The organism is Pseudochrobactrum sp. Wa41.01b-1, from assembly GCF_019464455.1.
Classification (GTDB): domain Bacteria; phylum Pseudomonadota; class Alphaproteobacteria; order Rhizobiales; family Rhizobiaceae; genus Pseudochrobactrum; species Pseudochrobactrum saccharolyticum.
In genome coordinates this window covers 3,330,753-3,388,423 of the sequence record NZ_CP080493.1, presented here as the reverse complement: position 1 = coordinate 3,388,423, position 57,671 = coordinate 3,330,753, and the positions used below count along the sequence as shown (strand labels likewise).

Below are 57,671 nucleotides of genomic sequence, written 5' to 3'. Positions count from 1 at the left end.
AACACTGAAGCAGCTGCCGGGCAATCTTTCGATCGGTCATGTGCGCTACTCCACTACCGGTGAAACTGTGCTGCGCAATGTGCAGCCGCTATTTGCCGAACTGGAAGTCGGCGGCATCGCCATTGCCCATAACGGCAATTTCACCAATGGTCTGAGCCTGCGCCGTCATCTGATTGCCTCCGGTGCGATCTGCCAGTCCACTTCTGATTCTGAAGTTGTGCTGCATCTCATCGCCCGTTCGCGCCTCGCGTCATCCAGCGACCGTTTTGTCGATGCAATCCGTCAGGTTGAAGGCGGCTATGCGATCCTCGCTATGACCCGTACCAAACTGATTGCAGCGCGCGATCCTGTCGGTATCCGTCCGCTGGTTATGGGTGAGCTCGACGGCAAGCCGATTTTCTGCTCCGAGACCTGCGCACTCGACATTATCGGTGCAAAATATATCCGTGATGTGGAAAACGGCGAAGTTATCATCTGCGAAACACAGGCAGACGGTTCTATCAGCACCACATCCATTAAGGCGTCGAACCGCAAGCCGGAACGTGTTTGCCTGTTTGAATATGTCTATTTTGCCCGTCCTGACTCCGTTGTCGGCGGCCGCAATGTTTATGTTGCGCGTAAAAACGCCGGTATTAATCTGGCCAAAGAATCTCCGGTTGAAGCAGATGTTGTTGTACCTGTGCCGGATGGCGGTACTCCGGCAGCAATCGGCTATGCACAAGCCAGCGGTATTCCGTTTGAGCTCGGCATTATCCGCAATCACTATGTCGGCCGTACCTTTATTGAACCGACACAGCAGATCCGCGCCCTCGGCGTGAAGCTGAAACATTCCGCAAACCGTGCCATCATTGAAGGCAAACGTGTTGTGCTGGTGGATGACTCCATTGTGCGCGGCACCACTTCGATGAAAATCGTGCGAATGATCCGCGATGCCGGAGCCAAGGAAGTGCATATCCGTGTGGCCTCCCCGATGATCCATCATCCGGATTTCTACGGTATTGATACGCCGGATGCAGACAAGCTGCTGGCCAACCAATATCCTGACCTGCAGGCAATGTGCGATTATATCGGTGCGGATTCGCTGGAATTCCTCTCCATTGACGGTCTTTATGAGGCGGTCGGCGGCGAGAAGCGCAATCCGAAAGCTCCGCAATTTACCGACCATTATTTCACGGGCGACTATCCGACCCGTCTGGTCGATCAGGAAGAATTGTCGAATATTCACAATTTCGCATTACTTTCCAGCAACGGCTAAAATCCTAAAAGGCGGCTTTCAGCCGCCTTTACATTATGCAGACTGAAACGGGTGGATTTTTATGAGCTTTGATCTGAGCGGACGCACAGCACTGGTGACCGGCGCATCCCGCGGCATCGGTTATTTTCTGGCATTGGAACTGGCGAAACGCGGTGCCCATGTCATTGCTGTTGCACGGACTGTCGGCGGCCTTGAAGAACTGGATGATGAAATTCAGGCAATGGGCAATACAGCAACCCTCGTCCCGCTTGACCTGAAAGACATGCCTGCTCTTGATCTGCTCGGTTCATCTATCAATGACCGCTGGGGCAAGCTGGATATTCTGGTCGCCAATGCCGGCGTGCTTGGCACGATCTCTCCGGTTGGCCATGTGGAAGCCAAGGTGTTTGACAATGTTATCAGCACCAATCTGACCTCAATCTGGCGTCTGATCCGCTCGGTTGATCCGCTGTTGCGCCGTTCTGATGCCGGCCGCGCTATTCTGATGTCTTCCGGCGTCGCTCACACAGCACGCGCATTCTGGGCGCCTTATGCCGCTTCCAAAGCTGCGGTGGAAGTGATGGGGCGCTCATGGGCAGAAGAAACCAAACAAATGCCGCTGCGGGTTAACTCCGTCAATCCGGGTGCTACGCGCACAGCAATGCGCGCCAAAGCAATGCCGGGTGAAGATCCGGAAACTCTGCCGCATCCGGCCGATGTGGCTGCAAAAATTGTGCAGCTCGCCGATCCGGCGCTGACCATTACCGGCCAGCTTTATGATGTACGTCAGGATAAATTCCTGCAATATCATATGCCTTCATAAACACATGTCTATAATCGTCTGGCCGGATTATTAATAACCGGCCAGAACTGTTTTTTATCCTGTCTTTTCAATCATATATTTTCTTCGCGGCCTTTTTATTCACAGCTCCCTGCTGCCTCATTTTATCCCGCCGCCTTTCCCTCTGAACTGTCCGATTTTTCAATTCTCTGAAAACAGAAGGGTCTGTTATGGATCATTTTTATATACTTACCGGTGGCCCGGGCTCCGGCAAAACTACTCTGCTCAATATTCTCAAACAGCGGGGGTACCAACATAGTCAGGAAGCCGGACGACATATCATTCAGGATCAGGTCAAAATCAGCGGTAAGGCTTTGCCATGGCTTGATCCCACATTCTTCGCGGAAATGATGCTGTCATGGGAAATGCGCTCTCACCTGCTGGCCACACAGGCAGTATCTGACAGGCCGTATTTCTTTGATCGCGGCATGGCCGATATTGCCGGTTACCTCATCCTTTCCGGTCTGCCTGTGCCGGATCATGTGCATCAGGCAGTGAAGCACTTTCGCTATAATAAAACCGTTTTCCTCGCGCCGCACTGGCCGGAGATTTATCAGGGAGATGAAGAGCGTAAGCAATCACCGCAAGAGGCTGAGCGCACATTTGAGGCCATGCGGGTAATCTATCAAGATTATGGCTTTAACCTATTGGAACTGCCTAAGGCAGGCGTTGAGGCAAGAGCAGATTTTATACTCGCCCACACAGCTTAAATTACGCGACAAAAAAGCCCCTCACTGAGGGGCTTTTTAAATAGTCATGTAATCTGCTTACATGCGGGCAATAATCTCTTCATCACCGGATGCATCGCCTTTCGCGGCTGCATCAAAGATATAAGGGATAATTTCCTCCACAGTATCCAGCATTTTAGGCTGCACGCGGTGTCCGGTATGGATAAAGCCTTCTGTGCGCATATGATCGAGCAGGGCGATCATCGGCTCCCAGAAATGATTGATATTGGCGAAAACCATCGGCTTTTTATGATGGCCGAGCTGTGCCCAGGTCATCATTTCCACGATTTCCTCAACAGAACCGATGCCACCCGGCAGCGTGACAAAAGCATCCGAGCGTTCAAACATCAGCTGTTTGCGCTGATGCATATTCTCGGTGATGATCTGCTCATCGAGCATTTCATTCTGCTTGCCGTCAGCTTCTTTATTGAGAAGAAATGTCGGAATGATACCGGTAACCTTGCCGCCGGCCTTGTAAGCGCCTTCTGCAACCGCGCCCATAATTCCTTTTGTGCCGCCGCCATAGATCAGGCGAAGACCGTTTTCTGCAATGGAGCGGCCAAGAGCCAGTCCTGCTTCCCGGTAAACCGGATTATTGCCGGCTGAAGAACCGCAATAGACACATATTGATCGAATCTTGCTCATGCTTTCTTTTCGCGCGCGGGCTGTTTGTCGTCAAGTTTATGCAGTGAAATCAGTCATGAATTCGGTTGGTAATAATCCGTATAAAAAACCAGCTCTTTTACCTCTGTTTCCGAAGTCTTTTTAAAATCATGGCCTTGCACCGAAAATCATGCATAGCGGGCATCTTATCGCGCAATATGTGACAAGAATTTTGGCGCCGATATGTGATATTCTTGCTGTAACAATAAAAAAGCGCTAGTTGTTGGCAAATGTGCTGCTTTTACATTTGGATTTATCAGCAGACACAGCATGTTATAATATTTTTTTAAGCTTGGTGTTAAAAGGGTCAGCCCCGTATGCAGAATAGTCGTTATGCGCTTGCCGGTTTTGCTGCTGTTGTTATAGCAGGTGGTCTTCTTGCATATTTTAGCATGGCTCCGCAGAAAACGGATCAGCCTCCGCAGGCACCTGTTTCAAAAACAGCAACAGATAACAAGCCTGCTGCGACGACCCAGCCTGAAACTCCTGCCCAGACTGACAAGCCTGTTGCCGCCAATACTGCTGCACCGGCGGATACGAAGCCAACTGCTCCCGAAAAAACAGTGCCTGAGCAGAGTGTCACAGTTCCGGTTTTTGATGTGCTGCGCCTTGAGGGCAACGGCTCACTGGTCATTGCCGGTAAAGCCGCACCGAATTCTGTGGTTGATGTGATTTCCAAAACCCGTGTGCTCGGCTCTGCCAAGGCCGGTGAGAACGGTGATTTTGCAATTATTCTGGATGAGGCGCTGAAAAGCGGCGACTATCAGTTAGTTCTGCGCGCAACTGCGGAAGATAATTCCGTTGCAACATCGCAGCAGACCGCGATCCTCTCCGTTCCTGCAACACCGGATGGTCAGGTTCTCGCACTTGTTGAAGAGCCTGGTCAGGCCAGCCGTATGATTACTACGCCGCAGGCCAGTAGCGGAAATGCTGCGCAGACACCTGAGAATAAAGATGCACCGGCAGCTGCGCATGGCAATGATGCTGCTGTTACTCTGCTGCCATCGCAGGCCGTACAGGGCGGACTTGCAGAGGGCAATTCTCAGGATGCCGTCAGCATTGCCGTGGAAGCCGTGGAGATTGAAGGTCGCTCGGTATTTGTCGCCGGTCATGCACGCGGTGGCCAGACGGTTAATGTTTCAGCCAATGAGACTTTGCTCGGCACAGCTGTCATCACCCCTGAGGGGCGCTATCTGGTGCAGACCCAGCAGCCGCTTGCTGTCGGTGACTATATTATCCGTGCTGATCTGATGGACAAAGGCGGTAAAATTCTGGCCACAGCGCGTGTGCCTTTCCGTCGCGAAGCCGGTGAGAATATTGCTGCTGTTGCTCCTGCAATCGCTGCGCAAAGTGCACCGGATGCCGGACAGGCCGCTCAGGAAAGCCAGCCAGCCGGAGAGACACAGGCACAGCCTCTGGAAAAAGCGGAAGGCTCGGTGATTATCCGTAAAGGCGATAATCTCTGGACAATCTCCAAGCGCACTTATGGCAGCGGCACGCGTTACACCACGATTTATCTGGCCAATACTGATCAGATTAAGAACCCTGATCTGATCTGGCCGGGACAGGTTTTCGTCATGCCGAAAACCCCGCTCAGCGAGCAGGATGTGAAGCAGAAACTACCGTAAATCCTGTTTCTCCGGAGTGTGTTTGTCTTCCTCACAACATTGTGCAGGCGTTTTGTTTCTATCACGCCTGCAGCTATGATAAGACGATGAAGAAACTTGCAGCAATTCTGCGGCGCTTAGACCGCAATACAGCATGAAGGCGGCAGAAGTGACCGTCTGTGGCGTTAAATAAAAAAGATGAAAAAACAAAAAACAGTCTCGGCAGAATCCGGTCAGACCCTGAAAACACTGGCGAAACTCTGGCCATATATGTGGCCGAGCGAGCGTCATGATCTCAAAATGCGGGTCGTCTGGGCGACCTTCTATCTGGTCATCGCCAAATTCGTGCTGATGCTGGTGCCTTATTTTTTTAAATGGGCAACCAATGCGCTGGATGGTTCTTTCAAACCGGAAAGCTGGGTGCCGCAGATTTTTGTCGGCGCTTTGATGCTGGTCGTTGCCTATAATCTGGCACGTATCATTCAGGCCGGTCTGAACCAGTTGCGCGATGCGTTATTTGCCCGCGTCGGCCAATATGCAGTGCGCCAGCTTGCCTATCGCACTTTTGTGCATATGCATAAATTGTCGCTGCGTTTTCATCTTGAGCGCCGCACCGGCGGCCTGTCCCGTGTGATTGAACGTGGCGTCAAAGGCATTGAAACCATTGTGCGCTTCACCATTCTGAGCTCGGTTCCGACCCTGCTGGAATTTGCGCTGACCGCAGCGATTTTCGGTTTTGCCTATGGTGTCAGCTATCTGATCGTAGTTGCGGCAACAGTCTGGCTCTATATGTGGTTCACCGTCAAGGCGAGTGACTGGCGTATTAATATCCGCCGCGAAATGAATGAATCCGATACGGATGCCAATACCAAAGCAATTGATTCACTGCTGAATTTTGAGACCGTCAAATATTTCGGCAATGAGGCCATGGAAGCCGAGCGCTATGACCGCTCGATGGCGCGTTATGAAAAAGCGGCAACGCAGACATGGACATCGCTTGGCTGGCTAAACTTTGGTCAGGCCGTGATTTTCGGCGTCGGCATGATGATCCTGATGGTGATGTCTGCCCGCGAAGTACAGGCAGGAACCCATACGCTCGGCGATTTTGTCTTCATCAATGCATTGCTGATGCAGTTGTCGCTGCCGCTGAATATGATCGGCTTTATCTATCGTGAAATCCGTCAGGGTCTGACCGATATTGAGCAGATGTTTGATCTTCTCGAAGTTGAAGAAGAGGTCAAAGACAAGCCCGATGCACCGGCTCTGGCTGTATCTCAGGGGGCAATCCGCTTCAACAATGTCAGTTTTGCCTATGATCCGTCCCGTCCGATCCTGCGTAATATCAGCTTTGAAGTGCCGTCAGGCAAGACCATTGCGATTGTAGGACCGTCCGGTGCAGGTAAATCAACCATCTCCCGTCTGCTTTATCGCTTCTATGATGTGCAGCAGGGTTCGGTGACAATTGACGGGCAGGATATCCGCGAAGTGTCGCAGGTCAGCCTGCGCCATGCGATCGGTATGGTGCCGCAGGATACGGTACTGTTTAACGATACAATTGCCTATAATATCCGCTATGGCCGCCCGTCGGCGACTGAGCAGGAAGTGGAACAGGCTGCCAAACTGGCGCAGATCGACCGCTTCATCCAGCTATTGCCGGAAGGCTATCAGTCGATGGTTGGCGAACGCGGACTTAAACTCTCCGGTGGCGAGAAGCAGCGCGTGGCGATTGCACGTACAATTCTGAAAGCCCCGCCGATCCTGATCCTTGATGAGGCAACCTCGGCGCTGGATACGGCAACCGAGCAGGATATCCAGCAGTCTCTGGATCTGGTCAGCCGTGACCGCACCACTCTGGTGATTGCGCACCGTCTGTCGACTGTTATTAGTGCCGATGAAATTATCGTGCTCAAAGACGGCCAGATTGCCGAGCGCGGTACCCATCGTGATCTGCTGGTCGAAGGCGGACTTTATGCTTCCATGTGGGATCGTCAGCGTGAAGCTGATGAAGCGGAAGCCCGTCTGCGTCAGGTTCGTGAAAGCGATGAACTTGGCGTTGTTATTCGCGGCGCCCCTGCCGGAGAATGACAGGGCACCGATGATCCTCTATGATGACAGCAGATATTCGCGCTGGTTGTTCATTGTATATGCATGCAGCAATGGCGGTTCCGGTGAGATCAACATCACCTGAACCGTTTTGATTCCGTGCCGATACGGAATATAAAAAAATCAAAACCGGTGCTTGCGGTAATGTTCTGTGAGCATTTTGTTATGATAAAGCACGAATATCATGAATTTTGTTGCGCTGTTTGCGCTTAATCATTTTAAACGCTGTTACTTTGCGTTATTGAAGCGGAAAATCTGAGGAAAACCGATGAGCCTGTCCGATACCATTCGCAATACTTTTGTTCCTATCCACCGCGAGGGCTACCCCTTTATCGCAGCATTTTTTGTTGTGTCGCTGTTGCTTGGCTGGTTGTGGGAACCTTTGTTCTGGGTAGGGATGGTGCTGACCATCTGGTGCATTTATTTCTACCGTGATCCGCTGCGTATCACGCCGCTGGATGACAAACTCGTCATCAGCTCTGCGGATGGCAAGATTTCTTCCGTTGGCATGTGCGTTCCGCCGGCAGAGCTGGATCTGGGTACAGAGCCGATGCTGCGCATCTGCGTGTTCATGAATGTGTTCTCGGTTCACATCAACCGTGCACCGGTGCGTGGCAAAATCACTGCCGTGATGCACCGCCCAGGTAAGTTCCTGAATGCGGAACTGGATAAAGCCAGCACTGAGAATGAGCGCAATTCGGTGCTGATCGACAGCGCCCATGGCACCGTTGCCGTAGTGCAGATTGCCGGTCTTGTAGCCCGCCGTATCGTTTGCTGGTCAAAAGCCGGTGAAGATCTTTCAACCGGCGAGCGCTTCGGTCTGATCCGCTTTGGTTCGCGTAATGATATTTATCTGCCAAAAGGTGCCGTTGCCCGCGTTGCTGTCGGCCAGACGGCTGTGGCAGGTGAAACCGTTCTGGCAGAGTTTGATGAAACGCGCACTGCGCCAACCGTGCGGATTGCCTGATGCTTGAAGCACCTTTTCCGCCGCTGGATCCAAATGGCAATACGGAAGGGCGCGGTCCGCGCTTTTCCGAAATTCCGATGCGGATCATCATTCCTAATCTGATTACCGTTCTTGCGATCTGTGCAGGCTTGAGCGGTATCCGCCTTGCCATTGAGCATCGTTTCGAGCAGGCCGTGGCTATGGTGCTGCTGGCAGCCTTTCTCGACGGTATTGACGGACGGATTGCGCGGCTCCTGAAAGGGTCTTCCAAATTCGGTGCCCAGATGGATTCTCTGGCAGATATCGTCAATTTCGGCGTGGCTCCGGCACTGGTGCTCTATCTGTTCATGCTGGATCAGGCCGGTTCTTTCGGCTGGATTGCCGCACTGATCTATACGATTGCCTGCTGCCTGCGCTTAGCGCGCTTTAATGTGATGCTGGAAGATCCGAACCAGCCTGCATGGCAGGGTAATTATTTCATCGGCGTTCCGGCACCGGCAGGTGCGATGCTGGTTTTGCTGCCGGTCTATTCCGGCTTCCTCGGCGTGCTGCCAAGCAAGGCTCTGGCCTATGGCACAGCAGGCTTCACGATAGTGATTGCCTTTTTGCTCGTCAGCCGTCTGCCGGTTTATAACGGCAAAACGGCAGGCAGCTTTATCCGTCGTGACTTTGTTATGCCGCTGATCCTCGGCGTAGTGATCTATGCCGGTTTTCTGATGAGCTTTACATGGCAGACACTGACGCTGACAGCCTTGGCCTATCTGGTATTCCTGCCTTTCAGTGCACTGGCATGGAAGCGCCGTTTCGCGGCGGAAGAGAAAAAGTCCTCTGAAAATCAGGCGTGAAACTGTTCAGATAATGAAAAATAAAAAGCCCGCTTTTGAGCGGGCTTTTTATTTGTTCTGTTATTTCTGCTTTTATGCTTTGGCAGCGATCTTATCTGCCCGTGCCTCTTTCAGGATTGACCATGTATAGAGGATCAACCCTGCCCAGATCAGTGCAAAGGCATAGAGCTGCACTGTGTTAAACGGTTCCTTGAAGGCGAAAACAGCAATCAGGAACAGCATGGTCGGTGTAATATACTGCATCAGTCCCAGCGTGGTGTAGCGCAGCAGTTTCGCGCCGGTCGCATACATAATCAGCGGCACAGCGGTAACAACGCCAGCCAGCATCAGCAGAGAAATATCCGCTGGCGTACCGGTAACGAAATGATCCTGCCCTTGTGTATACAGCCAGATTGCATAGGCACTGGCCGGAATGAACAGGATAATCACTTCCAGCATAAAGCCCTGTGACGGGCCGATCGGCAGAGATTTACGGAAAAAACCATAGAAGCCGAATGACAGCGGCAGAATGATAGATACCCAAGGCAGACCGCCCTGCTCTACTGTCAGCAACACCACCGCAGCCGCGGCAAGGAATACAGCAACCAGCTGTACTCTTGTCAGGCGCTCTTTAAGGAAAATCGCGCCAAGCAGCACATTGACCAGCGGATTGATATAATAGCCCAGAGCCGCATCCAGCGCGTGATCATTGAAAATTGCCCAGACATAGACACCCCAATTAAGTGTGATCAGAGAGGCTGTCAGACAAGCCATTGCCAATGTGCGCGGATTGCGCAAGGCGGCACCAACATCCTTGGTGCGCCCCATAAACACCAAAATCAGTGCTGCGACCGGCAATGACCAGATCACCCGATGCGCCAGCACTTCCACAACCGGAATATGGGCAACCGCTTTCATATAAAACGGGAAAAGCCCCCAGAACAAATAAGCAAGCATCGCGAAAATAAAACCGCGTGTCGCCTCCGGCATCGCCGCTTGAGACCGGTCACTCATAGTTATCCATCCTCAGATTTCCGGTCTCGGGCTTTATTCTTACAGCGGGAGCCGTTCATTACAATTGCATCAGTAACAACCGGTACTCCCGTTTCATCGGCTCCGCAAACGGCAAATTTTATTCTGCTGCAATATGTCCCGCAAGTTCGCGGTTTTTCATCAGCTTATAGACGACTGAATCCATCAGTGCCTGAAAGGATGCATCAATAATGTTGTCTGACACACCGACTGTGCGCCAGCGCTGGCCGCTGGCATCATGCGACTCGATCAGAACGCGGGTGATCGCTTCCGTACCGCCATTGAGGATACGGACTTTAAAATCCACCAGTTCCAGATCGGCCAGCTCTTCCTGATAACGGCCGAGATCTTTGCGCAAGGCAAGGTCGAGCGCGTTAACCGGACCATGTCCCTCTGCCACCGACAAGTGCTCCTCACCGTCAATGATGATTTTAACAATCGCTTCCGACACGGTTTTCAGGCAGCCATTGCTGTCATAGCGGCGCTCAACCATACAGCGGAAGGCTTCCACACGGAAAAACTGCGGCACTGCGCCAAGTTGTTGGCGGGCAAGCAATTCAAAACTCGCATCCGCGCTTTCATAGGCATAGCCCTGTGCTTCACGTTCTTTGACCAGCGCAATCAGCGTATCGAGATGGCGGTCATCCTTGGCAACCTGAATGCCGCGCTTGTTGAGCTCAGCAATAAAATTGGACTTGCCCCCCTGATCGGACACCATGACACGGCGATGATTGCCCACCATTTCCGGCGGCACATGTTCATAGGTTTTAGGCTCTTTCAGCAAAGCAGAAGCATGAATACCCGCTTTAGTAGCGAAAGCTGAACTGCCGGTAAAAGCTGCCTGATCATTCGGCGCGCGATTGAGAATATCATCAAAAGTGCGGGACAGTTTGGTAATACCTGCCAAGGCATCCATGCTGATGCCGACTTCGAAACGGTCTGCCCAGACAGGTTTAAGCATCAGTGTCGGGATCAGTGTCACCAGATTGGCATTGCCGCAACGCTCACCGATACCATTGAGCGTGCCCTGCACCTGCCGCACACCGGCATCAATTGCGGCCAGCGACACGGCAACGGCCTGTTCCGTGTCATTATGCGCATGAATGCCCAGACACTCACCCGGCACGACACTCTTAACAGCACGGACAATATCACCGACTTCTCCCGGCTGCGTGCCGCCATTGGTATCGCACAGCACTACCCAACGCGCACCGGCACCATAGGCTGCCTTGGCACAGGCCAGCGCATAATCAGGGTTGGCTTTAAAGCCGTCGAAGAAATGCTCGCAATCGACGATACATTCCTTACCGGCCATGCGCGCAGCAGTGACCGATGAGGTGATGGATTCCAGATTGTCTTCCAGAGAACAGCCAAGCGCCAGATGCACATGGTAGTCCCAGCTTTTGGCAACATAGGTGATAACATCGCTGGAGGCCTGTAACAGTACCGACATGCCCGGATCATTGGAAGTGGAAACACCCGGACGTTTGGTCATACCAAAAGCGGCGAACTTCGCCTTTGCCGTATGTTTGCGCTGAAAAAAGCTCGTATCTGTCGGGTTTGCCCCCGGATAACCGCCCTCAACATAATCCATGCCGAAATCATCCAACATGGCGGCAATGGCTTTCTTGTCCGCAACCGAGAAATCAATACCCGGTGTCTGCTGACCATCGCGTAGGGTGGTATCATAAATATAGATACGCTCTTTTTTCATTGTTGTTCTTTCCTCCATATCCGTATTTATGCGTGAGATTTATGCATGGCCTTACGGCCATGTCTCAGTGTCATGATCAGGATGCTGATAAGATACCATAGTGCGTACGAATTCCGCACTTTCAGGATCACGTTCTGTCGTATAGGCAGGCAAGGTACTCAGCTTGTCCAGATAAGGCAGCCTGCCCTCCATGCCCCATTGCACAACCGGCTCAATTTCCTGCGGATTGTCAAAAGCCGCAATGGACAGCGCCAGACCGTCCGGCGCTTCATAGGTCAGCGGTGTGCCGCAATCGGCACAAAAGCCGCGCTGCACATGGTTGGATGAGCGGAACAATTTTCGTGTTCCGCGCGTCCATTCCAATGTCCCCTCTTTAACGGAGACCAAAGGAGCAAAGTAATTTCCGAAGGCTTTCTGGCACATGCGACAATGACAGATGGATGCACTGCCCAGCTGCCCTTTCACACGAAAACGCACGGCACCGCACTGGCAGCCGCCGCTGGCGACCGGATTTTCACTCAGCGTTTCACTTCCCATGTTGTCACCCGTTCTCCGCTAGCCGGATCTTTGCCGTCCTTGAGCTGAATATTCTGTGCCAGCAATGAGTCACGAATACGGTCAGCTTCCGCCCATTTTTTTCCGTTGATGAATGCCAGACGCTCGGCGATCTGTCTTTCAACATCTGCCGTGTCGACATCTGCGGCAGCGCTGAACAGATATTGTGCAGCCTCAGCCAATAATTGCGCATCGTGAAGGCCAAGCAGGTTGAGACCGGAAACCAGCGCTGCAACATCGCCCTGCTTATAGGCTTTGCGCAATTCTGTGAGTGCAGCCCATGTGTTCAGGTCATCAGCAATGCTATCCGCAAACACTGTTGCCTTATCCGCAGAGGCAGCAACCGGCTGTTCGGAAATCACCTGATACCACTTCGCCAGTTCCTCACCGGATTCAATCAGACGCTGCTGCGTCCAGTTGATCGGCTCACGATAATGGGTCTGTAACATCGAGAGACGTGCAGCCATACCTGTCCAGCGACGGCGGAAGTCTTCCGGCGCATCTATGCCTGACAATTGCGGCAATTCTGATTTCAGCACATCGTCAATGGTGATGAAATTGCCCAGAGATTTGGACATTTTCTGACCTTCGACCTGCAGAAAACCATTATGCATCCAGATATTGGCCATGCGTTCTGAACCAAAAGCGCAGCATGACTGGGCAATCTCATTTTCATGATGCGGGAATACCAGATCAATACCGCCGGCATGAATGTCGAAAGTATTCTTCAGCGGATCATCGCATTTCAGACCACCGCCAAATGGCTCCAGCAATTTGGCCATCGACATAGCCGAGCACTCAATGTGCCAGCCCGGACGACCGTGAACCGCAATACCTGCCGGAGACGGCCAGCCCGGCTCACCCTCTTTGGATGGTTTCCACAGCACGAAATCCATCTCATCGCGCTTGTAGGATGCCACATCCACACGCGCACCGGCAATCATCTCATCCAGTGAGCGGCGAGCAAGCGCACCATAACGGGGACCATGGTCGCCGCTCATGGTTTTAACTGCAAACAGCACATGATCGTCAGCCACATAGGCATGACCGCGCTCAATCAGACGTTCGATCAGCTGGCGCATTTCTTCCAGATGTTCGGTTGCGCGCGGCTGGCTGGATGGTTCGAGATTACCAAGCGCCGTTACATCGCTCTGGAACTGCGCATTGGTGCTTTCAGTGACTTTGCGGATAGCTTCATTAAGGGGCAGATCAGGATAATCGCGCACGGCACGCGCATTAATCTTGTCATCCACGTCAGTGAGGTTCCGCGCATAAGTCACTTGGCTCTCACCATAGACATGGCGCAGCAGACGGAACAGCACGTCAAATACAATCACCGGACGCGCATTGCCGATATGGGCAAAATCATAAACTGTCGGGCCGCAGACATACATGCGCACATGATCAGGATTGATCGGAACAAAGTCCTCTTTCCTGCGGGTCAGCGTATTATACAAACGCAATTCAGTGGCAGACATCTGACTTCCCTTTAACATACGGTTCTAGTGCACAAACAAGACTTGCGCAGCCTGCTGGCCGGTGCATTTGTCTGCTTCAAAAGGAAAAGGAAGACGAAAACATCCGAGCCAGCAATCTGCTAGCGAATAATGACCGCAATAATACAAATGGTGTTTGCGAATGGTGTTTTCATGACAGCACTTATCTCTCTGATCCTGTGCCGCGTCAAGAGACAGCTCAGAGATTTTTGTGACCGGCGGCAATCATGACACGCGGCATTACCGCCGTGACATTACCCAGATTTGCGCCCGAATTTGCACATTTCCAGCCATGCTTCAGTCCTATTTTTCACGATAATGGGAGCTGTGAGTTAGGGAAGGAAACATTATGAAAAAGATCTTCAGCGCATCTAAAAAAGATCAGCTTACCGAGCAGTATCGTGCAATCGGCCCTGCATTTTTGGCGGCAGCTCTGCGGTCGGCACCGCGCAGCCACTGTGACGAGAAGCGGCTGCACGTCTCTTATCTGCCGTCAGATAAGGCCTTACGGCCACAACAGGCGGCTAAGTAGGCTGAACGCAATCGCCCACATAATGATGCCGATAATGCAGTCGAGAATACGCCATGCAGAAGGTTTGGCGAAAAACGGCTGCAGTAACCGCGCACCATAGCCGAGCGAGAAAAACCAGACAAAAGAGGCTGTTATCGCACCCAACCCATAGGCCAGACGCGCCTGCCCTTCAAAACGGGCAGAGAGGCTGCCGACCAGTACGACCGTATCAAGATAGACATGCGGATTGAGGAAAGTCAGCGCCAGACAAGTCCCGACTGCAGCTTTCAGGCTGACCGCACCGCCATTGCCGGCACGCAACCCGTCAGGATGCATTGCACGACGAAAAGCAGACAGACCATACCAGAACAGAAAAGCAGCGCCGCCGACAGTCACCACTGTAATCAATGAAGGGGACTTTGCGATCAGCGTGCCCAGCCCTGCAACGCCTGCTGCAATCAGCAAGGCATCAGACAGAGCGCAGATCAGACAGAGAATAAACACATGCTGGCGCAGCAGTCCCTGTCTCAGAATATAGGCATTTTGCGCACCAATGGCGACAATCAAGGATAGTCCGAGCAGAAAGCCCGAAATTGCTGCTGTTCCCACGATAGACTCGTTCTTGTTAAATTGACGCGCATCTTATCCGATCGAAGCGGGATTAGAAATCAGTCCGATGGACTGATTTCCCGTGTAGGCGGCAACCACTTTTCGGGATGCAAACTTTACATCAACGCGCATCTTATCCGCAAACCGGCAACCACTTTTCGGGATGCGCTGTCAGTTATGTTTTTGAAAGAATTAATTAAAACATACTGAACTGGTCGTCATTGTCATCTGTTTTCTTTTTGACAGCAGTTTTTTTAGGTTTAGCCGGTTTTTTGACGACTGGTTCCTGAGAAACTGTCCGTTCTTCCACCACCTCATGCACATCTGTGCCAAAATAACGGGCATTATTGATCTTGTCCGAGACGGGAATCGCCTCAAAAAAATCATCCTGCACCGGTTTGAGCAAATGCTTCACATCCTTGGCACGGTTGCGCTTGCAATCCAGCCATTCCTGATAATCCTCAGGATGGATCACCAGCGGCAGGCGGTCATGAATATGCGATAATGCATGATTGGAAGCCGTCGTCAGAATGGCTGCCGTATCCATCTGCGAACCGTCACCGCTCACCCATGTTTCCATCAACGCACCAAAAGCAATGGTTCCGCCATGACGCGGGCGTATCCAATAGGCCTGTTTTCTGCCATCCCCAAGCTTACGCCATTCATAAAAACCACTCACCGGCAGCAAGCTACGACGATGTTCCATCGCTGTACGAAAAGACGGCTTTTCATGCGCGGTCTCGGAGCGGGCATTGATCATCAGCGGAAAGTTCAGCGGGTCTTTTGTCCATGACGGCACAAAGCCCCAACGCACCAGCATTGCAATACGATCCGGCCTGTTGCTGCCGGGTGCCGGTGTTTCACCATTCATCACAATCATGATCGGTTGGGTCGGTGAAATATTATAGCGCGGCGGAAAGGCTTCATCGACAATCACGCCGAACTGCGCCTCCACCTCATCAATTGTTGCCAGTAATGCAAAACGTCCACACATAATATTTGGTGTTGCGAGTTTTACCGTAAAGGTCAAGATACCTGATAAACAAAGCTTGCAAATCTGCGGGCAGGTTTTTACCACTCATTCTATGACACAGGACATTTCCCCTCACCCGCTCATCGCCCATGGTGCCTCCATCATCTGCCGCAAGAAGAACCGCTTCCTGCTGGTGAAACGCGGTAAGGAGCCACTTAAAGGTTCACTCGCTTTTCCGGGTGGCGGGGTTGAAGCCGGAGAAAATGCCGAACAGGCCGCACGGCGTGAACTCACAGAAGAAACCGGCTTGCACTGCAACCGCCTGCGGCTGGTCGATACAATTGATCTGTCTCAGGAAGGGCTTTACGGCAAGGTCTATAATCTTTGCATTTTCCGCGCTTATGACCTCAGCGGACAGGAACAGGCTGGCGATGATGCTGTTTCGCTGCACTGGCTGACAGTTGAAGATATGGTGCAGCATATTGTGACCGTCAGCACTTTGGCTTTTGCGCGCCGTATTCTGCAGGAAGAAGGCTGAGTGCCTTGAAACAGCCTGATTACTGCACAATTTATAGTTAAGGCGCGGAGTATGTGTATGACCAGATTTCTTGTTAGCTTCCTGTTGGTTACAGGATTTTCTGTTTCCGCTCTTTCCGCACAGGCACAAACACAGGAAACAAGCGGCCCGCCCTATGAAAGCCAGATGATCCAGCTGGCAGGCACCCTCGGCTCCCTCCACTATTTGAGCAATCTTTGCGGTGACAAAACCAGTCTCTGGCGCGATCAGATGAATGAATTGCTCACAGCTGAAAAAGCGGATGAAACGCGACGTAAAAATCTGGTTTCAGCTTTCAATAACAACTACCGCAGCTATGCTGATAATTACAGTCAATGTACCGATCAGGCGCTGAAAGCAATCGACCGGTTTAAATTGCAGGGTGAAAAGCTCTCTGAAGGACTGGTTGCCCATTACGGCAATTAACCAAAACTTCATTCATTGCAATAAAGGCGAAATCTGCCATTCACAAACCATCGCAATCTGTTAACAAGAGATTAAATTATTGATGGTGATGCGTCGGCTGATGGTGTAAGAAACGGTCTTCAGATAGTCGTTTCTGCTCTGAATGGCTCTATGACAGCACTTTCTTTAGCTAAGTCCTGTCCGTCTTCTGCGATGCAGTGTCCAACGGCATAAAGCCAAGGTGATATTTTAATGAATCATGCTCCGACAGACCTCGATGAATTGATTGCCCATGAGAAAAAACAGGCGGCGATCGAATATCAGCATGAAGCCTGGGCTGACGGGATTTCAGAAGGCATTGAACCGGAAATTCTCGCAGAGGCTGCTTTTGCCAATGCACTGACCGAACTTCTGCGCAGCACGGGCGAAGAGGCGGCGCTTGGCCTGCTCGATAAATTGCGCGAACAGATCATTGCCGGTGAGTTTCTGCCCAACCGTATTTTGCAGTAATTTTGCAGTAATTTTCTGGGCACAGTCGGCATCCGTCATAATTTGTGCTACTGGATGCCGTAAACATTTATTTTGAATATATATTTCTCTTCCGGAGTTTCTGATGTTGCTTTCATCCCGCCACTGGCCGAGCAAACTCAGCTCAGACAAATTTTTGAGCACGTCTTTCCTCTCCGGTCTGGCTCTGGCCATGATTGCCGCATCTGTCTCGGTACCGGCCTCCGCCGGAACACTGAGCGGAAAACCACAAATTTTAGCGTTGAGCGAAACACCTGCCGGTGAAGACGGCGAAGAGGTCAATCCGGCGCAGGTGCCTTTACCGGGGCCGTTGCGTCAGGTACCTACTGAAACCTACAGAGCGCCTGAATCCGGCGCAGCTTCTGAAAACGGCAGTCCGGAACGCGACATTACCCGTCCGCATGTTTCACCGGAAGGGAAAATTCCGGAAGTCTCCTATGACTATTCCAAGCTTCCGCAAGCTGTGCAGGACACCCGCAAGAAAATTCTCGATATTGCCAAAGCCGGAAAGATTGACGCGCTGAAACCATTGCTCGGTGACGGCGGCGAAACCAGCCCGATGCTTTCACTCGGTGAATATGACGGCACACCGCTGGAATTTCTCAAAAGCCTTTCCGGCGACAGCAATGGTCAGGAACTGCTGGCCATTCTCGTAGATCTGCTCGAGTCCGGCTATGCGCATCTCGATGCCGGCACACCGAATGAAGTTTATGTCTGGCCGTATTTCTTCGCCTACCCGCTGGACAAGCTGGACGACCGGCAGATGGTTGAGCTGTATCAGATTGTAACTGCCGGTGATTTTGAGGAAATGAAGGGCGTCGGCGCCTATATTTTCTACCGTCTCGGCATTACGCCGGATGGCTCATGGAAGTTTTTTGTAGCCGGCGACTGACAATCGTTTTTTCCTGCCTGTCAAATCGTTGCTGAAAACGCTCTGTTGCCCATGCACACATAGCAAAAACAGCCATGCCTGCCGGTATATCAACAAGATGGTGTCCGCCATGAACCAAGACGGCTGGTAACACTGCCAAATTCAAAAGCAGGAAAAACGGAAACAGCCACTTAACTGAACGGGAATACCACATGCCCGCCAGCGCCATAACCGTATGAAAAGACGGAAATGAAATCAGCCCACGTGCATCATTCGGCATAATCATTGCTGTACCATTATACAGAAGATCAGTTAGTTCCTTGCCATATGCAGTCCCTACAATCTGCTGAGATTTTGAAATCACACTTTCAGGCAACGGAAATAACGCACTCGGCCCGATCGAGGGAAAAAGTATCCAGAACAGGACGGTAACAGCTCCACTCAGCGTCAGAGTCAAAATCATACCGTGCAAGGCATAAATACGCCCGCTGAAACCAAGTAAAATTATCAGGATAACGATCTGATAGAGATTAGACAAATAAGCATAGCCTAGAATATCATTAACCAAAGGATAGCTGACACTCCATGTCACAGCGTCCACCCAGTTATAGCCAAGGCTGGCATCCAGTGAGACAAGCCAAAGATCAAGTGTCGGGCGTAAATTGGGTAAGAACAAATAATTCAGCAGTGCCATTGCCGAAGTAAAAATCATAAACAAGCCAGTGCTCATCGTAACAGTGGCAATGCGCTCGCTACGCCCGCGCCAGCGGTATATGAAACTCAATCCGAACATCAATGCAGCAAAGATAAGCTGTCCGCTATAAGCGAAGTAAAATACTTTCTGCCCTGAACTCAGAAGCAGAACGGCATCTGCAAGCAGCGTAATAAGAATGATCCCCAGCAGAGCCAACTCTACAGGACGAAAATAATGATGCAGGACAGACGATTGTGTTTTCATACTGCATCAATACACACAAACTCATTGATCAGTCGTAAATCTAAAGAAGCGCACTCTAAAATGCACAAGACCGCATTATCGGATAATGCGGTCTCTTATAATTTTCTGTAAAGCGAGCTTTTTTTAATTTCTCGGAAGTGCCTCAACAAATTCCACAGGCTCACCGAGTGCAGGATTAACGATCTCGCCTTCCCACATCACTTTATGACCACGTACGATGGTGCCGACCGGCCAGCCGGTGACTGTCTTGCCATGATATGGTGTCCAGCCCGCTTTCGAGCCAGCCTGTTCGTGTGTAATCGTCACACTGCGTTTCATATCAACAATTGTCAGGTCCGCATCATAACCGACTGCAATACGCCCTTTACGGGACATGCCGAAAATGCGGTTCGGGCCGTGAGACGACAGATCAACAAAGCGTTCCAGCGACAAACGACCGGCATTCACATGATCGAGCATGATCGGAACCAGCGTCTGCACACCGGTCATACCGGATGGTGATGCCGGATAAGGCTTCTGCTTTTCTTCCAGAGTATGTGGCGCATGGTCGGAACCCAGCACATCGACAACGCCCTGCCCGATACCATGCCAGATACCATCGCGGTGACGTGCATCGCGCACCGGCGGGTTCATCTGAATGAGATTGCCGAGTGTTTTATAATCTTCCGAAGACAGCGTCAGGTGATGCGGAGTCGCTTCACAGGTCGCCACATCTTTGTAGTCTTTCAGGAATTCAATTTCTTCCGCAGTCGAAATATGCAGCACATGGATACGCGCACCGGTTTCACGGGCAATGCGCACCAGACGCTGGGTGCAGGTCAGTGCTGCAATCTCATCGCGCCAGACCGGATGACTGGACGGATCGTTTTCAACGCGCAGACCTTCGCGCTCGCGCAGGCGGAACTCATCCTCCGAATGAAAAGCCGCACGGCGGCGTGTGTTGCGCAGAATGGAGGCAACACCTTCATCATCCTCCACCAGCAGGTCACCGGTTGAAGAGCCCATAAACACTTTGATACCCGCAGCGCCCGGCAGGCGCTCCAACTCAGGCACATCTTTAGCATTGTCACGTGTACCGCCAACCCAGAAAGCGAAATCGCAATGCATGCGATGTGTGCCGCGCTTGACTTTATCAGCCAGCGCTTCCGGCGAAGTGGTCAACGGCTTGGTGTTAGGCATTTCGAAAACAGAGGTCACGCCGCCAAGTACAGCTGCAAGCGAACCGGTCTGCAAATCTTCTTTATGCTCCAGACCCGGCTCACGAAAATGCACCTGACTATCCACAACGCCTGGCAGAATATGCAGGCCGGTGCAGTTGATAACCTCGCCTGCGGCATTCTCTGACAGGGAACCGATAGCGGTAATGCGACCGTTTTTAACGCCGATATCACGAACGGCACTGCCGTCATGATTGACTACCGTTGCACCTTTGAAAATCGTATCGAATGTTGTGGTCATTCGCGGCCCTCCTGTCTTGCGATAACTCGCTGTTCCTGACTTGCGATTACTCGCAATGCGGCTTACGTAACAAAGCGATGAATATCAAGATAATTGCATCTGCACTGCTTTATAAACCGGAAAGTTGATATGACAACGACAGAACCTTTAACTCTGTTTACCGGACCAACCGGAAATCTCGACGACCGCACACAGATTCTTGTGCGTGGTCCCGAAGCGGAAACATTTCTGCAATCCATTTTCACAGCTGATCTGGCCTCCCTCGAAACCGGTATTCTGCGCGCATCGGCACTGCTTAGCCCGCAGGGTAAAATCCAGTTCGATTTTCTGATCTCGCGTATTGAAGACGGCTTCCGCATTGATATTGCGAAGGATGTAGCAGAGATTTTCGCCAAGCGCCTCACGCTTTATCGCCTGCGTGCCAAAGCGGAAATTATCGTTTTAAATGAATCAATTATCAGGCTGAGTTGGAAAACTGATTCAGGCAGTTCAGAAAGTGATTCAATTAGCCTTGAGAGCTATCAGTCTGTGCGCGATGAGCGCTTCCCTGAAGAAGCGAATGTCCTGCGTCATTATGCTGAGAGCGGCAGCGCCTCCGCCGCCACGCAATCTGATCGCGCTGCATGGGCAGCTTTACGCATTCGCTACGGCATTGCTGAAGGCGGTGCGGATTTCATCATGAATGATGTTTTCCCGCATGATATTAATTTCGAGCAATTCAGCGGTGTATCCTTCAAGAAGGGCTGCTTCGTCGGACAGGAAGTCGTGTCCCGCATGCAACATCGCGGCACTGCACGACGCCGGATTTTGCAGGTGACGGCGCAGGCAGACTTGCCCGCGCCAGACACGCCGATTATTGCTGATGGCAAAGAAGTCGGAACCTTGCGCAGTGTTAATGGCAGCAATGCGCTCGCTCTGGTGCGTATTGACCGTGTGAAAGACGCAATGGATAAAAACATTCCGCTGCTCGCCGGTGAAACCGAGGTCACACTCACAATCCCTGCCTATGCTAAATTCACATTTCCCGAAGGAGCCGCAGACTGATGGCAGTATCCGGCGGCGCCAAAACAAAACCGGTTCGGGCATGGCAGCGTATGTTGTCAGGCCGCAGGTTGGATTTGCTTGATCCTTCACCGCTGGATATTGAAATCAGTGATATTGCCCACGGGCTGGCGCGCGTTGCCCGCTGGAACGGCCAGACCCGTGGCGACCATGCCTATTCCGTTGCGCAACATTCACTGCTGGTGGAGCAGATTTTCCGTGAGCAAAATCCGGCTGCTCCCTTGCAGCATCAGCTGCTGGCCTTACTGCACGATGCACCGGAATATGTGATCGGCGATATGATTTCGCCCTTCAAGGCGGTGATGGGCGGTGCCTATAAACAGATTGAAGCGCGACTGGAAACAGCCATTCATCTGCGCTTTTCTTTACCCGCGACCGTGCCTGCAGTTTTAAAAAAAGCGATTAAGAAAGCCGACATTGTTTCCGCTTATTTTGAAGCAACAGAACTGGCCGGTTTCAGCACGGCAGAGGCCGCAGAGTTTTTTGGTCGTCCGCGCGGTTTTCATGCCGGTCACTTTGATTTATCACCAAGGCCAACCGCAGAGATAGAACAGGCTTTTATCAATCGCTTCAATGCATTGGAGACACAAATTCATGGCTGATGTTTCCGCTGTCGTTGAGGTGGGTTTGAGTGCTGCAGTTGTTACAATCAACAATAACCGTCCGGTTATTCTCTGCTCTGACGACCATGAAATGCCTGCAGCCCATGAAGTATCTGCCGCGCTTTCGCTCCCCTACGGGCGGTTTGATCCGCTGAAACACCGCACATTGGAAATGGGTTTGCGGCTATGGGTTGAAGCGCAAACGGCCTTGCGCCTCGGCTATGTAGAGCAACTTTATACATTCGGCGACCGTGGCCGTGCCAAATCTGCCATGCCGACCGATGATACCCATGTGATTTCTGTCGGCTATCTGGCACTGACCCGTCAGAACGGCGAGCAGCCGGAAAATGACTGGCAATATTGGTATGATTTTCTGCCTTGGGAAGACTGGCGCAGCGGTAAGCCGCCACTCATCGACCAGCTTATTATCCCTGCCTTACGTGAGTGGGCGCAGAGCGACAAACGCAGCCATCCGGCCTATGATCTGCATCAGCTACCACGCCTGACCCGTCTGCGCCTTGCCTTTGGCACTGATGGTATTCAATGGGATGAAGAACGTGTACTCGAGCGTTACGAACTGCTTTATGAAGCCGGTCTGGTGCGGGAAGCAACTATTGACGGCACAGTCAGCCCGAGCGCACAGCTGGACGAATTGCAGCGCCATACCGGCAAGGCCATGGTGTTTGACCATCGCCGCATTCTCGCAACCGCAATTGCCCGTCTGCGTGCCAAGCTGAAATACCGTCCGGTGATCTTTGAGCTGATGCCCAATTGCTTCACCCTCACCGCCTTGCAGGAAACGGTTGAGGCGATCTCCGGCCGTCATCTGCATAAGCAGAATTTCCGCCGTCTGGTGGAAAATGCCGAACTGGTAGAGCCAACCGGTGCCAGCCTCAGCCAGCAGCGCGGCCGTCCGGCAGCACTCTACCGTTTCCGCCGTGCGGTTCTGGAAGAGCGTCCTGCTCCGGGCTTAAAGGTAACACTTTCTCAGCGATAACTTATCAACGGTAAACATGCTGTTCGTCAGGAAAGCTGCGGCTTTTCACATCTTCCGCATAGGCTTTCACCGCCTCGTCAATGGCTGCACCAATAGCGCCATATTGACGGACAAATTTCGCCGGCTTGTCGTTGAGGCCAAGCATATCTTCCAGCACCAGAATTTGCCCGTCACACTCTGCTGATGCGCCGATACCAATGGTCGGCACCGCAACCTGCGCGGTAATCTCACGCGCCAGCGGCTCGACAATACCTTCCAGCACAATGCCGAAAGCACCGGCATCGGCAACCGCCTGCGCATCCTGCTTGATCAGATCCCACAGCGTCTGATCGCGCCCCTGTACTTTATAACCGCCCATCACATGCACGGCCTGCGGAGTAAGACCGATATGCGCCAGCACCGGAATGCCGCGCTTGGTCAGAAAACTGATCGTCTCAGCCATCTGCACGCCGCCCTCGAGCTTGACCGCACCACAGCCGGTTTCCGCCATGATCCGCGCCGCATTACGGAACGCAACTTGCGGGCTTTCCTCATAGGAGCCGAACGGCATATCCACCACAACCAGCGCACGGGATGAGCCACGCATCACCGCCTGCCCGTGCATAATCATCATTTCCAGAGACACGCCGATGGTCGACTCCATGCCATGCATCACCATGCCGACACTGTCACCCACCAGCATAAAATCCGCATAGCGATCAACAATCGCCGCTGTATGGGCATGATAAGCCGTGAGGGACACCAGCGGCACACCGCCTTTGTGGGCGCGGATTTCCGGCACTGTGATACGGCGGATCTGCTTCTGAACACTCATGACCGTTTCCTTTGATTACAAATTAAAAGCGCAGCACATGCTGGTCGATCAGTCGGGTTTTGCCAAAACGTACAGTCAGCAGCAACACTGCCGGTGCGGTGAGCTGCTCCGCTGTTTCAGCCAGTGTTTCTGCATCACGGATATCCACGGCCTCGATCTCACCGCGCGGTTCCTGCTGCAATTTACCGACAACAGCATGGCGCAATGCAGTAACCGAACGCTCGCCCTGATCCACCAAGACTTGAGCCAGTTGCATCGCCTGCGGCAGGATAACAGCGGCAGCCCGGTCTTCCGCACTCAAAAGACTGTTGCGCGATGAACAGGCCAGCCCATCCGTTTCACGTACGGTCGGCACACCGATTACATCCACCGGCTGATTGAGATCAGTCACCATACGCTTGATAACAGCGAGCTGTTGGTAGTCTTTCTCGCCGAAGAAAGCCTTATCCGGCTGCACGATATTAAACAGCTTGCTCACGACCGTAGCCACACCACGGAAATGATGTGGTCGCAATGCTCCCATCAGAATGGAAGAAAACTCTCCAGCATCAACATAAGTGGAGGTTTTGCCGCTGCCGTCCGGATACATCTCATTCACCTCAGGTGCGAAAACATAATCCACGCCCTGCTCTTCGAGCAGTTTCAGATCACGGGGCAGATCACGCGGATATTGCGCCAGATCTTCATTGGGTGAAAACTGCGTGGGATTGACGAAAATCGATACCACAGACACATCGCAATGCTGCTGGCTGTTTTTGACCAATGTGAGATGGCCGATATGCAGATAGCCCATTGTCGGTACAAAGCCGATGCTCTTACCACGGCTGCGCTCAATCTTAAGAGCCGTGCGTAAATCTGCAATTGTGCGGATCAGTTGCATATCATCCCCCCTGAAAAACCAGTGTGCACTCTATCTCATCAAGTGATGATAATATCCAGCCCGACATCAAGCGTCGGTGCAGACATTGTGATTTTCGAGGTTGAGATATAGTCAACACCCGTCTCGGCAACGGCTTTCACGGTGTCGAAATTAATATTGCCCGACGCCTCAAGCTTTGCGCGTCCGGCATTAATTTCAACAGCCTTAACAAGGATTTCCGGCGGCATATTATCAAGAAGAATCACATCGGCCTGCACCGAGAGCGCTTCCGCCATCTGTTCCAGCGTATCGACTTCAACTTCGATCTTCACCAGATGCCCGACAAAGCTGCGGGCGGCTTCAATAGCCGGTCTGACCCCACCTGCAACAGCAATGTGGTTGTCTTTAATCAGCACCGCATCATCAAGGCCAAAACGGTGATTAGCACCGCCGCCGCATCGCACTGCATATTTGGCAAATGAGCGCATGCCGGGCATAGTTTTGCGGGTGTCACAAATTTTCGCCTGTGTATGGGCAATCTTGTCCGCGTAACGTGCCGTGTAAGTCGCAATGCCGGACAGAACCATCAGATAATTGAGCGCCACACGTTCAGCCGACAAAATAGAACGGGCATTGCCGCTGATACGGACAATCTCCTGTCCTGCTTTGATACGGGCTGCATCAGTGACAGCGATTGAAACATCCAATGACGGATCAATCTGTGCGAAAGCGGCACGTACGAAATCCAGACCGGCAAGTACACCATCCTCACGGCTGGTCAGTATCGCTGTTGCCTGTTTTTCAGGGGCAATCGTGGCATGGCTGGTAATATCTCCGGCACGTCCCAGATCTTCGAGCAGCGCATGGCGCACAGCCTCTTCAACCAGCGGACGCGGCAGAACAGAAGGATAAGCAGTTTTCATCAGGCAGTTTCCGCTAGTTAAGCATGTCTCCCAAAAGTGGAAGCCGGTTTTGGGTTAAAGACATGCGTCAAAATATTGATAAGTTTCCTGAGCGTCTTGCAGAGTCATCATCGAGCGATGTTGCCAGATAACCGAGCTTTCAGGATAGTCGCTGCGATAATGACCGCCACGGCTTTCCTTGCGCGCTAAAGCTGACACGGCCAGCACTTCGGCAGTCGCCAAACAGTTGGCGAATAGCGGATCATGATTATCCTGTGCCAGTTGCCGGATTTGTTGCAGCCCCTGTAACATCTGATCTTGCCTGCGGATAACGCCGAAACTGCGGCTCATCACCGCCCGCAATTGCTGCATGGCCGCAGTGCAATCCTGTTTCTTCGCAGCAGGCAGAACCTGCACGACAGATTGAGCTGCACATTCCTCCTGCGGTAATTGCCTGATCGCATCAGCTACACGCGCACCAAACACCACCGCCTCGAGCAAGGAATTTGATGCCAAACGATTGGCACCATGTGCACCGGTGGATGCAGCCTCACCGCAAGCCCACAGGCCTTTGACCGTTGTGCGGCCATCCATATCAGTGAGAATGCCGCCCATGAAATAATGAGCCGCCGGCACGACAGGAATAAGCTCGCGTGCCGGATCAATGCCGACAGCCTGACAATAGGCATAAACCGTCGGGAACTCCTGCGCGAATGCCTCTCCGATTGCCTTCGTGCAATCGAGATAAGCACCGCGCCCGCTCATCACCTCTTCATAAATGCCGCGTGCGACCACATCGCGTGGTGCCATTTCGGCAGACCTGTCGTGGCGCAGCATAAAGCGTTCACCAGCTTTATTGACGAGATGTGCGCCGTGACCACGCAGCGCCTCTGTCGCTAATGGTGCCGGATCGGCCTTCACATCCAGCGCTGTCGGGTGAAATTGCACAAATTCCATATCCGCCAAAAGCGCACCGGCCTGTGCCGCCATGCCGATACCGGAACCGCTGGCCTCAGCCGGATTGGTGGTCACCTGATAGAGATGGCCGATACCGCCGCTGGCAATCACCACCTGACGGGCAGGCAAAATCTGGTCTGAGCCATCTGTACGGCGAATGGTAATACCGCTGATACCATCAGCATCCGAAATCAGCTGATAGGCCGAAGCATTTTCGATCAGCGTGACGAACGGTGTTTCCCGCACTTTGGCAACCAGTGCCTGCATGATCGCACGGCCAGCCATATCGCCACGCACGCGCACGATACGGTTATGACTATGCGCGGCCTCACGCGACACCTGCAAATGACCGGCCAGATCGCGGTCGAACGGCACGCCGAGTTCGAGAAGATCATGCACACGATCTGAGGCAGAAGAGGCCATCATGCGAATGACATCCTCATCCACAATACCGTCACCGGCGATCAGCGTATCGGTTACATGACTTTCCACTGTATCATCGGATGACACAGCCGCAGCAATACCGGCCTGCGCCCATGCGGAAGACGCGCCCTGCCCGATGGGAGCAGCCGCTATCACCGTGACAGGCACAGGGCTGAGCTGCAGGGCGCAAAACAGCCCTGCCAGTCCGCCGCCGACAATTATAATCTGATTAGGTTTCGTGCTCATCGCCACGCCGTCAGTTTTTCAGATTGATCATACGTTCAACAGCCTGCCGCGCTTTGACAGCCATTGTTGCGTCAACAAAAACCTCACCACTCATATTCACCAGCGTGTCGAGAATTTTCGGCAGAGTAATGCGCTTCATATGCGGGCAGAGATTGCACGGTTTAACGAATTCCACTTCCGGTACTTCCGCCGCAATATTGGAGGCCATCGAACATTCGGTCACCAGCATCACCTTGGCCGGACGATTGTCGCGCACATAGTCAATCATGCCTTTGGTGGAACCGGCAAAGTCAGCCACCGCCACCACTTCCGGCGGGCACTCCGGATGAGCAACAATCTGCACCGACGGATCAGCAGCGCGGTAAGCCAGCAATTCATCCGCTGTAAAGCGCTCATGTACCTCGCAGCGCCCTTTCCATGTCAGCACTTTAACGGAAGTCTGCGCCGCAACATTCTGCGCCAGAAACTCATCGGGAATGCAGAGTACGCGGTCAACGCCGAAGCTCTCCACCACCTGCACGGCATTGGCAGAAGTGCAGCAAATATCGCTCTCGGCCTTCACATCGGCAGAAGTGTTGACATAGGTGACAATCGGCACGCCCGGATAGGTTTCACGCAACAGACGCACATCGGCACCGGTGATGGATTCTGCCAGCGAACAGCCTGCCTTCATATCCGGTATCAGAACGGTCTTTTCAGGGCTGAGCAGTTTTGAGGTTTCCGCCATGAAATGCACGCCGCATTGCACGATAATATCGGCATCGACACGGGCAGCTTCACGCGCCAGCTGCAAGCTGTCGCCGACAATATCCGCCACACAATGGAAGATTTCCGGTGTCTGATAATTATGGGCAAGGATAACAGCATTGCGCTGTTTTTTGATACGGTTGATCGCCGCCACATAAGGCGCGTAAGCAGGCCATTCGATGCGCGGAATATGATGCCCCACGCGCTGATAGAGATGCTCAGTTTCTGCAGCGATCTCCGGTGTATAGTCCAGAGACGGCATTTCCAAAATACCGAAACGTTCTGCTGCGCTGCGGATTTCACCTTTATTCAGGTTCTCTTTGGTGGTGGCTGTCGTCATAATCTGCCTCATAAAGCAGCACTAAAGCTGCCCTCTCCGTTTTCCCCTTAACCGCCATTCGATCATTTATACTCAAAATGAGTATAAAGATTTGAAAAATAAAGGCGGTTAAACCGTGGCGCGAATCTTTATTCTCATTACAGTTTCATGACAAGAAATTATTTTGCTCAAAGTGAGTAAAATTAATCATCAACTTATTCGGACAGCGCAAAACCCAATCACCAGAAATTTTGAAAACACAGTAAAATCAATCAATAAGACAAGCGGATGAAGCATTCTCACTCAAACCTCTTTCAAGCGTAAAAAAAATATTGTAATCACTATTACACAATAAATTTACCGGCATCTCCGCTGAAAGAACGCACAGCATGTCCACTCGCTCGCAAGACTATCGAAGCCCTTCCATGCCCTGGCTGATCATTATCGCCGGTTGTCTCATCACCTTTCTGACCTTTGGCCCACGCTCGGCCATGGGCTTTTTCCAGTTGCCGATCATCGGTGACAAGGGCTGGGATCGCAGCACCTATGGTCTGGCTATGGCATTGCAGAACCTGTTCTGGGGTGCCGGTCAACCGATCTTTGGCATGATCGCCGATAAATACGGTTCATGGCGCGTGTTGCTGATGTCCGGTATTTTCTATGCTTCCGGCCTGTTATTAATGGCACATGCGGATGCCCCGATTGCCCTGCATATCGGCGGCGGTGTGCTGGTCGGCCTTGGTGTTGCCGCCGGTTCTTACGGGATTATTCTCTCGGCCTTTGCCCGCCACGTCAGCGCACAACAGCGCAGTTTGGTCTTCGGTCTTGGCACCGCTGCCGGTTCTGCGGGTATGTTCGCTTTTGCACCGATTTCGCTCGGGCTGATTGAGCGTTTTGGCTGGTCGGATGCGCTGGTCTGGCTTGGCGTTGCCATGTTGCTGGTGCCTCTGCTGGCCATCCCGCTGCGCGGTAATGCCTCCAATGCACGGATGCCGGACACAAATGCCAAGCAGACTGTTTCCGAAGCGCTCAAAGAAGCATTGAGCCACAAAAGCTATCTGTTTCTGACAGCCGGTTTCTTTGTCTGCGGCTTTCAGGTGGCTTTCATCACCACCCATTTTCCGGCCTATATTTCCGATATCGGCGTGGATAAACATTATGCAGTCTGGGGGCTGGCGCTGATTGGTTTTTTCAACATTATCGGATCACTTGGCGCAGGTTTCCTTGGGCAGACCCATTCCAAGCCGAAAATGCTGGCGCTGATCTATCTGCTGCGCTCAATACTCGTCGCCGGTTTTATTCTATTACCACAATCCGGCACCAGTGTTCTGATCTTCTCTGCTATTATGGGCCTGCTCTGGCTCTCGACCGTACCGCCGACCAATGGTCTTGTCGCCACCATGTTCGGCACACGCCATCTTGGTCTGCTGGGCGGCATGGTGTTCTTCTCGCACCAGATCGGCTCATTCATCGGCGTCTGGCTCGGTGGCACGCTCTACCAGCTTTATAACAGCTATGATGCTGTATGGTGGCTGAGCATTATTCTCGGATTGTTTGCGGCTCTTATCCATCTGCCAATCCGTGAAACAGCAGTACAGCGTCCTGTACTCGCGGCAGCCTGATTAAGCTGCCCGATTTAAAGCAGAAATAAAGCCGGAGCGCGACTCCGGCTGTTGCTGCCCGCGCGGCTCCCATACATGACGGGTGAAGAAAAAGCCGGTCAGTTTAAATGCCGTGCAAATATCCGGAACAGTCTCGGCTCTGACACGGGAATTGCAAACAAATTCCGGCATCGCCAGCAACCGGTCTGCCCAAGGTGCTCCGGCATCGCGGGACACGGCGCGTCCGCTTTTCGGCGAGACATAAATCAGATCAGTGGTGCCGCCGGTTGCAGCACAACTTTTGAGATCAAGACCGAAGCCCAGTTCTTCCAGCAACATCAGTTCAAAACGCAACAGCAACTCACCGGCAGCAACCGGCGTGTCACAATGCTCCAGCAAAAGCTGCAATGTCTCATAGAGATTTTCGTGCGGGTCACGCTCGGGCAGCAACCGCAAATGCGCTGCGGCCAGCTGGATAGCGAACAGCGCTACAGGCAGATCAATCAGCCGCGCTGCGGAAAAGCTCAGAGGCTCGATCTGGTAAGAACCAAGATGTTCATCGAGCCGCGCCCACCAATGTAGTGAAACATGATTGCCGACCTGCAGCATCGGCTGCATACGCTTGGAGCGGCCGCCGCGCACCACACCCATATGGCGGCCATGGGCGCGGGTCATCACCTCCACAATGGCACTGCTTTCGCCGTGCCGTCTTGTGCCGAGAATGATGCCCTCGTCGCGCCACTCCATAATCAGTTAACCTCAGGAATTCGGGAATTCCAGACCCATTTCACGGTAACGCTCAGGATCATTGCCCCAGTTATCGCGCACTTTCACGAACAGAAACAGATGAACCGGCTGCTCGAGAATAGCAGACATTTCCTTGCGGGATGCCTGACCGATTGCCTTAATCGTCTCGCCTTTATGGCCGAGAACAATCTTCTTCTGGCTGTCGCGCTCGACATAGACCACCTGTTCGATACGTACCGAACCGTCTTTGCGCTCTTCCCACTTTTCGGTTTCTACCGTTGAGGAATAAGGCAGTTCTTCATGCAAGCGCAGATAGAGTTTCTCACGGGTCACTTCCGCAGCAAGCTGACGCATCGGCATATCGGAAATCTGATCTTCCGGATAATACCAAGGGCCGTAAGGCATTTGGGCAACCAGATATTTCAGCAGATCTTTACAGCCCGAACCATTCAGCGCCGAAATCATGAAAGTGCTTTCAAATTTCACTTTCTCATTGGCGGCCTGTGCCAGTTCCAGCAGCTTTGGCGGGTCAACACGATCGACCTTATTGAGGATCAGAATCTTTTTCTGATGCGTATTTTCAACACTGGCCAGCAAAGCCTCAGCGGACTCATTCAGGCCACCCTGTGCATCAAGCAGGATCAGCACCAGATCAGCATCACGGGCACCGCCCCAAGCGGTTGTGACCATAGCGCGGTCAAGACGGCGCTTCGGCTTAAAGATACCCGGTGTGTCAACCAGCACGATCTGTGTCTGATCTTCAGTGATAATGCCACGCACCAGAGCACGGGTGGTCTGCACCTTATGGGTCACAATCGACACTTTAGTGCCGACTAAACGGTTCACCAAAGTGGATTTCCCCGCATTCGGCGCACCAATCAGCGTCACGAAACCCGAACGGGTCTGTGCTTCTGCTGTGGTTGTGCTTTCACCCTGCGGATGGTTGATTTCAGTCATTTTTATCTCTTTTAAGCCAAGCGCTGTATCGGAAATGCTCTGAAGAACCTGCGCAGGTTTAACGAGCTTTAGCTAGATCATTTTCGATTCATTTTAAAATATTAAAAATGATCTAGCTCTTTATTTTACCGCACATCTTATTCCGAAAACCGGTTTCCACTTTTCGGGATGTGCTTAAGTTTAGCACAAATACGGGAATTTTTATAAGATCAGTTATTTCTGCCAGACGCCTTGGCGGTGCAGCAGATTTTCAGCGGCATCCTGCTCGGCAATACGCTTGGAACGTCCTGTTCCGGTTGCAGGTTGAAAACCGGAAATTGCCACTTCCACCACAAAGACAGGCTCGTGGTCAGGGCCAGTGCGGCTGACAATGCGGTAAACAGGTTGCAATTTGCCTTGCTGCTTGCCCTGCTGATGCGCCCATTCCTGCAACTCAGTTTTAGCATCACGGCGCGCTGCATCGCTCACTCTGGAGCGCGGCTCCCAGTATTTCAGCACAAAACCGCGTGCAGCTTCCAAACCACCATCGAGATAGATAGTCGCAATCAGTGCTTCAATCACATCGGCACGCACATTCAGAAGGCGCTTGTCATTGAGGCTTTTGATGTCGGAACCGGTTTCGATCAGATCACCCAGACCGATTTCATCAGCAACGGACGCACAGCCTTCAGCACTGACCAGCGCATTCAGACGCACGGACAATTCACCTTCCGGCGCATCGGGAAATGCAGCAAACAGCATTTCCGCAATAATCAGTCCGAGAACGCGGTCACCGAGAAATTCCAGACGCTCATAATTGGAGCCTGATTGCGGCCGCGCACTGGAATGTGTCAATGCGCGCTCAAGGCGCGCATGATCGACAAAGCTATGACCGGTTTTTTCTTCCAGTATTTTTATACGCTGGCGATCAGAAACCATTATCAGGCTCCTGACCGGCAGCTTTATTGTTGTTTAATTTCGTCAAAACACACATCAGTTATTTGTCGTTACAACGGATTTAGGATTTTCCGTTGCTCCGACCCAGTTCAGCAAGCGGTCGAACCGCAGATTGGTTGGCCAGCGCCACAGTTCCAGCGGGCTGTATTTTCCGGAAATGGAGAAGAAGATCACATTGGCGCGGCCAACAAGATTTTCATAAGGCACATAGCCTACAGAATAGCGGCTATCCAGCGAGTTATCGCGATTGTCACCCATCATGAAATAATGACCGGCAGGCACCTCGAATACACGCGTATTGTCGCCCATAGCATTCGGATTCACGTCCAGCGTTTCGTAAGAAATGCCATTCGGCAATGTCTCGCGATAGACTTCAATCGGACGGTTTTCATCAGTCACGTCAGGATTGGCAATCTCGCCAACCTTCTCACGCTGTACGGCCACATCATTGATATAAACAACACTGTCGCGCACCTGAATCTTATCACCCGGCAAACCGATTACGCGTTTGATATAGTCAATATTGGTATCGCTTGGCAGCTTGAATACAACAACATCACCGCGCTTCGGCTCAGCACCCCAGATGCGGCCTTCAAACAGATCCGGTGACAGCGGCAGGGAATATTTCGAATAGCCATAGGCATATTTGGAAACGAACAGATAATCACCTTCCAGAAGCGTCGGACGCATCGATCCGGACGGAATGCTGAATGGCTGAAACAGCAAGGTACGGATCACAAGTGCCAGCAGCAAAGCCTGCACAATAATACTGACGAGTTCACCAACACCGCCGGACTTTTTCACTTCATTCTTGTTAGACAAGCTGGGTTTTCTCCGCTTCTGCGCGTTTATTGTGCGACTCTTAACCTCTACAAAGCCATGAAGCAATCATGAACTCGCAACTCAAAGGACTGCGCCCCGCCTGCGTTGCATAAAACCCGCATCCTATGCCGGTTTTTTAGTAAAAAAGCCCATACCGGCTCTTGATATTTTCGTTTGCGATTCACGACTGAAATGCCGACAGCTTTGAGCCTGAAAATTGTTCAAATTATTGCATTTGCCGGCTCTTTCGCTCTGGTTATCACCAAACAGACATGATGTATTCTTTGGCGTAATGTTCATAAATCAGCGCCCGAATGCTGTTACAAAACGACGATCGGACGCTGCATAAAACGCAGGGGAATAAACATAATCATGTCTCAGCCAGTGGAAATCCGTCTCTTCACAGCACAGGATAAAGCAGCATGGCTGCCTTTATGGAAAGCCTATCAGGATTTTTATAAGACCAGCATTGCCGACAACATCACCGATTTAAGCTGGCAGAGATTGCTGGATGCGAATGAACCTATGAATGGTGCGCTGGCAATTATTGACGGTAAAATTACTGGTTTTGTACATTATATCCGCCACCGCTCCACATGGTCGACAGGCGGTTACTGCTATTTGCAGGATCTCTACGTTAATCCGGATGTTCGCGGTAAAGGCCTTGGCCGTGCACTGATTGAGCATGTTTATAAAGCTGCAGCGGAAGCAGACTGCTCACGCGTCTACTGGCTGACCCATGAGTCCAATACGGATGCGATGGCGCTCTATGACCGCGTTGCCAATAAATCCGGCTTTATTCAATATCGCAAAATGCTGTGACGTGCGAAAGCGCCCGTATCTATCAAGCGGGCGCTATTTTTAAGCCGGTACGGCTTCAATAATCACAAAGGCCTGTGCCATCGGATATTCATCCGTAATGCTCAGATGCACAACAGGCTTCATGCCTTCCGGCATCATAGATTGCAGGCGAACTTCGGCGCCATTGGTGAGGTGCATCGTCGGCTTGCCGGAGGGGAGGTTAATCACTTCCATATCCCGCCAAAAAACACCGTGAGACAGACCGGTACCCAGAGCTTTGGAACAGGCTTCCTTGGCGGCAAAACGCTTGGCATAGGTATCAGCCTGACGCTTACGGCTTGCAGCCTTGGCACGTTCGCGCTCCGTAAACACCCGCTCCGTAAAGCGACTGCCGTGGCGCTCAAGTGTTTTTTCAATGCGGCGGATATCAATCAGATCACTGCCGATACCAATAATCATCGGGAAGCGCCCTGCTCTGCCAGATTTTTCTTTAATGAAATACGCTGCAGACGCTTATGACGATAGCTGATCGTTGCCCAGCGCGTTGCCACATAAACAGCCAGCGCACAGCCAAGACCAAGCACCAGCGAACCGAACAGCATCGGCTTCAAAATCGGCTGCCACAGTTCAGCAAAACTCATCTGCTTGAAAATTTCACTTTCCAGAATACGGATCAGCGGTAATGCCTGTGTCTGACCATTTTCATCAACGATCATCCGGCCGACTTCATAGGTGCCGCCCCAGATAAACGGAATTGTCAGCGGATTTGCCAGTGCCGTACCGATCGCAGCGGCAGCAATATTACCGGCAATGAGGTAAGCGAGAACAATCGCAAGAATGAGATGGAAACCGAAGAACGGGGTAAAAGCCGCAAAAACACCGACAGCCAGACCAGCAGCAACCGCATGCGGGCTGGCAGTAATACGGGTGATCCGCTTACCCATATAGCGCATTGAGCGCGAGAAAGAACGGCGCGGCCAGATCATTGTGCGAAGGCGCTCCCTGTAACTCAAGGGTTCTCTGCGTCTGAACAACATGACTTTCTGCCACCATCCTTAACTAAATCTGAGTATATCTGCATTGATGCGCAGACATAACTGCTTCGCTTCATAGGCGGGAAACTCCCGTGAAGCTATCTCAATTATACGAGAATTAAGACTTTTTTAACAGTTCAAATAGTTATCGCATGAGGAAAGCACAGCAGCAATGCGGCAAGAGGTAGTATGCCGCCTGAATAATGCGTCTTGAGACGGGGTTATATGTCCCGCGAAAATGTAGTTTTTTCCAATAATATCAGGCAGGTTTACATATAATTTGCACTGCTTTTGAATACAAAAAAGCATCGCACTGATCCGCCGCGCCCCCGTGGCAGATCAGGCGATGCCTCTTGCAGGCAAAATCCGCGCTGAAGCTTACCCCTTCAGCCTGCAGTCTCTGCCCTCTCCGCATCTGCCCGCGCCCCCGCGGCTAATGCGAAGCTCTTTCCATGGCCAAAATCAGATGACCATGCTGAAACCCGGCCGGTTTTATATGGCCATACTAAAACTATGTGCACATTCCTTACGGAACTCATCAAATACTGCTGCGACGAGCCTCACCAGCGAATGATGTTCCGGTGCCATCACAATCACTGAACCCTGCACTGTGACGATACCATCGGCAGCCAGAGGACGCAGCAATGCCAGTTCATCAGAAAAATTCACACCTGCTGCGACATCATTCAGATCGACACGGAAATCACACATCAGCTTTTCAATGATCTGCGCCCGCAAGCGGTCAGAATCGTTAAATGCATAGCCACGCGTTACCGGTGCCCGTTCTGACAACACCGCAGCTTTATACTGGCCGATATCGGCAATATTCTGCGTGTAGCCTTCGCGGAACTGCGAGATAGACGATGCACCGAAACCGAGCAGTGTCGGGCAGTCATCATCCGTGTAGCCCTGAAAATTGCGGCGCAATTGTCCGGCCTTTGCGGCCACAGCCAATGCATCAGACGGCAGGGCATAATGATCAATGCCGACCGGCTCGTAGCCCATGGCCATAAATGTCTCACCGACGATCTGCGCCTGCTCAAAACGGGCATCAGCATCGGGCAACAGACTGGTATCAATCAGCCGCTGATTGGCACGGCGCGCAGGCAGATGCGCATAACCGTAACAGGCAATACGGCTCGGACGGAATGCCGCCACACGTTTGCAAGTCTCACGTAATGTAGCGACCGTTTGCAAAGGCAGGCCGTAGATCAGATCAAAGTTCAGGCTGGTTATGCCAACCTGCCACAGCGAATTGACCGCAGATTCGACCTGTTCAATCGGCTGCACACGGCCAATGGCCTGCTGCACATCCGCATTGAGATCCTGCACGCCAAGGCTGGCACGGTTGACACCAACCTGCGCCAGATCACGGCACAGTTTCTTGTCAACTTTGCGCGGATCAAGCTCGATGGCATGTTCCATATCATCCGCAAAATCGAACTGCTCACGCAGCACCTGCGTGATACGGGCAATGCCCTCACCACCCAAAATGCTTGGTGTGCCACCACCCCAATGCAGATGCACGGCTTTCGGGCGTTCAGTCAGATATTGCCCCGCTTGGCGAATTTCGCGAATTAATATATCGGCATAGGCCTCAATTACGGTATCACGCCGCGCGATCTTGGCGTGACAGCCGCAATAGTGGCAAAGGTCACGGCAATAAGGCACGTGAAGATAGAGAGAAACCGGTTCCCCCTGTCTCAAACGCCGTAACCACGCCTCATACTGATCTTTCCCGACTGCCGGAGAGAAATCCGCAGCAGTCGGATAAGATGTATAGCGGGGTACGGCAAGAGAAGCATAATGTCTTGCCGCAATCTCCGTCATACTTTTTGTCCTTTACCGGCAACAGCTGCCTGTTCGTTCAGTTTCATTTCCGGCGCAACCGGCATTTTCTTCATTTTCGGCGTAACCGGCATGTTTTTCATTTCCGGCGCAAGCGCCGGGGCGCGCACCAGCACGTCATTGCGCAATTCAAACCACATGGCATTGAAAATTGCGAAGGAAGAGGCCAGTCCCAATCCAAGGATCCAGGAAAAGTACCACATTTCATTGTTCCTTTTTCTTTACTCTTCAAAGGGTTAGTAAGCATTAGGCGTATTATCGACACTGTCTTTAGTAATCGGGCCGCGCATCACGCTATAGACCCAGCTGGTATAGAGAAGAATGAGCGGCAGAAAGATCACTGTCGCGATGAGCATGATGAACAGGGTCAGATGGCTGGACGATGCGTCCCACACTGTCAGGCTTGCATTTGGCATGACCGAGCTTGGCAGCAGGAACGGAAACAGTGACACGCCCGCTGTGCTGATGATCCCGAAAATACCGGCACTGCTGCACAAGAAAGCCAGCGTACCTTTGCGGCAATGCAGAGCAATAAAGCTCAGAGCCATACCGGCAAAGCCGAGCACAGGCGCAATCAGCATCCAGCTATGTTTGGTGTAGTTTTCCAACCAGACACCGGAACCGGTTGTTACGGTTTTCAGCATCGGATTGGACGGCCCCGCAACATCCTGCACGGAAGTGACGACATAACCATTGATACCAAAGGCCAGCCACACACCGGCAAGCGCAAACAGAACCACGCTGAACAGCGCTGCGATTTTGCCGAAGCTGCGGGCACGCTCACCAACCACCCCTGGAACACGGGCAACAATCACTGTTGCACCATGAGCTACCAGCATGGTCAGGCTGACCAGACCGCATAGCAGTGCAAAAGGTGTCAGCAGGCCGAAGAAATTGCCGTCATAATAAATGCGCATCGCATTATCGAAACGGAACGGCACACCGAGCAGAACGTTACCAACAGCCACACCGAAGATCAGCGCCGGTACGAAACCACCGATAAACAGAGCCCAGTCCCATGTGGAACGCCATGCGGTATTTTCCACCTTGCTGCGGAATTTGAAACCAACCGGACGCAGGATCAGCGCCAGCAAAATAGCAATCATCGCCAGATAAAAGCCGGAGAACGACACCGCATAAAGTGCAGGCCATGCGGCGAAAATCGCACCGCCGCCGAGGATCAGCCAAACTTGATTGCCCTCCCATGTCGGGCCGATCAGATTGACCAGCATACGGCGCTCTTCATCGGTTTTAGCCGCGAAAGGCAGCAGAGTGCCCACGCCAAGATCAAAACCGTCCATGATCGCGAAACCGATCAGCAGAACACCGAGCAGCAACCACCAGATCAGGCGCATTGTTTCATAATCTAAAGGAATATTGGTCATTATCTTGCTCCTTTCGCCTGATTAACCGTTGTTCTGCATATTCAGGATGGCCGCATCCTGTGCCATATCGACATCAGGGCGTACCGGTTCTTTTGGTCCGGCTTTAACGGTACGAACCATCAGCCAGATCATGATGCATAACAAAGTGGTGTAGACGGTCAGGAAGAAACCAAGACTGATGACCAGATCAGTCATAGTGAGATTAGAAGCCGCATAGAATGTCGGCAGCACGCCCTCAATCGCCCAAGGTTGGCGGCCATATTCCGCAACAATCCAGCCAGCTTCAATCGCAATCCACGGCAAAGGCAGTGAGAACACAGCGATTTTAAGCAGCGCACGATTGGTATGCTCATTAATGCGATGTCTGCTCGCCAGAACAAAGGCAATTGCAAAAAAGGCGATGAAATAGAAGCCCAGCGCCACCATGACACGGAACGACCAGAACAAAGTGCCGACACTCGGGATTGTATCTTCCGCAGCCTTGCGGATTTCCTCAGGTGTGGCGTTCTGAATATCATCGCGATAGCGCTTCAGCAGCAGGCCATAGCCGAGATCATGCCAGTTGGCCTTAAAAGCTTCACGGGCTTCAACATCATTCGGGTTTGCACGGATACGATCCAGCTCAACAGAAGCCTTGATACCACTCTCAATACGCTTTTCAGCCATATCCACCAGATCATGGATGCCCGGCAATTCTGTTGTCAGACTGCGGGTAGTGATGAGGCCGAGAACATAAGGGATATGCACTTCGTAGCTGTTTTTGCCGTCGCCCGGAATGGCGAACAGGTTAAAACCGGCCGGTGCAGGTTCTGTTTCCCACATGGCTTCCATCGCAGCGATTTTCATCTTCTGCTGTTCGGTGGCCACATAGCCGCTTTCGTCACCCAGCACGACGACCGAGAGAGCAGCAGCCAGACCGAAAGAAGCGGCAACGGTCACAGAACGCTTTGCAAGTTCTACATGCTTACCGCGCAGCAGATAGATACTGCTGATTGCGATGATGAACATGGCACCCGTTACATAACCGGCACTCACCGTGTGCACGAATTTTGCCTGTGCAACCGGATTGAACAGCACAGCCATAAAATCTGTGACTTCCATACGCATTGTATCAGGATTGAAAACCGCGCCGACCGGATTTTGCATCCAGCCATTGGCAATCAGAATCCACAATGCGGAGAAATTGGCGCCAAGCGCCATCAGCCATGTGACTGCCAGATGTGCCACGCGCGACAGACGCGCCCAGCCGAAAAAGAACAGGCCTATAAATGTGGCTTCAAGGAAGAACGCCATCAGGCCTTCAATAGCCAGCGGCGCACCAAAAATATCGCCGACATAATGGCTGTAATAGCTCCAGTTCATACCGAACTGAAATTCCATCACGATCCCTGTGGCGACGCCCATGGCAAAATTGATGCCAAACAAAACACCCCAGAACATGGTCATGCGACGCCAGATGTCGCGACCGGTCATGACGTAAACGCTCTCCATAATCGCCATCAATAATGAGAGGCCGAGCGTCAGGGGGACAAAAATAAAATGATACATCGCCGTTGCAGCGAACTGCAATCGCGACAGATCAACGACAGTAAAGTCAATCATACTTCCAGCCTTTTATCATTCGGATAACCGCCGCTCCGTAACGGGAAAGCAGCTTGCCGGATCCGTTTTCTGCAAACGGATCGTCCTCCCTTATCGCTTGTGTAACAAAGGTGTGAAAAAGCGCATTGATCTGGATCAATGGCTGTAAAACAAAAAAGGGCGGGGAAATGCCCCGCCCTTTGCTTAAAATTTGTCAGTGCCTATTACTTCAGCGACAGCCATTGGGTGGCGTGGACATTGTTCAGATTATCGTGCCAGCCTTCCAGCTGATCTGAAACCAACGCCCGTGACGCATAGGTAAAAAGCGGAATGACAACCTGCTCCTGAAGCAACAGGCGCTCAGCATCGGCCAGCATCACCGCACGCGCTCTGAGGTCGGTTGTCACCGAGGCCTTATCCAGCAAAGCGTCATAGGTTTTATTGAACCATTTTCCATAATTGAAACTACTGTCACTTTTATAGAGAAACAAAAAGCTTTGCGGATCGCTGTAATCCCCGATCCAGCCATCCCTTGCCAGATCGAATTTTCCGCCTTCGCGCAGATAATTGAAATAGGTCGTGCCTTCCATTTCATTCAGCTTTGCCTTGATGCCGATATTTTTCAGCATATCCGCAATGGCAGCCATGACATTTTTATGGTTCTCGGATGTATTATAAAGCAGCTCAACCGTCAGACTGTCCGGCTTGATACCTGCCTCCTTCAGAAGTTCTTTCGCTTTGTCTTCACGGTCGAGAATATCCTGATTGGCATAATCCTGACGCACCCCGCCGCTGATATAATTATCAATTTCCGACGGCACTAAAGAATAGGATGGCAGCATCGTTCCGCGCCAGACTTCTCTGGCCATAAAATCGCGGTCGATCACCATCGAAATAGCGCGGCGCACACGGGCATCTTTCAGCGGGCTGCCGTCTTCCCCCTTTATATCGAGAAAATAGCTACCCAATTGCGGGGCAATGCGCAGCTGACTGCCAAATCTCTTGCGTACATAATCCATCTGCTCGGCAGGCACATCGGCACAGACCTGCACCTCTTTTGCTTCAAACCGGCGCATACAACTGGAGCGGTCTTCAAAAGGCAGCCAGTTCACCACATCAATTTTGACCTTATCCGCATCATAATAATAGGGATTTTTCTTCATGATGATTTTGTCATTCGGCACAAAACTGGCCAGTTGATAGGCACCATTGCTCACCAGATTTCCGGGAGCGGTAAATTTTTCGCCGTATTTTTCAACGCTTTTGCGATGTAAAGGCAGTGCCGTGTGATGTGCCATCAATTGCAGAAAATAGGGCGTCGGCGCTTTCAGTGTGAACTTCACCGTATAATCATCCGGTGCTTCCACGCCCAATTGCTCAGGCGGCAACTGTCCGCGGGAGATTGCTTCGGCATTTTTGATCGGAAACAGCACATTGGCATAGGGTGCGGCTGTTAGCGGGTTCATAATACGGCGGAAAGAATAGACAAAATCCTGCGCGGTAACCGGATCACCATTCGACCATTTTGCATTATCGCGCAGATGGAAAATATAGCCCACGCCATCCGGTGACATTTCCCATGATTGTGCAACACCGGCGATGATTGCGCCTTTGGCATCTTCCATCACCAGCCCCTGATAAAGATCAGCGAGAAGCGCCGCCTCATCGACCGTTGATGTCAGCTGCTGATTGAGCGAGGACGGATCGCCATTATTGCCACGATTTAAAATGATTTCGGCATTCGCAGATGTACTGAACACAGAGATCAGCAGACCAGAAATCAATAATGACTGGCGCATATAGCCCCTCCTCAATCAATAAAATAAAGACATGAATAAAAATCCCGTGCCGATATTACGCAAGCGCGGGTTCAGGAAAATCCCAATAAAATGCAAAAAGCTGCGTCTGCCTTAGGGGGCAAACGCAGGACACATTCTTAAAATTATCAGAGATCAGCTTTTAAATTCAGTACCGGCAACGGCTGAAAGCGAACGATGCGAAAGAATGCTCACCGTATTGGCATCCGGCAGATGAATCAGACCCTGAGTGCGCAATTTTGTGAAGCAACGGCTGACAGTTTCAATGGTCAGGCCGAGATAATCTGCAATATCCGTGCGGTTCATCGACAAATGTACCGGATTGTCCGGATGGCCGACACGTTTCGCCTGTGCTGAGAGCACCAGCAGGAAAGAGGCCAGTTTCTCAACAGGTGCAAGACGCCCGAGCACCAGCTGATTATCCCGCGACTGGCGCAAAGCCTCACGCGTCATCACATAGAGCCGGTCTTTCAATGCCGGATGCTGATCCATCAGCTCGTCCATCTCATTTACGGAAAAGCAGCATAATGTGGATGGCACAACAGCTTCTGCCGTCTGGGAATAAGTCCCGTCATCAGCGAGACCGAGATAATCGCCCGGATAGAGGAAGCCGGAAATCTGACGACGGCCGTCCGGCAGCAATGTAAACAAACGCAGCAGACCGGAAGTTAGGCTGAAAACTTTCAGCTTCGGTGCGCCCTCTTCCACCAGCATTTCACCGGTTTCAAGCTTGCGTGAAGACATGATTGCCTCCAGCGCATGCAGCGCATCATCCTGCAAAGCGGCACAGATCGCCATTTTACGCACTTCACAATCAACGCAGGCTCCGCACGGGTCACGGTGACGCTGGCTATGCATTGTCTGAGCTGTAAGAACTGAAACCACGATGATGCCTTGTTTTTACACTTGTCGTTATCAGAAAACCGGTGCCCGCTTTTCCGCGACACGCTCTAACTCTTTGTTTTAACGCGTATCTTATCCGAAAACCGCTTCGCACTTTTCGGGACACGCTCTGGTTTTTTAATTCGTCGTATTATCGCGGACGCTAAATGCTCTGGCACCCCGACGGGTTTTATGTGCAACAATAATTTAATGAGGCAAGCCGATAGCTGTTCATGCCACGAAGACTATGTTCCTCATGGCATGAATGTTCGCAAATTTCCATATCCCGCTCCGCCCTGCGTCAAAAAACGCTTTGAAAATCAGCAGAGCGTCATGGTTCAGCTCAGATATTACGGCTTCCCGGCTTGATGGCAGGCAGCGCTGCCAGTTCCGGCGGCAGATTATCCTTATCATAGGACGGCACTTCATATTCAGCCAGTGCGATCAGCTTGGTGCCGACATCGGCTTTACCTGCCGAGCGGTCAACGATACAGGCAGCAGCCACAACTTCCGCCTTCAAATCGCGCAGCGTGTCAATTGTCTCGCGGATAGACAGACCGGTGGTCACAATATCTTCCACGATCACAACGCGGGAGCCTTCCGGCAGTTCAAAACGGCGCAGTTTGAAAACACCATTTTCACGCTCGACCCAGATCGACGGCACGCCGAGATGGCGCGAGGTTTCATAAGACGGGATCAGACCGCCGATTGCAGGGCCGACCACATAGTCAATCGGACCGAGATCAGCGGCTTTGATCTTTTCAGCCAGCGCTTTGCACAGTTTTTCCGTCTTGTCGGCATGCATGAACACCCGCGCTTTTTGCAGGAAAACAGGGCTGCGGCGACCGGAAGTCAGAATAAAATGCCCTTCAAGAATGGCACCTGCCTCACGAAACACGCCCAGCACATCTTCAGTATTCATAGCAGCCTCTTATCCGTTAACGCGCTGTGCATCGCTCACACAGGCGCTTTCTTTTAATTGCGTAATAATGCGGTTGAGATGTTTGAGATCCCAAACCTCAAGATCCATAATCATTTCTGTAAAATCAGGCGCGGTGCGCACCATGGAAAGATTGTGGATATTCGTATCATTGACCGAAATAACCTGTGCAATCTCTGCCAGTGAGCCCGGTGAATTAATGGCGGAGACGGAGATACGGGCAGGAAAACGCTCATGCATTTCGCCGTCAATATCCCAGCGCACATCAATCCAGCGCTCCGGCTGGTCATCATAGGCGGTGAGTGCAGAAGACTGGATCGGATAGATCGTGATGCCGACACCCGGCTGCAAAATCCCGACAATACGATCGCCCGGAACAGCGCCTTCCGGTGCAAAACGCACCGGCAAATCCGAATTCGCACCGCGGATCGGCACAGCATGATTTTGCGCTGCCGCCTGCTTCTGCACATCCTCAGTGCTACCACCCTCCGGTACCTTAAAGATCATACCGGCAGCATTTTGCAGGTTAAACCAGCCCTTCTCGCCGGTTTTCGCAGGACTTCCCGTTGTCACTCGTGTGTCCTGATAATCCGGATAAACCGCTTTCAGCACATCTCCGGAAGCCAGCTCGCCGCGACCAACCGCTGCAAATACATCTTCAATATCTTTGCGTGCCAGCCGTGCCAGTGCAGGCTTGAGCAAATCCTTGCTGAACGGCTTGTTACCGCGCTCGAATGCCCGTTCCAGAATACGCATACCCAGACCGGAATATTGCTTGCGCACGGCAGCGCGCGTTGCACGACGGATTGCCGAGCGCGCTTTACCGGTAACCACAATGGATTCCCATGCCGCAGGCGGAACCTGCGATTTGGAGCGGATAATATCCACCTCGTCGCCGTTTTTCAGCTCGGTCATCAGTGGCATCATGCGGCCATTGATCTTCACGCCAACGGTGGAGTCGCCAATATCCGTATGCACCGCATAGGCAAAATCAATCGGCGTTGCACCGCGCGGCAGCGCAATCAGGCGACCTTTCGGCGTGAAGCAGAAGACCTGATCCTGAAACAGTTCCAGCTTGGTATGTTCGAGAAATTCTTCCGGATTATCACCTTCAGACAGCGCCTCAATCGTACGACGCAGCCATGCATAGGCGTTGGATTCCGTGGAAATCGCGGTTGGCACCGTATTGCTGCGGCCGTCTTTATAGATCGAATGGGCTGCCACACCATATTCCGCCACATCATCCATTGCGCGGGTGCGGATTTGCAGCTCTACGCGCTGACGGGACGGCCCGATAATTGTGGTGTGGATTGAACGGTAATCATTCTGCTTCGGCGTTGAAATATAATCTTTGAAACGCCCCGGCACCATCGACCATGTGCGGTGAATAATCCCCAGCGCCTTGTAACAATCATCAACATTATCAACGATAACGCGGAAACCGAAAATATCGGACAGCTGCTCGAAAGACAGGCCTTTAGTTTCCATTTTACGGAAAACCGACCACGGCTTTTTCTGCCGGCTGGAAACATCAGAATGCAGGCCTTTTTCGGCAAACAATGTCGCCAGATCTGTCTCAATCTTGCTGAGCAGACCACGGTTTTTTTCCATCAGTTCCGCAAGGCGGTCAGTCACCGCACGCCATGCTTCCGGATTGATATAGCGGAAGGCCAGTTCTTCCAGCTCTTCGCGCATATCCTGCATACCCATGCGACCGGCCAGCGGCGCATAAATATCCATGGTTTCTTCAGCAATACGCAAACGTTTGTCTTCGCGCATCACACCAAGGGTGCGCATATTGTGCAGACGGTCGGCCAGTTTCACCAGCAACACGCGCACATCGTCGGAAATCGCCAGCAGAAGTTTGCGCAGATTTTCCGCCTGCACTGCTTTTTTGGAAACCAGATCGAGTTTTTTAAGCTTGGTCAGACCTTCAACCAGCTTGCCGATTTCAGGGCCGAAAAGCTGGTCAATCTCAGCGCGGGTCGCGTCAGTATCTTCAATTGTGTCATGCAGCAGCGCAATGGCAATGGTTGCCTCATCAAGACGCATATCTGTGAGGATTGCCGCAACTTCCAGCGGATGGGAAAAATAAGGATCGCCGGACGCACGTTTCTGACTGCCATGTTTCTGCATCGCATAAACATAAGCCTTATTCAGCAGCGCCTCATTCACATCAGGCTTATAGTGCTGCACCCGCTCAACCAGCTCATATTGGCGCATCATCAGCCTGCACTCCTCTTACCCGCGCATCAAACAAATCATACATAACGACACCGGCGTCACGACTCCGGAATTTACTGTAAAACGCAACCGGCACAAAGCACTACAGGTTTTAAAGCATATAATAATCCGGCATCTACCGGCATTTTTCATGCGGCATTTTAACGGCCAGAGCATAATTTCTTAAACTTGAAGCAGTCTAAGTTAAAATTATGCTCTTAATTTTAAGTGTTAGAGCGACCATTGTGCGCCCAATGGGGCGCACGGCGCTCTAGCCCAAGGAGCCGCCTGATGCGCACAAAATAAAGCGCCGCAGAATAATCTGCAGCGCTTTAATAATCCGGTCTTTACTGACACCGGCAGTCTGAAAACAATGCCGGATATCTGTTGAAACAGCTTAAAGCGCCTCAACAAAAATCAGTAATCGTCGCTCTTTTCCGGTGCAACCAGACCTTCGATACCAGCAAGCAGATCTTCTTCGCTCATGCTGTCGAATGTCACGATGTCTTCTGCGCCGACAACAACTTCGCCGCCCAGCTCGTCCAGAGCGCCGCTGATCTGCAATGGTGCCGGTGCTTCCGGTTCGTCAATTTCCACATGCTTCTGCAGCGAGTGGATCAGGTCTTCTTTCAGATCGCCCGGTGACAGGGTCTCGTCAGCGATTTCACGCAACGCAACAACCGGGTTTTTATCGTTGTCGCGATCAATGGTAATCTGACCGCCCTGAGAGATCTGACGTGCACGATGGCTGGCAAGCAGAACCAGCTCAAAGCGGTTGTCTACCTTGTCAACGCAATCCTCAACGGTAACGCGGGCCATAGATCGCCCCTTTCATATCTCAAAATTAATTCAGGAATTCTCGATTTCCATAACGCCACTTGACACAAAAAACAAGCAAAAGCGCACATAGAGCGGTTTTGATTTTCCATATCTGTGCGCAAACACAGCTCTCATAGCCTTGAGACTTCATTTTTCCGTCACAAAACCCCACAGAATCGCTCCCGATCTTTTAAAATCCACGCTGTTCTGCGGGCTTTGAAAAACCTGCAATAAAGTCCTCTAAATCGTTTATACTCTTGCTCCCAAATGAATAGATTTCATTTATATGATATTTGTGATATCTTAATCACACATTTTCCCTGTCTTTTCCAAATACGGCAATAAAAACAACCTGTGATTGCTTGCCTTTCTGTAGATGCGCCTTAGAACGCAAACTAGGAGAGGCTTTTTTCAAAACTAAAAATTGAAAAGTGCGGACAATTAATCAGCAAAATATTATTTGCTGAAGAATGGATAATTATCAAAATGTTTGATTCACGCGAAAAAATCGCGCTTTTTATCGATGGCGCCAATCTTTACGCTGCATCCAAGACACTTGGCTTTGATATTGATTACCGCAAATTGTTGAAAGCTTTTCAGAAGCGCGGTTACTTGCTGCGTGCTTATTACTATACTGCACTTGTTGAAGATCAGGAATATTCATCCATCCGCCCCCTGATCGACTGGCTTGATTATAATGGCTACAAGGTCATTACCAAAGCTGCCAAAGAATTTACTGATGCAACCGGCCGCCGCAAGGTAAAAGGCAATATGGATATCGAACTTGCTGTCGATGCCATGCAACTGACTGAAACCGTCGATCATTTTGTAATCTTCTCCGGCGACGGCGATTTCCGCTGCCTCGTGGAAGCATTGCAGCGTCGCGGCCGCAAGGTGAGCGTTGTTTCGACACTCACTACACAGCCGCCAATGATTTCCGATGAGCTGCGCCGTCAGGCAGACCATTTCCTTGATCTGGTGACCCTGAAGTCTGAAATCAGCCGCGAAGCCTCTGAGCGTCCGGCTCGCCGTTTTGAAGAGGAAGAAGAGCTGTACTAAGCTCTTCTGACTTGTTTTGCAGTATCCGGAACCATCCCGCGATTGCGCTTTCTGCCCCCGCCTTCACGACTTTATTCAAGTCTGGCGGGGCAATGAACCCTCATGGCATAATGCTCCGGTTCCTGCATTTTTGCCGACAGATCCGCAGAACAGTGCAACAGCGGTTTGCACCACCACCCTGCCCGCTTTTACCGAACGGGCACGCCTGCTGATTATCGGCCTTGCACCGGGCTTACGCGGCGCCAACCGCACCGGCCGCCCCTTTACCGGCGATTATGCCGGTGACCTGCTCTATTCCACTTTGAAAGATTATGGCTTCGCTCAGGGCAATTTCGAAGCGCGCCCTGATGATACATTGACGCTCAATGATTGCGCTATCGTCAATGCTGTTCGCTGCGTGCCGCCGGAGAACAAACCGACCGGTGCCGAGATCAATACCTGCCGCCAGTTTTTATCGCCGTTCATTACCGGTCTGCCTAACTTGCAGGCGATTGTCACGCTTGGCACCATAGCCCATCAATCGACAATCCGCGCCCTTGGCCAACCGGTCTCAAAACATAAATTCGGCCATGGCGTACAAACTGATATCGGTCAATTGCGCATTTTCTCCAGCTACCACTGCTCGCGCTACAACACGAATACCGGTGTTCTCACGGAAGCCATGTTCCGTAATGTATTCAGCAATGTGCGCGATTATCTGAACGATAATCCCAAGAAGTGAGCTCATAAAAAAAGCCCTGTCTGAGACAGGGCTTTAATATTTCGGGTATTACCCGCGATCACGGAGCAATCGTGATTTTTCACGATTCCAGTCACGGTTCTTTTCCGTCTCGCGCTTGTCGTGCAGTTTCTTACCGCGTGCCAGAGCGATTTCGAGCTTCGCACGGCCACGCTCGTTGAAATAGAGCTTCAACGGCACAACTGTCATCCCGTCGCGGGCGATGGAATTGGCCAGACGCACAATCTCTCTCTCGCTGAGCAGTAATTTGCGCAACCGCCGCGGATCATGATTGAAACGATTGCCTTGCGTATATTCAGGAATATAGGAATTAATCAGCCAGAACGCATCATTCTCATAGCTGGCATAGCTTTCAGCGATATTTGCCTGATTGGAGCGCAAAGATTTAACCTCGGTTCCCGAGAGAACCAGGCCCGCTTCAATCACTTCAAGTATCTCGAAATTATAACGCGCTTTGCGGTTATCTGCGATGACTTTGCGTGCAGGTGCATTTTTTTTCGTATTCATGGCAGCAATATATATCTGATCCGCAACTTTACTAGAGCATTTCACAGTCAAGTTGGATGAACTTGACGACCGTGATAATGCGACCACTTTAGAATCCAGAGCTTTTCCGGCTTAAACTGCAACAAGCTGAATATAAAAAAGCCTGCCGGTTCAATACTCATGTACCGGCAGGCGATAGATGATTTGCAGCAAAATAAACAGCGTAAACTGTTCAACTATGCCGGTTACGCAAAATTACTGATTGAGCAGACCTGCATGACGCAGCGCTGCATCGATTTTCTCTGCGGTTTCAGCCTCAACAGGCATCAAAGGCAGGCGCAGATGATTGGTAATGCGTCCGGTACGTGCCAGCGCATATTTAACACCTGAAGGGTTCGGCTCCATAAACAACGCTTTATGCAGCGGCATCAAACGATCCTGAATTGTCAGTGCTGTTGCATAATCACCGGCCAGACAGGCTTCCTGAAACTGCGCGCAAAGACGCGGTGCAATATTGGATGTTACGGAAATACAGCCGCGACCGCCATGAGCGTTGAAACCCAGAGCCGTGGCATCTTCGCCGGACAGCTGAATGAAGTCTGTACCGCAAGTTGCGCGCTGTTCGGAAACACGTTCAATTTTGCCGGTTGCATCTTTCACGCCAACAATATTTTTGTGGTCGCGCACAAGAGCGCCCATTGTTTCCGGTGTCATATCAATGATCGAGCGTCCCGGAATATTATAGATCACCAGCGGAATTGAAATCGCCTTGGCAACAGCGGAAAAATGCGCATAAAGCCCGCGCTGATTTGGCTTATTATAATAAGGTGTCACAACCAGAACAGCATCAGCACCAGCACCTTGCGCATGCTGGGCAAGCTCAATGGCTTCAACAGTATTATTAGAACCGGCACCGGCTATAATCTGCGCACGGCCTTTCGCTTCTTCAACGCAAACCTCGATTACCCGTTTATGCTCATCATGGGACAGTGTCGGAGTTTCGCCAGTTGTACCAACCGGTACAAAGCCATGCGTCCCCTCCTCGATCTGCCAGTTTACAAGGCCACGGAACGCTTTTTCGTCAAAACCACCCTGCTCTGTAAAAGGTGTGACGATAGCCGTGATTGAGCCCTTAAGCATCGGGTACTCCCAAAAGTTTGCCTGTGTTTTAATATGAATTACATATCAGCGAAAAATCGACCGATAATGCAGTTTATTACGCCGGATTTGCAATCCCGGAATAGTATGCTCTAATTTTAAAGTGTTAGAGCGGGTTTTGTGCACCCGATCGGGCACACGCGCTCTAATATTGAAGATCAGGTGACGCAGAGGAAAATCCGGACTGATAATATCAGCCCCGCATCTCCGGCAATTTCAAATTTTGCAAAATCAAAAAAGCCCTGCGCTGCCTGTATGCAATTTCAAACCGCATATATGATGGTTTCTAATATACAGCCCATAAGAATGTTATTATATTCACTACAAATGCCATAGAACGACCATCCATACAGGCCTCGCAGCCGCGTACAGAATGATGGCACCACCACCTGTTCGTGAAAAGTGCTGCACCATAGTCCTGCAAAACTGCTGCATCAAGCAAATTTACGCATATTCATAGGCATTTCATCGCTATGATAAAAATAAACGCGCATTTCGTCAGTCCGACGAAATGTTTTATACATAGTGATGAAAACCTGTCAGCAAGTGATTTGCAATTCATCCCCGTTCTTCTGAGAAACAACAGTCAATACCGGCAAAATTGGGGCGCAAATCACGATGAATTTATTATTAAAAACGATATCAACCCGTCTTTCAGGTAAGGCTTCATTAACATTGCCTTCACAGGTCTAACCTATAATTGGAAGCACAGAAGACCGGCAGCATTTAACAGCATATTCAGAACCCCTGACCACTGAGAGCGACATTTCTATAACTCTCAGTTTTCACTCGGATATCTTAATAATCTGCCTTAAATTTGCTTCAACACGGTTATAACGGATTTGTAATGCGTAAATTTGCACTTTTCGGACAGCGACCAGATCAGTTTTTTTTAGCCCTTACACTTTTAAGTGCAAGCATGGCAGGAAATGTGCTGACAGCCGGTGCGCAGGAAGCTGAAAATGTGCCAACGCCTTTGCTGCGCCCTTTTGCGCCAACAGCGATGCGCAATATGCCCGCGCCGATGATGCGGCCGGATCCGACAACCACCGCCACGATACCACGTGCGCAGGCACCGGCAGCCATGAGCGGCAGCCTGAAAACCGCTCTGGATGCCCTGTCTTCAAAAGATGCACGCCGTGCGCTGGCAATCCGCAACGGTATGTCCGCCAATGATCTCGACCGCCATATCCTGACATGGGCTCTGGCTCTGTCCGGTGCAGACGGCTTGTCGAGTGCTGACTATGTTGCTGCCGCCGCAGAATTGCGTGACTGGCCTGGTATGACCACAGTTCAGCGCAACACAGAACGGGCACTTTACCGTGAAAATGCCCCTGCCGGCACAGTGATTTCCTATCTCGGAAACCGCAAACCTCAGACCACCGAAGGTATGATCCTGCTGGGTCGCGCTTATCTTGCCAGCGGAAACCGCGCACAGGCACGCCAGTTGCTTGCGCCGTGGTGGGCACGCGCCAAGCTTGATACAAAAGATGAAACGCTGATTTTGCGTGAATTTTCCGGCGTTCTGACCAAAGAAGATCATCAGACACGTTTTCTGCGCATGTTGTATGATAACCGTCTGTCATCAGCATCGCGTTTAGCCGCATCAGCCAATGCGGAATCGCTTTATGCCGCCTTTGCTGCCGTGAACAAACGTGCTCCGGATGCGGCGCAAAAGCTCAATGCTGTTCATAGTTCATGGCAGTCAAATCCTGCATTTTTGTTTGCAAAAATCCAGTATCTGCGCCGCTCCGAGCGCTATACGGAAGCCGCCAATCTGATGCTGAAGGCACCGCGTGATGCCAGATCACTGGTTGATCCGGATGCATGGTGGATTGAGCGCCGCGTTTTATCCCGTGAATTGCTGGATATCGGCAAGCCGCAAATTGCATATCGCTTAGCCGCTGCTCACAGTGCGGAAACACCGACTATGGCTGCAGATGCAGAATTCCATGCAGGCTGGTATGCTCTGCGTGCATTGAATGACGCCTCTACTGCGCAAAAACATTTTAGCCGTATTGCTGAAATTTCCTCGCGTCCGATGTCTGCATCCCGCGCCTATTACTGGATGGGTCGTGCCGCAGAATCCGGTGGCGGCGGCAATGCAAAGCAAATGTATCAGCGTGCATCCTATTACGGTACATCGTTCTACGGTCAGCTGGCAGCAGCCAAGCTTGGCAATAATGTTCTGCAGCTGCCTTATCCGAAACCAAGCGCCGCAGATCGTGAACGTTTTGACAGCCGCGAACCGGTTCGTGCAATCCGCCGTCTCGAATCCATCGGCTATGGCAATCGGGCGCAGAGCCTGTACATCAATATGGCGCAGGAACTGAGCAGCACAGGTGAACTGGCGCTTCTCGCCGTTATGGCTGAACGCAACAGCAATCATTACCTGTCACTGCGCGTCGGCAAGATCGCTGCCGGTCGCGGTCTCGATGTCGGAGCATTATCTCATCCGACAGGCGCCATTCCGGCCAATGCGAATATTAAAGGCTCCGGCGCCGCCCTCGCCTATGCGATTGCCCGTCAGGAAAGTGAATTCAATATTTCAGCGGTTTCCAGCGCCGGTGCGCGCGGCCTGCTGCAATTGTTACCGGGCACGGCAAAAGGCGTTGCCCAGCGTGCAGGTCTTGCTTATTCCGACAAGCGCCTGACCACTGATGCCGCTTATAATGCCACTTTGGGTGCGCATTATCTCGGCGAACAGATTGAGCGTTTCAACGGCTCCTATATCCTGACTTTTGCCGGATATAATGCAGGCCCGAGACGCGCCAGTGAATGGATCGCCAAATATGGTGATCCGCGCGGGCAGAATCTCGATCAGGTTGTCGACTGGATTGAGCGTATTCCATACACAGAAACCCGCAACTATGTGCAGCGGGTGATGGAGAATTACGCCGTCTACAAATCCCGTCTCTATGGCAATGCCAATATTCAGCAGGATTTGATAAGCGGCCGTCGCGGTTAAATTTTCCGGTCATTTCTGGAAACTACTATCAATAAAGCCGCGCAGTCAGCTGACAGCGCGGCTTTTTGTATGGAAAATCCAGTCTTTTCCCGTCCAAAATATCTTACAATTTAAGATTTCTCGGGAAAAATGACTGTGATGATATTATTTTTTTGAAGGAATGAATGCGCACAGAGCCGTCATCAACCATCCGCCAATCATCAATGTGCCCCCTGTCGGCGCGGCCATAGCAAATAATCTGTTGCTTGTCAGATCACGCAGGATCAAATCACCCGCGAATAAAACAAGACCGAGCAGCACCAGAATGCCTGCCCAGTAAATGGCACGACTGCGTGCACTTAAAAAAGAAAAACCCAAAAAAGCAGCTGCATGCCCCAACAGAATCGGCGCTACAACACCTAAAAACGCATGATCGCCGTGTGCAGATGCTGCATAGCTTGTCATTGCAGCAGCACCGGATAAACCGGAGAAAAACAGAAACAGACGTTCAACGCCAGCAGTCATATTCATAAATCCTGTAAATTGATTATCTGCCCGCCATCAATGCAGATAAGCACAGCTTTAATCAATGGCTGCCGTCAAAAGTCCGCGCTAAAACGCGTTCTTACTCAAGAAAGCAAGCTTCTATAACAGTTTAGAGCACATGATGCAGCGTGCCCGATTACGGGATACTGAACCTTCCCCAAAGCCGCTATGCATATTCTGTCATATCCGCGCGCCACACCGGATTTCTGAACACTTCACACTGCTGTTGCCCCCAATCAGCAACGCCGAGACTACAGGAAACAGCGTGAATTCGTTGAAATCTTTAGCGAACTTCCAGCACCTTTACGCAGCTATCCAGATCATTGGTTGCAAGATGGGCATAACGCATTGTCATCTGCAATGTCTGGTGACCAAGCCACATCTGCACACGGCGAATATCAATACCGCCGCGAACCAGACGCGATGCGCATGTATGACGCAGAATATGCGGAACAACCTGTGTATCTGTACCAAGACCGACTTCATATTTGGCATCATTCCACACTGCGCGGAATTCGACCTGCGTCAGCATAGAAAACGGCCCTTTATGGCGTTCAACCGGTATTTTACAGGTTTTTCTGGCACGTTTGGTCAAGGGAACAGTACGGCTCCGGTTCGACTTGGTTAGCCAGAAAGTGACACGCGGATCGTGTAAATCATTCCATGTCAGGCCGATTGCCTCACCCAGACGGCAACCTGTATCAACCAGAAACACGGCCAGCCGATAGCTGTTTTCGCAACGTGCTTTAATCGCAGCGAAAAGACGTGCCTCTTCTTCAAGTTCAAGAAAACGAATTCGCCCTGCCCGCTCTTTCTGACGAATGAATTCCGGCAGGCTAAAGATGTCCCCCATCTTATACGCCTTTCGCAACAACTTGCTGAGTGCAGCCATTTTTCTATTAATGGTTGCATTGCTGTTATTGCGTTCACGCAGGGAACCGATAATTCTGTCGAGCATTTCCTGACTAAAGCCGCTGAAACGCTCCCCCTTCAGAATCTCATTAATTTCACCGAGAAATAATCTCACATTATATTTATGAGACCCGTCGTCCCATAAAATATTGAGATAGCGCTCGGATAAATCAGTAACTGAATACTGATTCACAATGCGATGTGTTTTTGTATTGGATGACGTAAAGCTGAGATTATAGCCCATTACAGGCGTAAAATTCTCAGAATTTTCGAAAGAAATGTCCCGATTCAGCTCCATCATAAGGCCCCCCAGCCGTTTGATCGACTTGGAGCTTTATAGGCAGAAACTTTATAAAACAAGTCTGAGTAACATTTTTGTGAGGTCAGCATGATAAAACCACTCTGGTTGAGTTTCTGATATGCCCCCTCGAAAAGTCTTAGTCCGCCCCATCAATACAAAAATTTACATCTGGTATTTGTATAAGCGCATCTCGTTAAAGATGGTCCCCGCTTGAACGCCCCATTTGAGACAAAAATACCAGCGACATAGCCGCTGGTATCTTTTTTCGAACTAAACCAATGGCTTAGAAAGAACGCTGGAAGCGGATCATACCACCGAAAGCATCCTTAGGAGCTCCACCAAGTACGCGTACTGGGTGATCACCCTTCCAAGAGGTGTAGTTGATTTCTGGAGTGATGGTGAAACCTGGAACCAGCTGGTATGCTACGTTTGCAGCAACAGCGGTTTTACCCCAATCTTCGTAAGCAGCCTGTACGTTGATGGTAGCTTTGTCAGTTGCTTTGAACTTCGCGCCACCCCAGACAGCCCAATCGCCGCCCCAGTTACCGTACATACCAACAGGAGCTTCGTAAGAAGCATAACCGCCCTGTACCCATACGGAGAACTGTTCAGTTACGTTTACGTCGAGGCGGATTTTACCTGCCCACTCTTCGATTTCTGCATCATAAGCAGCAACACCGGCGATCGAACCCCAAGCCTGTTCGAACTTCAGACCACCAACAACGTGTGGCATGTAGTCGTCGATTACAGCATCATAAGCGATCGGAAGCGAGTTGCCATGGCCGAAAGCTTTAGCTTTTTCGCCCTGCTCAGCGGAGATGATTGCCGAGAAGCCGTTACCGCCAGTGAAGGTGTAGCTAACCAGGTTGGTATTGTAGAGACCTGCGCTTACCACGTCATCGTTGATGATGTCGCCGAGGTAACCGGTAAAGCTATGGAAAGCTGAGTCGGTCTTACCGAGCATCAGGCCGCCCAGCTGAATGTAAGCATGCTTCAGAGTGTGGCTGCCCTGTTCGCCGTCACCGAAGTTGAAACGGTTTTCGGTGAAAGTTTTCAGAGTACCAAGCTCAGTTTCCGAAGCTGTGTGTGTGCGCAGCGTGAAACGGGTGTTTGTACCCCAAGTGTCACTGTCCTTGCCGGAATATGGATCATCGCCAGCAGACGCATCAAAACGAACATAACCGGAGATGCGCAGGCAGGTTTCTGTGCCTGGAATGTAGAAGTAGCCAGCGCCGTAAGCGTCGCAAACGCGTACATACTCAACAGCTTCTGGTTCTGGTGCAACGATGGCGTCGGCAGCCTGAGCGCCGGATACTGCAACGAGAGCTGCAGCGGAGCCGAGAAGAAGGCTCTTAATGTTCATTTCTGACCTCCAGTCAAAGTTTTAAATGGGTCTGGGCATTTTGTTTTGGCTGAAGGACAACCTGTCCCCATCCCCTTGGATGAAAAAGTCGCTACCGAAGCGCTCCTTCTTCTGCCCTCAAGATACTCGTGCTCAGTTTCGTTGCAACACTGAAAACGCATAAGGAGGGGGTAAGATGTTGCTATCGACATATCGTGTTGCAGAAAAGACACGAAACACCCCCTAGGTGCCGGATTTTATTTATGTTTTGTTTATATTTATTAAAATAAATTAACGAAAATTTGCCGCTTTTGCGGGGTTTTCAGATGTTTCCACAGGCTGAAACAGTGTTGCGTGCCAGAGAAGACCTGAATTGAGCCGCCCGGTTTCATCCTCTTATAGACGTAATATTGGCAGGTGATTTGCCCTGTTCGTGCCCGTGAATCAGCTGCGGCGCATCAAGTGTTTTGATTCTGTGATTTTGATTCCGTTTTATGTGTTTTAAAGCAGGCCTCTCTTTATAGGGGTGCATAAACTGCGGAAAACTATCGGAATTTAATACCTTTTTTGAAATCATCCTGTTGATGGATAAGATTTTTTGGTTCCGGATGCGTAAAGTGCTTGAACTCATGATTATTACCGGCTATTGCGCCTTTACCGGAGAGGTGGCCGAGTGGTCGAAGGCGCTCCCCTGCTAAGGGAGTATACCCGGAAGGGTATCATGGGTTCGAATCCCATCCTCTCCGCCATAGTTTCATATAAAACTGATTTTCAGGCAGCTGGCAGAATTCATTCTTGCCGGTTTTTTTGTATTTTACGCGCTTTTTATCCCGCGTTTTTATGACCAGTTTTAGGGCTTTAAAAATAAAAGATTCCATGGATTTTTGTAACGCATTGAAAATACTTGAATTTTTATGATTGTGTATGTTTCTGACTGGAGGTCAGAAATGAACATTAAGAGCCTTCTTCTCGGCTCCGCTGCCGCTCTCGTTGCAGCAACCGGCGCTCAGGCTGCCGACGCCATCGTTGCACCAGAACCAGAAGCTGTTGAATATGTACGCGTTTGCGACGCTTACGGCGCTGGCTACTTCTACATTCCAGGCACAGAAACCTGCCTGCGTATTTCCGGTTATGTTCGCGCTGACTTCAAAGGCGGCGACGATGTGTATTCCGGTCGTGACCGTAAGACATGGTCCACCAACACCCGTTTCACACTGCGTACACACACAGCAACTGAAACCGAACTCG

At 51.4% G+C, this 57,671-nt stretch carries 54 protein-coding genes and 1 tRNA gene (2 of these 55 cut by a window edge); 21 read left to right on the top strand and 34 right to left on the bottom strand.

Annotated features, from left to right (window positions below):
* The 3 genes from purF to K1X45_RS15445 all read left to right on the top strand — a co-directional run.
* On the top strand, positions 1–1,255 hold the 3' portion of the coding sequence (purF, locus tag K1X45_RS15455; RefSeq protein ID WP_022712195.1) for an amidophosphoribosyltransferase. The gene continues 320 nt to the left of window position 1, outside the view; 1,255 of the gene's 1,575 nt are visible here — the last part of the coding sequence; its start codon lies off the left edge, out of view; its stop codon occupies positions 1,253–1,255.
* Between the two features lie 61 nt (positions 1,256–1,316).
* A complete protein-coding gene (locus K1X45_RS15450) occupies positions 1,317–2,057 on the top strand; it encodes an SDR family NAD(P)-dependent oxidoreductase (RefSeq protein ID WP_075654620.1) in 741 nt (246 codons plus the stop codon).
* A 188-nt stretch (positions 2,058–2,245) separates the two neighbouring features.
* Complete coding sequence (locus tag K1X45_RS15445; RefSeq protein WP_220159376.1) at positions 2,246–2,785, top strand: AAA family ATPase; 540 nt, start codon at positions 2,246–2,248, stop codon at positions 2,783–2,785.
* 57 nt (positions 2,786–2,842) lie between these two features.
* Here K1X45_RS15445 and K1X45_RS15440 read toward each other — a convergent pair whose 3' ends face one another.
* Entirely contained in the window at positions 2,843–3,448 is a 606-nt protein-coding gene (locus K1X45_RS15440; RefSeq protein ID WP_220159375.1) for a TIGR00730 family Rossman fold protein, read from the bottom strand.
* A 335-nt stretch (positions 3,449–3,783) separates the two neighbouring features.
* On the opposite strand from K1X45_RS15440, the gene K1X45_RS15435 reads away from it, so the two are divergent.
* The 4 genes from K1X45_RS15435 (at position 3,784) to pssA (ending at position 8,967) form a co-directional block, all read left to right on the top strand.
* Positions 3,784–5,094 (top strand): Ig-like domain-containing protein, encoded by a 1,311-nt coding sequence (locus tag K1X45_RS15435; protein ID WP_220159374.1) that lies wholly within the window; start codon positions 3,784–3,786, stop codon positions 5,092–5,094.
* Between the two features lie 177 nt (positions 5,095–5,271).
* Positions 5,272–7,158 (top strand): ABC transporter ATP-binding protein/permease, encoded by a 1,887-nt coding sequence (locus K1X45_RS15430; RefSeq protein ID WP_022712200.1) that lies wholly within the window; start codon positions 5,272–5,274, stop codon positions 7,156–7,158.
* Positions 7,159–7,444: 286 nt separating this feature from the next.
* Complete coding sequence (locus K1X45_RS15425; RefSeq protein WP_075654616.1) at positions 7,445–8,143, top strand: phosphatidylserine decarboxylase; 699 nt, start codon at positions 7,445–7,447, stop codon at positions 8,141–8,143.
* Positions 8,143–8,967 carry a CDP-diacylglycerol--serine O-phosphatidyltransferase gene (gene pssA, locus K1X45_RS15420; RefSeq protein ID WP_022712203.1) on the top strand — a complete coding sequence of 275 codons (825 nt, stop codon included), beginning with the start codon at positions 8,143–8,145 and terminating at the stop codon, positions 8,965–8,967. The genes K1X45_RS15425 and pssA overlap by 1 nt, the downstream gene beginning before the upstream one ends.
* A 72-nt stretch (positions 8,968–9,039) precedes the next feature.
* On the opposite strand, the gene rarD is transcribed toward pssA, so the two are convergent.
* The 6 genes from rarD to K1X45_RS15390 form a co-directional block, all read right to left on the bottom strand.
* On the bottom strand, positions 9,040–9,960 hold the full coding sequence (gene rarD / locus K1X45_RS15415) for an EamA family transporter RarD (protein WP_220159373.1): 921 nt from the start codon (positions 9,958–9,960) through the stop codon (positions 9,040–9,042).
* Positions 9,961–10,078: 118 nt separating this feature from the next.
* A complete protein-coding gene (gene cimA / locus K1X45_RS15410; protein WP_116089216.1) occupies positions 10,079–11,692 on the bottom strand; it encodes a citramalate synthase in 1,614 nt (537 codons plus the stop codon).
* A gap of 51 nt (positions 11,693–11,743) precedes the next feature.
* The gene (locus K1X45_RS15405; protein WP_220159372.1) at positions 11,744–12,229 is read right to left on the bottom strand and encodes a GFA family protein; all 486 of its coding nucleotides are present in this window, start codon (positions 12,227–12,229) and stop codon (positions 11,744–11,746) included.
* Positions 12,211–13,725 carry a cysteine--tRNA ligase gene (gene cysS / locus K1X45_RS15400; protein WP_220159371.1) on the bottom strand — a complete coding sequence of 505 codons (1,515 nt, stop codon included), beginning with the start codon at positions 13,723–13,725 and terminating at the stop codon, positions 12,211–12,213. Before cysS ends, K1X45_RS15405 begins: the two co-directional genes overlap by 19 nt.
* Positions 13,726–14,248: 523 nt before the next feature.
* Positions 14,249–14,863: a LysE/ArgO family amino acid transporter gene (locus tag K1X45_RS15395; RefSeq protein ID WP_220159370.1), complete on the bottom strand. Its 615-nt coding sequence runs from the start codon at positions 14,861–14,863 to the stop codon at positions 14,249–14,251.
* Positions 14,864–15,059: 196 nt separating this feature from the next.
* Positions 15,060–15,857, bottom strand: a complete 798-nt coding sequence (locus K1X45_RS15390; RefSeq protein WP_220160545.1) for an SOS response-associated peptidase — start codon at positions 15,855–15,857, stop codon at positions 15,060–15,062.
* Positions 15,858–15,948: 91 nt separating this feature from the next.
* Here K1X45_RS15390 and K1X45_RS15385 point away from each other — a divergent pair, with 91 nt between their 5' ends.
* From K1X45_RS15385 to K1X45_RS15370, 4 genes are all read left to right on the top strand, one after another.
* Complete coding sequence (locus K1X45_RS15385) at positions 15,949–16,374, top strand: NUDIX hydrolase (RefSeq protein WP_220159369.1); 426 nt, start codon at positions 15,949–15,951, stop codon at positions 16,372–16,374.
* A 57-nt stretch (positions 16,375–16,431) separates the two neighbouring features.
* On the top strand, positions 16,432–16,818 hold the full coding sequence (locus K1X45_RS15380; RefSeq protein ID WP_151158064.1) for a TIGR02301 family protein: 387 nt from the start codon (positions 16,432–16,434) through the stop codon (positions 16,816–16,818).
* Between the two features lie 231 nt (positions 16,819–17,049).
* Positions 17,050–17,307, top strand: a complete 258-nt coding sequence (locus tag K1X45_RS15375) for a hypothetical protein (protein ID WP_220159368.1) — start codon at positions 17,050–17,052, stop codon at positions 17,305–17,307.
* A 103-nt stretch (positions 17,308–17,410) separates the two neighbouring features.
* Complete coding sequence (locus K1X45_RS15370) at positions 17,411–18,217, top strand: hypothetical protein (RefSeq protein ID WP_238481578.1); 807 nt, start codon at positions 17,411–17,413, stop codon at positions 18,215–18,217.
* Here K1X45_RS15370 and K1X45_RS15365 read toward each other — a convergent pair.
* Positions 18,174–19,154, bottom strand: coding sequence for a phosphatase PAP2 family protein (locus K1X45_RS15365; protein ID WP_220159367.1), 981 nt, complete (start codon positions 19,152–19,154; stop codon positions 18,174–18,176). The genes K1X45_RS15370 and K1X45_RS15365 overlap by 44 nt on opposite strands.
* 123 nt (positions 19,155–19,277) lie before the next feature.
* Positions 19,278–20,612, bottom strand: coding sequence for a dihydroorotase (locus tag K1X45_RS15360; RefSeq protein ID WP_220159366.1), 1,335 nt, complete (start codon positions 20,610–20,612; stop codon positions 19,278–19,280).
* Between the two features lie 129 nt (positions 20,613–20,741).
* Here K1X45_RS15360 and K1X45_RS15355 point away from each other — a divergent pair, with 129 nt between their 5' ends.
* The 3 genes from K1X45_RS15355 to K1X45_RS15345 are packed head-to-tail and all read left to right on the top strand — an operon-like array spanning position 20,742 to position 23,273.
* A complete protein-coding gene (locus K1X45_RS15355) occupies positions 20,742–21,656 on the top strand; it encodes a folate-binding protein YgfZ (RefSeq protein WP_220159365.1) in 915 nt (304 codons plus the stop codon).
* Positions 21,656–22,276, top strand: a complete 621-nt coding sequence (locus K1X45_RS15350) for a YfbR-like 5'-deoxynucleotidase (protein ID WP_075654604.1) — start codon at positions 21,656–21,658, stop codon at positions 22,274–22,276. Before K1X45_RS15355 ends, K1X45_RS15350 begins: the two co-directional genes overlap by 1 nt.
* The gene (locus tag K1X45_RS15345; RefSeq protein ID WP_220159364.1) at positions 22,269–23,273 is read left to right on the top strand and encodes an NAD regulator; all 1,005 of its coding nucleotides are present in this window, start codon (positions 22,269–22,271) and stop codon (positions 23,271–23,273) included. The genes K1X45_RS15350 and K1X45_RS15345 overlap by 8 nt, the downstream gene beginning before the upstream one ends.
* Positions 23,274–23,277: 4 nt before the next feature.
* Here the strand turns inward: K1X45_RS15345 and panB are convergent, their stop codons facing one another.
* The 5 genes from panB to nadA are packed head-to-tail and all read right to left on the bottom strand — an operon-like array spanning position 23,278 to position 28,561.
* Positions 23,278–24,087 carry a 3-methyl-2-oxobutanoate hydroxymethyltransferase gene (gene panB, locus K1X45_RS15340; protein ID WP_220159363.1) on the bottom strand — a complete coding sequence of 270 codons (810 nt, stop codon included), beginning with the start codon at positions 24,085–24,087 and terminating at the stop codon, positions 23,278–23,280.
* A 22-nt stretch (positions 24,088–24,109) separates the two neighbouring features.
* Positions 24,110–24,967 (bottom strand): pantoate--beta-alanine ligase, encoded by an 858-nt coding sequence (gene panC / locus K1X45_RS15335; RefSeq protein ID WP_220159362.1) that lies wholly within the window; start codon positions 24,965–24,967, stop codon positions 24,110–24,112.
* Between the two features lie 38 nt (positions 24,968–25,005).
* Positions 25,006–25,869 carry a carboxylating nicotinate-nucleotide diphosphorylase gene (nadC, locus tag K1X45_RS15330; RefSeq protein ID WP_220159361.1) on the bottom strand — a complete coding sequence of 288 codons (864 nt, stop codon included), beginning with the start codon at positions 25,867–25,869 and terminating at the stop codon, positions 25,006–25,008.
* A 54-nt stretch (positions 25,870–25,923) separates the two neighbouring features.
* On the bottom strand, positions 25,924–27,474 hold the full coding sequence (locus K1X45_RS15325) for an L-aspartate oxidase (protein ID WP_220159360.1): 1,551 nt from the start codon (positions 27,472–27,474) through the stop codon (positions 25,924–25,926).
* A gap of 10 nt (positions 27,475–27,484) precedes the next feature.
* Positions 27,485–28,561 carry a quinolinate synthase NadA gene (gene nadA, locus K1X45_RS15320; RefSeq protein ID WP_220159359.1) on the bottom strand — a complete coding sequence of 359 codons (1,077 nt, stop codon included), beginning with the start codon at positions 28,559–28,561 and terminating at the stop codon, positions 27,485–27,487.
* 368 nt (positions 28,562–28,929) lie between these two features.
* Between nadA and K1X45_RS15315 the strand changes: the two genes are divergently transcribed.
* Positions 28,930–30,162 carry an MFS transporter gene (locus tag K1X45_RS15315; protein ID WP_220159358.1) on the top strand — a complete coding sequence of 411 codons (1,233 nt, stop codon included), beginning with the start codon at positions 28,930–28,932 and terminating at the stop codon, positions 30,160–30,162.
* Here K1X45_RS15315 and recO read toward each other — a convergent pair whose 3' ends face one another.
* From recO to lepB, 4 genes are all read right to left on the bottom strand, one after another.
* Positions 30,163–30,888: a DNA repair protein RecO gene (gene recO, locus K1X45_RS15310; protein ID WP_075654596.1), complete on the bottom strand. Its 726-nt coding sequence runs from the start codon at positions 30,886–30,888 to the stop codon at positions 30,163–30,165.
* Between the two features lie 12 nt (positions 30,889–30,900).
* Positions 30,901–31,845 (bottom strand): GTPase Era, encoded by a 945-nt coding sequence (gene era, locus K1X45_RS15305; RefSeq protein WP_220159357.1) that lies wholly within the window; start codon positions 31,843–31,845, stop codon positions 30,901–30,903.
* 213 nt (positions 31,846–32,058) lie between these two features.
* Positions 32,059–32,763 carry a ribonuclease III gene (gene rnc, locus K1X45_RS15300; RefSeq protein WP_022711973.1) on the bottom strand — a complete coding sequence of 235 codons (705 nt, stop codon included), beginning with the start codon at positions 32,761–32,763 and terminating at the stop codon, positions 32,059–32,061.
* 54 nt (positions 32,764–32,817) lie between these two features.
* Positions 32,818–33,603: a signal peptidase I gene (gene lepB, locus K1X45_RS15295; RefSeq protein WP_022711972.1), complete on the bottom strand. Its 786-nt coding sequence runs from the start codon at positions 33,601–33,603 to the stop codon at positions 32,818–32,820.
* A gap of 372 nt (positions 33,604–33,975) precedes the next feature.
* Here lepB and K1X45_RS15290 point away from each other — a divergent pair, with 372 nt between their 5' ends.
* Positions 33,976–34,425: a GNAT family N-acetyltransferase gene (locus K1X45_RS15290; protein ID WP_220159356.1), complete on the top strand. Its 450-nt coding sequence runs from the start codon at positions 33,976–33,978 to the stop codon at positions 34,423–34,425.
* 39 nt (positions 34,426–34,464) lie between these two features.
* Here the strand turns inward: K1X45_RS15290 and acpS are convergent, their stop codons facing one another.
* From acpS to rpoZ, 11 genes are all read right to left on the bottom strand, one after another.
* Complete coding sequence (gene acpS, locus K1X45_RS15285) at positions 34,465–34,863, bottom strand: holo-ACP synthase (RefSeq protein WP_075654593.1); 399 nt, start codon at positions 34,861–34,863, stop codon at positions 34,465–34,467.
* The gene (locus K1X45_RS15280) at positions 34,860–35,441 is read right to left on the bottom strand and encodes a DUF2062 domain-containing protein (RefSeq protein WP_220159355.1); all 582 of its coding nucleotides are present in this window, start codon (positions 35,439–35,441) and stop codon (positions 34,860–34,862) included. The genes acpS and K1X45_RS15280 overlap by 4 nt, the downstream gene beginning before the upstream one ends.
* 489 nt (positions 35,442–35,930) lie before the next feature.
* Positions 35,931–37,268, bottom strand: a complete 1,338-nt coding sequence (gene hemN, locus K1X45_RS15275; protein ID WP_220159354.1) for an oxygen-independent coproporphyrinogen III oxidase — start codon at positions 37,266–37,268, stop codon at positions 35,931–35,933.
* The gene (cydX, locus tag K1X45_RS16090; RefSeq protein WP_220159353.1) at positions 37,265–37,489 is read right to left on the bottom strand and encodes a cytochrome bd-I oxidase subunit CydX; all 225 of its coding nucleotides are present in this window, start codon (positions 37,487–37,489) and stop codon (positions 37,265–37,267) included. The genes hemN and cydX overlap by 4 nt, the downstream gene beginning before the upstream one ends.
* Before the next feature lie 33 nt (positions 37,490–37,522).
* Positions 37,523–38,671 (bottom strand): cytochrome d ubiquinol oxidase subunit II, encoded by a 1,149-nt coding sequence (cydB, locus tag K1X45_RS15265; RefSeq protein ID WP_370627048.1) that lies wholly within the window; start codon positions 38,669–38,671, stop codon positions 37,523–37,525.
* Between the two features lie 21 nt (positions 38,672–38,692).
* On the bottom strand, positions 38,693–40,273 hold the full coding sequence (locus K1X45_RS15260) for a cytochrome ubiquinol oxidase subunit I (RefSeq protein ID WP_220159352.1): 1,581 nt from the start codon (positions 40,271–40,273) through the stop codon (positions 38,693–38,695).
* 203 nt (positions 40,274–40,476) lie between these two features.
* Positions 40,477–42,051 carry a peptide ABC transporter substrate-binding protein gene (locus tag K1X45_RS15255; protein ID WP_220159351.1) on the bottom strand — a complete coding sequence of 525 codons (1,575 nt, stop codon included), beginning with the start codon at positions 42,049–42,051 and terminating at the stop codon, positions 40,477–40,479.
* A gap of 153 nt (positions 42,052–42,204) precedes the next feature.
* Entirely contained in the window at positions 42,205–42,927 is a 723-nt protein-coding gene (locus tag K1X45_RS15250) for a helix-turn-helix domain-containing protein (RefSeq protein ID WP_028233878.1), read from the bottom strand.
* Between the two features lie 367 nt (positions 42,928–43,294).
* Positions 43,295–43,873 (bottom strand): orotate phosphoribosyltransferase, encoded by a 579-nt coding sequence (gene pyrE / locus K1X45_RS15245; protein ID WP_022711962.1) that lies wholly within the window; start codon positions 43,871–43,873, stop codon positions 43,295–43,297.
* Between the two features lie 9 nt (positions 43,874–43,882).
* Positions 43,883–46,117, bottom strand: coding sequence for a bifunctional (p)ppGpp synthetase/guanosine-3',5'-bis(diphosphate) 3'-pyrophosphohydrolase (locus K1X45_RS15240; protein WP_022711961.1), 2,235 nt, complete (start codon positions 46,115–46,117; stop codon positions 43,883–43,885).
* 414 nt (positions 46,118–46,531) lie between these two features.
* Positions 46,532–46,933 carry a DNA-directed RNA polymerase subunit omega gene (rpoZ, locus tag K1X45_RS15235; protein WP_022711960.1) on the bottom strand — a complete coding sequence of 134 codons (402 nt, stop codon included), beginning with the start codon at positions 46,931–46,933 and terminating at the stop codon, positions 46,532–46,534.
* Positions 46,934–47,419: 486 nt separating this feature from the next.
* On the opposite strand from rpoZ, the gene K1X45_RS15230 reads away from it, so the two are divergent.
* Both K1X45_RS15230 and K1X45_RS15225 read left to right on the top strand, forming a co-directional pair.
* Positions 47,420–47,992, top strand: a complete 573-nt coding sequence (locus K1X45_RS15230; RefSeq protein ID WP_022711959.1) for an NYN domain-containing protein — start codon at positions 47,420–47,422, stop codon at positions 47,990–47,992.
* Between the two features lie 16 nt (positions 47,993–48,008).
* Entirely contained in the window at positions 48,009–48,713 is a 705-nt protein-coding gene (locus tag K1X45_RS15225; protein ID WP_220159350.1) for a uracil-DNA glycosylase, read from the top strand.
* Positions 48,714–48,761: 48 nt separating this feature from the next.
* On the opposite strand, the gene smpB is transcribed toward K1X45_RS15225, so the two are convergent.
* Positions 48,762–49,238: an SsrA-binding protein SmpB gene (gene smpB / locus K1X45_RS15220; RefSeq protein ID WP_220159349.1), complete on the bottom strand. Its 477-nt coding sequence runs from the start codon at positions 49,236–49,238 to the stop codon at positions 48,762–48,764.
* Between the two features lie 234 nt (positions 49,239–49,472).
* Positions 49,473–50,357, bottom strand: coding sequence for a 4-hydroxy-tetrahydrodipicolinate synthase (dapA, locus tag K1X45_RS15215; RefSeq protein ID WP_220159348.1), 885 nt, complete (start codon positions 50,355–50,357; stop codon positions 49,473–49,475).
* 937 nt (positions 50,358–51,294) lie between these two features.
* Between dapA and K1X45_RS15210 the strand changes: the two genes are divergently transcribed.
* Positions 51,295–53,343 (top strand): lytic transglycosylase domain-containing protein, encoded by a 2,049-nt coding sequence (locus tag K1X45_RS15210; protein WP_220159347.1) that lies wholly within the window; start codon positions 51,295–51,297, stop codon positions 53,341–53,343.
* 144 nt (positions 53,344–53,487) lie between these two features.
* On the opposite strand, the gene K1X45_RS15205 is transcribed toward K1X45_RS15210, so the two are convergent.
* From K1X45_RS15205 to K1X45_RS15195, 3 genes are all read right to left on the bottom strand, one after another.
* Entirely contained in the window at positions 53,488–53,847 is a 360-nt protein-coding gene (locus tag K1X45_RS15205; protein ID WP_255560453.1) for a DUF423 domain-containing protein, read from the bottom strand.
* 304 nt (positions 53,848–54,151) lie between these two features.
* Positions 54,152–55,078 carry a site-specific integrase gene (locus K1X45_RS15200; protein ID WP_028233875.1) on the bottom strand — a complete coding sequence of 309 codons (927 nt, stop codon included), beginning with the start codon at positions 55,076–55,078 and terminating at the stop codon, positions 54,152–54,154.
* Between the two features lie 286 nt (positions 55,079–55,364).
* A complete protein-coding gene (locus tag K1X45_RS15195) occupies positions 55,365–56,444 on the bottom strand; it encodes a porin (RefSeq protein ID WP_220159345.1) in 1,080 nt (359 codons plus the stop codon).
* A gap of 638 nt (positions 56,445–57,082) precedes the next feature.
* Here K1X45_RS15195 and K1X45_RS15190 point away from each other — a divergent pair.
* Both K1X45_RS15190 and K1X45_RS15185 read left to right on the top strand, forming a co-directional pair.
* A tRNA-Ser gene (locus K1X45_RS15190) sits at positions 57,083–57,172 on the top strand.
* Positions 57,173–57,370: 198 nt separating this feature from the next.
* Positions 57,371–57,671: the 5' end (the start) of a porin gene (locus K1X45_RS15185; protein ID WP_151158106.1), read on the top strand. 770 nt of this gene lie beyond the right edge of the window; only the first 301 of its 1,071 coding nucleotides appear in the window; the start codon lies at positions 57,371–57,373; its stop codon lies beyond the right edge, outside the window.

Excerpts from the sequence above, each read along its gene's own strand:
- K1X45_RS15230 (WP_022711959.1), top strand. The coding sequence starts at position 47,420 with ATGTTTGATTCACGCGAAAAAATCGCGCTTTTTATCGATGGCGCCAAT.
- cydX (WP_220159353.1), bottom strand. The coding sequence starts at position 37,489 with ATGTGGTACTTTTCCTGGATCCTTGGATTGGGACTGGCCTCTTCCTTC.
- K1X45_RS15280 (WP_220159355.1), bottom strand. The coding sequence starts at position 35,441 with ATGTTGTTCAGACGCAGAGAACCCTTGAGTTACAGGGAGCGCCTTCGC.
- K1X45_RS15440 (WP_220159375.1), bottom strand. The coding sequence starts at position 3,448 with ATGAGCAAGATTCGATCAATATGTGTCTATTGCGGTTCTTCAGCCGGC.
- K1X45_RS15200 (WP_028233875.1), bottom strand. The coding sequence starts at position 55,078 with ATGGAGCTGAATCGGGACATTTCTTTCGAAAATTCTGAGAATTTTACG.
- cysS (WP_220159371.1), bottom strand. The coding sequence starts at position 13,725 with ATGTCTGCCACTGAATTGCGTTTGTATAATACGCTGACCCGCAGGAAA.
- K1X45_RS15390 (WP_220160545.1), bottom strand. The coding sequence starts at position 15,857 with ATGTGTGGACGTTTTGCATTACTGGCAACAATTGATGAGGTGGAGGCG.
- rarD (WP_220159373.1), bottom strand. The coding sequence starts at position 9,960 with ATGAGTGACCGGTCTCAAGCGGCGATGCCGGAGGCGACACGCGGTTTT.
- rnc (WP_022711973.1), bottom strand. The coding sequence starts at position 32,763 with ATGGTTTCTGATCGCCAGCGTATAAAAATACTGGAAGAAAAAACCGGT.
- K1X45_RS15430 (WP_022712200.1), top strand. The coding sequence starts at position 5,272 with ATGAAAAAACAAAAAACAGTCTCGGCAGAATCCGGTCAGACCCTGAAA.
- K1X45_RS15255 (WP_220159351.1), bottom strand. The coding sequence starts at position 42,051 with ATGCGCCAGTCATTATTGATTTCTGGTCTGCTGATCTCTGTGTTCAGT.
- era (WP_220159357.1), bottom strand. The coding sequence starts at position 31,845 with ATGACTGAAATCAACCATCCGCAGGGTGAAAGCACAACCACAGCAGAA.
- K1X45_RS15250 (WP_028233878.1), bottom strand. The coding sequence starts at position 42,927 with ATGCATAGCCAGCGTCACCGTGACCCGTGCGGAGCCTGCGTTGATTGT.
- K1X45_RS15425 (WP_075654616.1), top strand. The coding sequence starts at position 7,445 with ATGAGCCTGTCCGATACCATTCGCAATACTTTTGTTCCTATCCACCGC.
- recO (WP_075654596.1), bottom strand. The coding sequence starts at position 30,888 with ATGGAGTGGCGCGACGAGGGCATCATTCTCGGCACAAGACGGCACGGC.
- cydB (WP_370627048.1), bottom strand. The coding sequence starts at position 38,671 with ATGACCAATATTCCTTTAGATTATGAAACAATGCGCCTGATCTGGTGG.
- K1X45_RS15325 (WP_220159360.1), bottom strand. The coding sequence starts at position 27,474 with ATGAGCACGAAACCTAATCAGATTATAATTGTCGGCGGCGGACTGGCA.
- pssA (WP_022712203.1), top strand. The coding sequence starts at position 8,143 with ATGCTTGAAGCACCTTTTCCGCCGCTGGATCCAAATGGCAATACGGAA.
- K1X45_RS15345 (WP_220159364.1), top strand. The coding sequence starts at position 22,269 with ATGGCTGATGTTTCCGCTGTCGTTGAGGTGGGTTTGAGTGCTGCAGTT.
- K1X45_RS15435 (WP_220159374.1), top strand. The coding sequence starts at position 3,784 with ATGCAGAATAGTCGTTATGCGCTTGCCGGTTTTGCTGCTGTTGTTATA.
- hemN (WP_220159354.1), bottom strand. The coding sequence starts at position 37,268 with ATGACGGAGATTGCGGCAAGACATTATGCTTCTCTTGCCGTACCCCGC.
- smpB (WP_220159349.1), bottom strand. The coding sequence starts at position 49,238 with ATGAATACGAAAAAAAATGCACCTGCACGCAAAGTCATCGCAGATAAC.
- K1X45_RS15450 (WP_075654620.1), top strand. The coding sequence starts at position 1,317 with ATGAGCTTTGATCTGAGCGGACGCACAGCACTGGTGACCGGCGCATCC.
- panC (WP_220159362.1), bottom strand. The coding sequence starts at position 24,967 with ATGCAACTGATCCGCACAATTGCAGATTTACGCACGGCTCTTAAGATT.
- K1X45_RS15445 (WP_220159376.1), top strand. The coding sequence starts at position 2,246 with ATGGATCATTTTTATATACTTACCGGTGGCCCGGGCTCCGGCAAAACT.
- K1X45_RS15195 (WP_220159345.1), bottom strand. The coding sequence starts at position 56,444 with ATGAACATTAAGAGCCTTCTTCTCGGCTCCGCTGCAGCTCTCGTTGCA.
- K1X45_RS15260 (WP_220159352.1), bottom strand. The coding sequence starts at position 40,273 with ATGATTGACTTTACTGTCGTTGATCTGTCGCGATTGCAGTTCGCTGCA.
- dapA (WP_220159348.1), bottom strand. The coding sequence starts at position 50,357 with ATGCTTAAGGGCTCAATCACGGCTATCGTCACACCTTTTACAGAGCAG.
- K1X45_RS15350 (WP_075654604.1), top strand. The coding sequence starts at position 21,656 with ATGGCAGTATCCGGCGGCGCCAAAACAAAACCGGTTCGGGCATGGCAG.
- K1X45_RS15365 (WP_220159367.1), bottom strand. The coding sequence starts at position 19,154 with ATGAAAACACAATCGTCTGTCCTGCATCATTATTTTCGTCCTGTAGAG.
- K1X45_RS15405 (WP_220159372.1), bottom strand. The coding sequence starts at position 12,229 with ATGGGAAGTGAAACGCTGAGTGAAAATCCGGTCGCCAGCGGCGGCTGC.
- K1X45_RS15240 (WP_022711961.1), bottom strand. The coding sequence starts at position 46,117 with ATGATGCGCCAATATGAGCTGGTTGAGCGGGTGCAGCACTATAAGCCT.
- K1X45_RS15290 (WP_220159356.1), top strand. The coding sequence starts at position 33,976 with ATGTCTCAGCCAGTGGAAATCCGTCTCTTCACAGCACAGGATAAAGCA.
- K1X45_RS15210 (WP_220159347.1), top strand. The coding sequence starts at position 51,295 with ATGGCAGGAAATGTGCTGACAGCCGGTGCGCAGGAAGCTGAAAATGTG.
- cimA (WP_116089216.1), bottom strand. The coding sequence starts at position 11,692 with ATGAAAAAAGAGCGTATCTATATTTATGATACCACCCTACGCGATGGT.
- K1X45_RS15380 (WP_151158064.1), top strand. The coding sequence starts at position 16,432 with ATGACCAGATTTCTTGTTAGCTTCCTGTTGGTTACAGGATTTTCTGTT.
- K1X45_RS15355 (WP_220159365.1), top strand. The coding sequence starts at position 20,742 with ATGACAACGACAGAACCTTTAACTCTGTTTACCGGACCAACCGGAAAT.
- K1X45_RS15385 (WP_220159369.1), top strand. The coding sequence starts at position 15,949 with ATGACACAGGACATTTCCCCTCACCCGCTCATCGCCCATGGTGCCTCC.
- K1X45_RS15315 (WP_220159358.1), top strand. The coding sequence starts at position 28,930 with ATGTCCACTCGCTCGCAAGACTATCGAAGCCCTTCCATGCCCTGGCTG.
- acpS (WP_075654593.1), bottom strand. The coding sequence starts at position 34,863 with ATGATTATTGGTATCGGCAGTGATCTGATTGATATCCGCCGCATTGAA.
- K1X45_RS15205 (WP_255560453.1), bottom strand. The coding sequence starts at position 53,847 with ATGACTGCTGGCGTTGAACGTCTGTTTCTGTTTTTCTCCGGTTTATCC.
- pyrE (WP_022711962.1), bottom strand. The coding sequence starts at position 43,873 with ATGAATACTGAAGATGTGCTGGGCGTGTTTCGTGAGGCAGGTGCCATT.
- nadA (WP_220159359.1), bottom strand. The coding sequence starts at position 28,561 with ATGACGACAGCCACCACCAAAGAGAACCTGAATAAAGGTGAAATCCGC.
- rpoZ (WP_022711960.1), bottom strand. The coding sequence starts at position 46,933 with ATGGCCCGCGTTACCGTTGAGGATTGCGTTGACAAGGTAGACAACCGC.
- K1X45_RS15360 (WP_220159366.1), bottom strand. The coding sequence starts at position 20,612 with ATGACCACAACATTCGATACGATTTTCAAAGGTGCAACGGTAGTCAAT.
- nadC (WP_220159361.1), bottom strand. The coding sequence starts at position 25,869 with ATGAAAACTGCTTATCCTTCTGTTCTGCCGCGTCCGCTGGTTGAAGAG.
- K1X45_RS15375 (WP_220159368.1), top strand. The coding sequence starts at position 17,050 with ATGAATCATGCTCCGACAGACCTCGATGAATTGATTGCCCATGAGAAA.
- K1X45_RS15370 (WP_238481578.1), top strand. The coding sequence starts at position 17,411 with ATGTTGCTTTCATCCCGCCACTGGCCGAGCAAACTCAGCTCAGACAAA.
- panB (WP_220159363.1), bottom strand. The coding sequence starts at position 24,087 with ATGAGTGTTCAGAAGCAGATCCGCCGTATCACAGTGCCGGAAATCCGC.